General features: G+C 63.4%; 61 protein-coding genes and 1 tRNA gene (2 of these 62 only partly in view). 11 read left to right on the forward strand and 51 right to left on the reverse strand.

Annotated elements, in window-relative coordinates; all coding sequences use genetic code 11:
- The 3 genes in view from ACYG9Y_RS11995 to ACYG9Y_RS12005 are tightly spaced (at most 39 nt apart) and all read left to right on the forward strand, a layout consistent with a single transcriptional unit that may run on beyond the window.
- Positions 1 to 395 carry the 3' end of a carbohydrate ABC transporter permease gene (locus ACYG9Y_RS11995; protein ID WP_023693414.1) on the forward strand. Its footprint begins 544 nt before the window's first position, so the window shows 395 of its 939 coding nt (coding positions 545-939); its start codon lies off the left edge, out of view; it ends in the stop codon at positions 393 to 395.
- Positions 396 to 1,217 carry a carbohydrate ABC transporter permease gene (locus tag ACYG9Y_RS12000; protein ID WP_023700756.1) on the forward strand — a complete coding sequence of 274 codons (822 nt, stop codon included), beginning with the start codon at positions 396 to 398 and terminating at the stop codon, positions 1,215 to 1,217.
- Between the two features lie 39 nt (positions 1,218 to 1,256).
- Entirely contained in the window at positions 1,257 to 2,318 is a 1,062-nt protein-coding gene (locus ACYG9Y_RS12005; protein ID WP_023696522.1) for an ABC transporter ATP-binding protein, read from the forward strand.
- Positions 2,319 to 2,474: 156 nt separating this feature from the next.
- Here ACYG9Y_RS12005 and ACYG9Y_RS12010 read toward each other — a convergent pair whose 3' ends face one another.
- The 37 genes from ACYG9Y_RS12010 to ACYG9Y_RS12190 all read right to left on the reverse strand — a co-directional run bounded on the left by ACYG9Y_RS12010 (position 2,475) and on the right by ACYG9Y_RS12190 (position 37,056).
- Entirely contained in the window at positions 2,475 to 2,816 is a 342-nt protein-coding gene (locus ACYG9Y_RS12010) for a DUF1515 family protein (RefSeq protein WP_050588644.1), read from the reverse strand.
- Positions 2,817 to 2,945: 129 nt separating this feature from the next.
- Positions 2,946 to 3,254, reverse strand: coding sequence for a hypothetical protein (locus ACYG9Y_RS12015; protein WP_023738692.1), 309 nt, complete (start codon positions 3,252 to 3,254; stop codon positions 2,946 to 2,948).
- Positions 3,251 to 4,081 carry a phage tail tip lysozyme gene (locus ACYG9Y_RS12020; protein WP_050593127.1) on the reverse strand — a complete coding sequence of 277 codons (831 nt, stop codon included), beginning with the start codon at positions 4,079 to 4,081 and terminating at the stop codon, positions 3,251 to 3,253. Before ACYG9Y_RS12020 ends, ACYG9Y_RS12015 begins: the two co-directional genes overlap by 4 nt.
- 49 nt (positions 4,082 to 4,130) lie before the next feature.
- Complete coding sequence (locus tag ACYG9Y_RS12025) at positions 4,131 to 5,444, reverse strand: O-antigen ligase family protein (protein WP_023738690.1); 1,314 nt, start codon at positions 5,442 to 5,444, stop codon at positions 4,131 to 4,133.
- Positions 5,445 to 5,742: 298 nt separating this feature from the next.
- Positions 5,743 to 8,295 carry a hypothetical protein gene (locus ACYG9Y_RS12030; protein ID WP_023738689.1) on the reverse strand — a complete coding sequence of 851 codons (2,553 nt, stop codon included), beginning with the start codon at positions 8,293 to 8,295 and terminating at the stop codon, positions 5,743 to 5,745.
- 57 nt (positions 8,296 to 8,352) lie between these two features.
- Complete coding sequence (locus ACYG9Y_RS12035; protein ID WP_023738688.1) at positions 8,353 to 10,890, reverse strand: hypothetical protein; 2,538 nt, start codon at positions 10,888 to 10,890, stop codon at positions 8,353 to 8,355.
- Between the two features lie 2 nt (positions 10,891 to 10,892).
- Positions 10,893 to 11,174 (reverse strand): hypothetical protein, encoded by a 282-nt coding sequence (locus tag ACYG9Y_RS12040; RefSeq protein WP_023738687.1) that lies wholly within the window; start codon positions 11,172 to 11,174, stop codon positions 10,893 to 10,895.
- A gap of 10 nt (positions 11,175 to 11,184) precedes the next feature.
- Entirely contained in the window at positions 11,185 to 13,143 is a 1,959-nt protein-coding gene (locus ACYG9Y_RS12045; protein WP_460222752.1) for a hypothetical protein, read from the reverse strand.
- Between the two features lie 91 nt (positions 13,144 to 13,234).
- The gene (locus tag ACYG9Y_RS12050; RefSeq protein WP_023738684.1) at positions 13,235 to 16,387 is read right to left on the reverse strand and encodes a phage tail tip lysozyme; all 3,153 of its coding nucleotides are present in this window, start codon (positions 16,385 to 16,387) and stop codon (positions 13,235 to 13,237) included.
- Positions 16,387 to 16,938: a hypothetical protein gene (locus ACYG9Y_RS12055; RefSeq protein WP_023738683.1), complete on the reverse strand. Its 552-nt coding sequence runs from the start codon at positions 16,936 to 16,938 to the stop codon at positions 16,387 to 16,389. Before ACYG9Y_RS12055 ends, ACYG9Y_RS12050 begins: the two co-directional genes overlap by 1 nt.
- Positions 16,938 to 19,421, reverse strand: coding sequence for a phage tail protein (locus ACYG9Y_RS12060; protein WP_023738682.1), 2,484 nt, complete (start codon positions 19,419 to 19,421; stop codon positions 16,938 to 16,940). Before ACYG9Y_RS12060 ends, ACYG9Y_RS12055 begins: the two co-directional genes overlap by 1 nt.
- A complete protein-coding gene (locus ACYG9Y_RS12065; RefSeq protein WP_023738681.1) occupies positions 19,422 to 20,066 on the reverse strand; it encodes a phage connector family protein in 645 nt (214 codons plus the stop codon). It abuts the gene before it with no gap.
- Between the two features lie 27 nt (positions 20,067 to 20,093).
- Positions 20,094 to 20,393: a hypothetical protein gene (locus tag ACYG9Y_RS12070; RefSeq protein ID WP_023738680.1), complete on the reverse strand. Its 300-nt coding sequence runs from the start codon at positions 20,391 to 20,393 to the stop codon at positions 20,094 to 20,096.
- Between the two features lie 74 nt (positions 20,394 to 20,467).
- Positions 20,468 to 21,385, reverse strand: a complete 918-nt coding sequence (locus ACYG9Y_RS12075; protein ID WP_023738679.1) for a phage capsid protein — start codon at positions 21,383 to 21,385, stop codon at positions 20,468 to 20,470.
- A 157-nt stretch (positions 21,386 to 21,542) separates the two neighbouring features.
- Complete coding sequence (locus ACYG9Y_RS12080; protein ID WP_460222751.1) at positions 21,543 to 22,466, reverse strand: hypothetical protein; 924 nt, start codon at positions 22,464 to 22,466, stop codon at positions 21,543 to 21,545.
- Positions 22,463 to 22,834, reverse strand: coding sequence for a hypothetical protein (locus ACYG9Y_RS12085; RefSeq protein WP_023739939.1), 372 nt, complete (start codon positions 22,832 to 22,834; stop codon positions 22,463 to 22,465). Before ACYG9Y_RS12085 ends, ACYG9Y_RS12080 begins: the two co-directional genes overlap by 4 nt.
- Positions 22,831 to 24,435 (reverse strand): portal protein, encoded by a 1,605-nt coding sequence (locus ACYG9Y_RS12090; RefSeq protein ID WP_023739940.1) that lies wholly within the window; start codon positions 24,433 to 24,435, stop codon positions 22,831 to 22,833. Before ACYG9Y_RS12090 ends, ACYG9Y_RS12085 begins: the two co-directional genes overlap by 4 nt.
- Positions 24,435 to 24,560, reverse strand: coding sequence for a hypothetical protein (locus tag ACYG9Y_RS12095; RefSeq protein WP_023739941.1), 126 nt, complete (start codon positions 24,558 to 24,560; stop codon positions 24,435 to 24,437). Before ACYG9Y_RS12095 ends, ACYG9Y_RS12090 begins: the two co-directional genes overlap by 1 nt.
- Positions 24,550 to 24,951 carry a hypothetical protein gene (locus tag ACYG9Y_RS12100; RefSeq protein ID WP_156942343.1) on the reverse strand — a complete coding sequence of 134 codons (402 nt, stop codon included), beginning with the start codon at positions 24,949 to 24,951 and terminating at the stop codon, positions 24,550 to 24,552. Before ACYG9Y_RS12100 ends, ACYG9Y_RS12095 begins: the two co-directional genes overlap by 11 nt.
- A 76-nt stretch (positions 24,952 to 25,027) precedes the next feature.
- A complete protein-coding gene (locus tag ACYG9Y_RS12105; protein WP_023739943.1) occupies positions 25,028 to 26,635 on the reverse strand; it encodes a hypothetical protein in 1,608 nt (535 codons plus the stop codon).
- Positions 26,635 to 26,859: a DUF3310 domain-containing protein gene (locus ACYG9Y_RS12110; RefSeq protein ID WP_023739944.1), complete on the reverse strand. Its 225-nt coding sequence runs from the start codon at positions 26,857 to 26,859 to the stop codon at positions 26,635 to 26,637. Before ACYG9Y_RS12110 ends, ACYG9Y_RS12105 begins: the two co-directional genes overlap by 1 nt.
- A gap of 301 nt (positions 26,860 to 27,160) precedes the next feature.
- A complete protein-coding gene (locus ACYG9Y_RS12115) occupies positions 27,161 to 27,805 on the reverse strand; it encodes a hypothetical protein (protein ID WP_023739945.1) in 645 nt (214 codons plus the stop codon).
- A gap of 649 nt (positions 27,806 to 28,454) precedes the next feature.
- On the reverse strand, positions 28,455 to 28,655 hold the full coding sequence (locus tag ACYG9Y_RS12120) for a hypothetical protein (protein ID WP_023739946.1): 201 nt from the start codon (positions 28,653 to 28,655) through the stop codon (positions 28,455 to 28,457).
- Complete coding sequence (locus ACYG9Y_RS12125; protein ID WP_023739947.1) at positions 28,655 to 30,526, reverse strand: hypothetical protein; 1,872 nt, start codon at positions 30,524 to 30,526, stop codon at positions 28,655 to 28,657. The genes ACYG9Y_RS12120 and ACYG9Y_RS12125 overlap by 1 nt, the downstream gene beginning before the upstream one ends.
- Before the next feature lie 90 nt (positions 30,527 to 30,616).
- Entirely contained in the window at positions 30,617 to 30,877 is a 261-nt protein-coding gene (locus tag ACYG9Y_RS12130) for a hypothetical protein (protein ID WP_023739948.1), read from the reverse strand.
- Positions 30,878 to 30,914: 37 nt separating this feature from the next.
- A complete protein-coding gene (locus tag ACYG9Y_RS12135; protein WP_023739949.1) occupies positions 30,915 to 31,901 on the reverse strand; it encodes a hypothetical protein in 987 nt (328 codons plus the stop codon).
- Between the two features lie 4 nt (positions 31,902 to 31,905).
- On the reverse strand, positions 31,906 to 32,232 hold the full coding sequence (locus ACYG9Y_RS12140; RefSeq protein WP_032911456.1) for a Gp49 family protein: 327 nt from the start codon (positions 32,230 to 32,232) through the stop codon (positions 31,906 to 31,908).
- Positions 32,232 to 33,398, reverse strand: a complete 1,167-nt coding sequence (locus ACYG9Y_RS12145; protein WP_023739951.1) for a DUF7146 domain-containing protein — start codon at positions 33,396 to 33,398, stop codon at positions 32,232 to 32,234. The genes ACYG9Y_RS12140 and ACYG9Y_RS12145 overlap by 1 nt, the downstream gene beginning before the upstream one ends.
- Positions 33,395 to 34,231, reverse strand: coding sequence for a hypothetical protein (locus ACYG9Y_RS12150; RefSeq protein WP_023739952.1), 837 nt, complete (start codon positions 34,229 to 34,231; stop codon positions 33,395 to 33,397). Before ACYG9Y_RS12150 ends, ACYG9Y_RS12145 begins: the two co-directional genes overlap by 4 nt.
- The gene (locus ACYG9Y_RS12155; RefSeq protein ID WP_460222750.1) at positions 34,228 to 35,010 is read right to left on the reverse strand and encodes an HNH endonuclease signature motif containing protein; all 783 of its coding nucleotides are present in this window, start codon (positions 35,008 to 35,010) and stop codon (positions 34,228 to 34,230) included. Before ACYG9Y_RS12155 ends, ACYG9Y_RS12150 begins: the two co-directional genes overlap by 4 nt.
- Before the next feature lie 32 nt (positions 35,011 to 35,042).
- Entirely contained in the window at positions 35,043 to 35,282 is a 240-nt protein-coding gene (locus ACYG9Y_RS12160) for a hypothetical protein (protein WP_023739954.1), read from the reverse strand.
- Positions 35,279 to 35,542 carry a hypothetical protein gene (locus tag ACYG9Y_RS12165; protein WP_023739955.1) on the reverse strand — a complete coding sequence of 88 codons (264 nt, stop codon included), beginning with the start codon at positions 35,540 to 35,542 and terminating at the stop codon, positions 35,279 to 35,281. The genes ACYG9Y_RS12160 and ACYG9Y_RS12165 overlap by 4 nt, the downstream gene beginning before the upstream one ends.
- A complete protein-coding gene (locus tag ACYG9Y_RS12170; protein ID WP_023739956.1) occupies positions 35,542 to 35,814 on the reverse strand; it encodes a DUF2312 domain-containing protein in 273 nt (90 codons plus the stop codon). Before ACYG9Y_RS12170 ends, ACYG9Y_RS12165 begins: the two co-directional genes overlap by 1 nt.
- A complete protein-coding gene (locus ACYG9Y_RS12175) occupies positions 35,811 to 36,326 on the reverse strand; it encodes a hypothetical protein (RefSeq protein ID WP_196813773.1) in 516 nt (171 codons plus the stop codon). The genes ACYG9Y_RS12170 and ACYG9Y_RS12175 overlap by 4 nt, the downstream gene beginning before the upstream one ends.
- Complete coding sequence (locus ACYG9Y_RS12180) at positions 36,271 to 36,651, reverse strand: hypothetical protein (RefSeq protein ID WP_023739958.1); 381 nt, start codon at positions 36,649 to 36,651, stop codon at positions 36,271 to 36,273. Before ACYG9Y_RS12180 ends, ACYG9Y_RS12175 begins: the two co-directional genes overlap by 56 nt.
- Complete coding sequence (locus tag ACYG9Y_RS12185; RefSeq protein WP_023739959.1) at positions 36,651 to 36,857, reverse strand: hypothetical protein; 207 nt, start codon at positions 36,855 to 36,857, stop codon at positions 36,651 to 36,653. Before ACYG9Y_RS12185 ends, ACYG9Y_RS12180 begins: the two co-directional genes overlap by 1 nt.
- Positions 36,850 to 37,056, reverse strand: a complete 207-nt coding sequence (locus ACYG9Y_RS12190) for a hypothetical protein (protein ID WP_023739960.1) — start codon at positions 37,054 to 37,056, stop codon at positions 36,850 to 36,852. Before ACYG9Y_RS12190 ends, ACYG9Y_RS12185 begins: the two co-directional genes overlap by 8 nt.
- A gap of 158 nt (positions 37,057 to 37,214) precedes the next feature.
- Between ACYG9Y_RS12190 and ACYG9Y_RS12195 the strand changes: the two genes are divergently transcribed.
- Positions 37,215 to 37,781, forward strand: a complete 567-nt coding sequence (locus tag ACYG9Y_RS12195; RefSeq protein ID WP_156942344.1) for a helix-turn-helix domain-containing protein — start codon at positions 37,215 to 37,217, stop codon at positions 37,779 to 37,781.
- Between the two features lie 133 nt (positions 37,782 to 37,914).
- Here ACYG9Y_RS12195 and ACYG9Y_RS12200 read toward each other — a convergent pair whose 3' ends face one another.
- Entirely contained in the window at positions 37,915 to 38,238 is a 324-nt protein-coding gene (locus ACYG9Y_RS12200; RefSeq protein ID WP_023739962.1) for a hypothetical protein, read from the reverse strand.
- Positions 38,239 to 38,318: 80 nt separating this feature from the next.
- Between ACYG9Y_RS12200 and ACYG9Y_RS12205 the strand changes: the two genes are divergently transcribed.
- The 5 genes from ACYG9Y_RS12205 to ACYG9Y_RS12225 all read left to right on the forward strand — a co-directional run bounded on the left by ACYG9Y_RS12205 (position 38,319) and on the right by ACYG9Y_RS12225 (position 41,412).
- Positions 38,319 to 38,600 carry a hypothetical protein gene (locus ACYG9Y_RS12205; protein WP_023739963.1) on the forward strand — a complete coding sequence of 94 codons (282 nt, stop codon included), beginning with the start codon at positions 38,319 to 38,321 and terminating at the stop codon, positions 38,598 to 38,600.
- Positions 38,597 to 38,893: a hypothetical protein gene (locus tag ACYG9Y_RS12210; RefSeq protein WP_023739964.1), complete on the forward strand. Its 297-nt coding sequence runs from the start codon at positions 38,597 to 38,599 to the stop codon at positions 38,891 to 38,893. The genes ACYG9Y_RS12205 and ACYG9Y_RS12210 overlap by 4 nt, the downstream gene beginning before the upstream one ends.
- A complete protein-coding gene (locus ACYG9Y_RS12215; RefSeq protein WP_023739965.1) occupies positions 38,890 to 39,042 on the forward strand; it encodes a hypothetical protein in 153 nt (50 codons plus the stop codon). Before ACYG9Y_RS12210 ends, ACYG9Y_RS12215 begins: the two co-directional genes overlap by 4 nt.
- Before the next feature lie 680 nt (positions 39,043 to 39,722).
- On the forward strand, positions 39,723 to 41,060 hold the full coding sequence (locus tag ACYG9Y_RS12220; RefSeq protein ID WP_023739968.1) for a site-specific integrase: 1,338 nt from the start codon (positions 39,723 to 39,725) through the stop codon (positions 41,058 to 41,060).
- Between the two features lie 37 nt (positions 41,061 to 41,097).
- Positions 41,098 to 41,412, forward strand: a complete 315-nt coding sequence (locus ACYG9Y_RS12225; protein ID WP_023739969.1) for a hypothetical protein — start codon at positions 41,098 to 41,100, stop codon at positions 41,410 to 41,412.
- Here ACYG9Y_RS12225 and ACYG9Y_RS12230 read toward each other — a convergent pair.
- Positions 41,409 to 41,618 (reverse strand): Arc family DNA-binding protein, encoded by a 210-nt coding sequence (locus ACYG9Y_RS12230; RefSeq protein ID WP_023739970.1) that lies wholly within the window; start codon positions 41,616 to 41,618, stop codon positions 41,409 to 41,411. The two genes, ACYG9Y_RS12225 and ACYG9Y_RS12230, sit on opposite strands and share 4 nt — an antisense overlap.
- Positions 41,619 to 41,838: 220 nt before the next feature.
- On the opposite strand from ACYG9Y_RS12230, the gene ACYG9Y_RS12235 reads away from it, so the two are divergent.
- Positions 41,839 to 42,045: a hypothetical protein gene (locus ACYG9Y_RS12235; protein WP_023739971.1), complete on the forward strand. Its 207-nt coding sequence runs from the start codon at positions 41,839 to 41,841 to the stop codon at positions 42,043 to 42,045.
- A gap of 128 nt (positions 42,046 to 42,173) precedes the next feature.
- Here ACYG9Y_RS12235 and ACYG9Y_RS12240 read toward each other — a convergent pair.
- Positions 42,174 to 42,249: transfer RNA gene (locus ACYG9Y_RS12240), tRNA-Lys, on the reverse strand.
- Positions 42,250 to 42,571: 322 nt separating this feature from the next.
- Between ACYG9Y_RS12240 and ACYG9Y_RS12245 the strand changes: the two genes are divergently transcribed.
- Positions 42,572 to 43,063 (forward strand): BA14K family protein, encoded by a 492-nt coding sequence (locus ACYG9Y_RS12245; protein ID WP_023739972.1) that lies wholly within the window; start codon positions 42,572 to 42,574, stop codon positions 43,061 to 43,063.
- A gap of 89 nt (positions 43,064 to 43,152) precedes the next feature.
- Here ACYG9Y_RS12245 and ACYG9Y_RS12250 read toward each other — a convergent pair whose 3' ends face one another.
- The 11 genes from ACYG9Y_RS12250 to ACYG9Y_RS12300 form a co-directional block, all read right to left on the reverse strand.
- Positions 43,153 to 43,629, reverse strand: a complete 477-nt coding sequence (locus tag ACYG9Y_RS12250; protein ID WP_023739973.1) for a DUF6882 domain-containing protein — start codon at positions 43,627 to 43,629, stop codon at positions 43,153 to 43,155.
- A 22-nt stretch (positions 43,630 to 43,651) separates the two neighbouring features.
- Complete coding sequence (gene glpK, locus ACYG9Y_RS12255) at positions 43,652 to 45,145, reverse strand: glycerol kinase GlpK (protein WP_023739974.1); 1,494 nt, start codon at positions 45,143 to 45,145, stop codon at positions 43,652 to 43,654.
- Positions 45,146 to 45,234: 89 nt separating this feature from the next.
- Positions 45,235 to 46,962, reverse strand: a complete 1,728-nt coding sequence (locus ACYG9Y_RS12260; protein WP_023670978.1) for an ABC transporter substrate-binding protein — start codon at positions 46,960 to 46,962, stop codon at positions 45,235 to 45,237.
- Between the two features lie 77 nt (positions 46,963 to 47,039).
- On the reverse strand, positions 47,040 to 47,327 hold the full coding sequence (locus ACYG9Y_RS12265) for a DUF2160 domain-containing protein (protein ID WP_023684653.1): 288 nt from the start codon (positions 47,325 to 47,327) through the stop codon (positions 47,040 to 47,042).
- A 67-nt stretch (positions 47,328 to 47,394) separates the two neighbouring features.
- Positions 47,395 to 48,309: a carbohydrate ABC transporter permease gene (locus ACYG9Y_RS12270; protein ID WP_023670976.1), complete on the reverse strand. Its 915-nt coding sequence runs from the start codon at positions 48,307 to 48,309 to the stop codon at positions 47,395 to 47,397.
- A 1-nt stretch (position 48,310) separates the two neighbouring features.
- A complete protein-coding gene (locus ACYG9Y_RS12275) occupies positions 48,311 to 49,177 on the reverse strand; it encodes a carbohydrate ABC transporter permease (protein WP_023670975.1) in 867 nt (288 codons plus the stop codon).
- Positions 49,178 to 50,269 carry an ABC transporter ATP-binding protein gene (locus ACYG9Y_RS12280; RefSeq protein ID WP_023684651.1) on the reverse strand — a complete coding sequence of 364 codons (1,092 nt, stop codon included), beginning with the start codon at positions 50,267 to 50,269 and terminating at the stop codon, positions 49,178 to 49,180.
- Positions 50,270 to 50,280: 11 nt separating this feature from the next.
- Positions 50,281 to 51,360, reverse strand: a complete 1,080-nt coding sequence (locus tag ACYG9Y_RS12285) for an ABC transporter ATP-binding protein (RefSeq protein ID WP_023684650.1) — start codon at positions 51,358 to 51,360, stop codon at positions 50,281 to 50,283.
- A 38-nt stretch (positions 51,361 to 51,398) separates the two neighbouring features.
- Positions 51,399 to 52,919 carry a glycerol-3-phosphate dehydrogenase gene (glpD, locus tag ACYG9Y_RS12290; RefSeq protein WP_023684649.1) on the reverse strand — a complete coding sequence of 507 codons (1,521 nt, stop codon included), beginning with the start codon at positions 52,917 to 52,919 and terminating at the stop codon, positions 51,399 to 51,401.
- A 117-nt stretch (positions 52,920 to 53,036) separates the two neighbouring features.
- On the reverse strand, positions 53,037 to 53,804 hold the full coding sequence (locus ACYG9Y_RS12295; RefSeq protein ID WP_023706202.1) for a DeoR/GlpR family DNA-binding transcription regulator: 768 nt from the start codon (positions 53,802 to 53,804) through the stop codon (positions 53,037 to 53,039).
- A gap of 115 nt (positions 53,805 to 53,919) precedes the next feature.
- Positions 53,920 to 54,229: the 3' portion of a hypothetical protein gene (locus tag ACYG9Y_RS12300; protein WP_023754895.1), read on the reverse strand. It continues 137 nt past the right edge of the window; only the last 310 of its 447 coding nucleotides appear in the window; its start codon lies beyond the right edge, outside the window — the gene reads right to left on this strand; the stop codon is at positions 53,920 to 53,922.

Below are 54,229 nucleotides of genomic sequence, written 5' to 3' on the forward strand. Positions count from 1 at the left end.
AGTGGACGCCGCTGGTGATGCTGATCGTGCTGGGCGGCTTGGCCTCCGTGCCGCGCGAGCCCTTCGAGAGCGCCGAGATCGATGGCGCCAACGCCTGGCAGCAATTCCGCTATCTCACCTTGCCGATGATCGCGCCGTTCCTGATGATCGCGATGATCATCCGCACCATCGATGCGCTGAAAAGTTTTGACATCATCTATGCCATGACCCAAGGCGGACCGGGCACGGCCTCGGAAACCATCAACATCTATCTCTACAACACCGCCTTCTCCTACTACGACATCGGCTATGGCTCGGCCATGGCCGTGGTGTTCTTCATCGTCATCGTCGCGCTGTCCTTCATCCTGCTGATGCTGCGCCAGCGCTCCCAATGGATCGGGGTGGAGGGCAAATAGATGAGTTCACGGCTGCTCAACCGGATCGGGCTGTTTTTCGCGGCTCTGGTCTTCGTCTCGCCGGCGATCCTGTTCTTCCTCTGGATGATCTCGCTGTCGCTGAAGTTCGAGATCGACAACGGTGCATACCCGCCGATCCTGATCCCGGAACATCTCGCCTGGTCGAACTATGTGAAGGTATTCGAGGAGAACAATTTCCTGCTCTATTTCTGGAATTCGGTTCTGGTGACGGGCACGGCAACGTTGCTCGCGCTGCTCATCGGCGTGCCGGCCGGCTATGGCATCGCGCGGCTCAAGGCCGAACGCTCGGCGGTGGTCATCATGATCGCCCGCATGACGCCGGGGCTTTCCTATCTCATTCCGCTGTTCCTGCTGTTCCAGTGGGTCGGCATTCTCGGCACGCTGTGGCCGCAGATCATCATCCATCTGGTGGTGACGGTGCCGATCGTGGTCTGGGTGATGATCGGCTATTTCGAGACCACGCCGATGGAGCTGGAAGAAGCGGCCAACATCGATGGCGCCAGTTCCTGGCAGGTGTTCCGGCTGGTCGCCTTGCCCATCGCCAAGCCGGGCATTGTCGTCGCCTTCATCCTGTCGATCATCTTCTCATGGAACAATTTCGTCTTCGGCATTGTGCTCGCCAGCCGCGAGACCCGCACGCTGCCGGTCGCCGTCTACAACATGCTTTCCTACGAGCAGGTGAGCTGGGGCCCGCTCGCCGCCGCAGCACTTGTGGTCACGCTGCCGGTGCTGGTGCTGACCCTGTTCGCGCAAAGGCAGATCGTCGCCGGGCTGACCGCAGGCGCCGTCAAGGGCGGCTGAGGCACGGCCCCGACATCACTCATTTCCGGGAGAGATCCAATGGCATCGGTAACAATCAACAACGTTCAGAAGGCTTTCGGAGCCGCCAAGATCATCCACGATGTCAGCGTCGACATCGCCGATGGCGAATTCGTCATCCTGGTCGGGCCGTCGGGCTGCGGAAAGTCGACGCTGCTGCGCATGATTGCCGGACTGGAAACGATCTCGGGCGGCAGGATCGCCATTGGCGATCGCGTCGTCAACAATCTCAGGGCGCGCGACCGAAACATCGCCATGGTGTTCCAGAACTACGCGCTCTATCCGCATATGACGGTGGCCGACAATATGGGCTTTGCCCTGAAGATCAAGAAAGCCGATCCGGCCGACACCGCCGGCCGCGTCGGCAGGGCCGCCAGCATTCTCGGCCTGGACAAGCTGCTCGACCGCTATCCGCGTCAGCTTTCCGGCGGCCAGCGCCAGCGCGTCGCCATGGGCCGCGCCATCGTGCGCGACCCGCAGGTGTTCCTGTTCGACGAGCCGCTGTCCAATCTCGACGCCAAATTGCGCGTGCAGATGCGCGGCGAGATCAAGGCGCTGCACCAGCGGCTGGGAACCACCACCATCTACGTCACGCACGACCAGATCGAGGCCATGACCATGGCCGACAAGATCGTCGTGCTGCATGACGGCCTTGTCGAACAGATCGGCGCGCCGCTCGATCTCTACGATCGCCCGGCCAACCTCTTCGTTGCCGGCTTCATCGGCTCGCCGGCGATGAATTTCATTCGCGGCCATGTCGAGGAAGGTGTTTTCCGCAGCGCCGGTGGACTGATCTTGCCGCTGCCGGAAGGCATCGACCTGACCAACATTCCCGGCGGCGACCTCATCTACGGCATCCGCCCCGAACACATCCGAGCGACGACCGCCAAAGGAATCCCCGGCACGATCGTGCTTCTGGAAGCAACGGGTTCGGAAATCTTTGCCAGGGTCGACTGCGCCGGAGAAGAAATCTCCTGCCTTTTCCGCGAGCGGCTGGCACTGAAACAGGGCGAGCAGATGCGCATCGAGATCGACCGCGCCTGTGCTCATCTGTTCGACGTCAAGACCGGGCGGCGATTGTAGGCGGCGATGGGGGCTGCTGACAGGGAGCAACTTCCGCACGAAATATTTCTGGTGAGCGCGTCGGGGTTCGAACCCGAGACCTACTGATTAAAAGTTCGTCAGTAATTCAGCAAAATCAACCACTTACAAAATCGGCCGCGCGAAAGTCGCACGCTTCTAGCCGCGCAGCGCCTGCAGTATCTGGCCCCAAAACCAGACGGTCGCGCCGCCCAGGACAGCGCCGCCTATTCCGATCACGCCCAGCGCGCCCATGCCGCGCTGCTTCCATTCCACCACTTCGTCGGTGACCACTTTCATGTCGGTCGTTGTCGTCTTCACGGCGCCCATATCACTTTCGAGGTAGCCGACACGCAGCGCGATATCATCGAGCCGCTTGTGCATCGTGCCCCGGCTCGCCTCGCTCTTTCTGTCCTGCCTCTCAAGATGCTCGGACACGCCTTCGAGGGTCGCGGTCAGGCGACCCAGGCGATCATAGATCTCGTTGAGGCTGGCGGTCATCAGCTGCACCGATACTTCTGGAAGCGGCCGCGATGCTGCGCCACGGCGACGGCGAAGCTGCGGTCATTGGCGACGATATAAGAATTCGTCGCCGGCTTTGGTTGCATGGCCACAAGCACGTCGCAGGGGCTAGTCAGCGTCGGGCTGCAGGCAACCACCGAGCAGAGCGCACAAAGCAGGATCATCAGCGGCAAGCACTTCATTGTCGATCGCCTTTCCGTCCCGAAGAATTGTGATGCGGTCGCCGGCCAGCTCGGCGGCAAGTGCAGCGCGGCCGTCATGGCGGCCGTAAAGGTAGGCGGCCGCCACAAGGACGGCCACCAGCAGGGCAAGCAGCACGACGCGGCCCAACGGCGTCATCGCGAAGCGCCAAAGCGCTCCTAGCGCCTTGGCTACCGCCGGCAGGCCCAGGCTGAAGGCTGTGCCGAGCCAGATCATTCGAGTTCTGCCTTGAGGCTGCGCACCGCCTGGGCGAGCTGGGCGCGGCGCGTGATGCCGTAGACGGCAAACGCGACGATCAAGGCGACGATCGCCAGCTGCACGCGCCAATCGAAATTGCCGAAGGCAGCGAGAGGCGCGCCAAGCGCCGTCAGCAACCACGTCCAGAAGGTCTTGGTTTTGGTCACCGGCTTGTGCAGTTCGCCGGGGTCGACCACGACAGGCTTTTCCACGACGACAGGCGGGGGCACAGGAGCGGGTTTCGCCGCCGGGCCGGCGTCCGAAGACGGCGCAGCCGGCTCTTGCGCGCTGGCGGGCTTGCCTGCGCCGCGCACGGCCCAATCAGGCAGCTTCAAAGGCCTGTCATTGTGCCAGGCATCGAGCGCGATTGCCGCCCACTGGTTGCGGCTGGCATAGTGCTTGGCGCCGGCCTGTTCATAGGCCAGCTCGAAGGCCTTGACCTTGGCGTTAAGCCCCTTGGCCGCGACCAGCTTGGCGATCGCGCCTCGATACGCCCCTTTCAACTCGGAAAACAGGAAACCGTAATTCGCCTGGTCGACCACGGGATTGAGGCCGGCGCGCTTGCAATAGGCTTCATAGCTGCGCCGGCGCGGGCCGGTCCACTGCGCCCAGCCGAAGCCGCCGCGCGAACTGGGCACGGTCGGCTTGGTTTCCTGCAGCGAGGCAAAGCCACCGCTCTCATGGCCGAGATTGCCGACGATCGCCGCGACGTCGTCCAGCTGCAGCTGAAAATCGCGCATCAGCAGCGCCATGATCCACGGCGCCTTCGAACGAAACAGATCATCCTGTGCCTTGCCCTTTGCCATGCCGCAAACCTCCTATGGTTGCCGGCAGGATAGTCGTGGGCAAGAATCGTCAATTGGGAGGGGCGGCCACGTTCCTGTTTCGGGCCAGCGCATACATTGCGGCGAACAATACTTCGAAAGCCGGTGTTAAGACGACGATTTCTTCAAGGCCCCATGCAAGCATCATCATCAGCCCGACAAAGACGCCGGTCCACAGCGAAGACGTTCGCGACGCTATCCATACCTCGCGCATGGCAATGAAGGCATATCCGCAGTAGGCGACGAGGCCGACAAGGCCAAAATTCACAGCAGTCCACAGCAACCAATTGTGCGGGTTCCAAGTGATGCTATTGCCCATCTCAACCAGCAGCACCGAGCGCGGCGAGCCGATCACGGGGTGCAGTGCAAGCGCTTCGATGCCGGACTGCCAATACTCGAACCGCGAGACCACCGACGCCGACCCTGGCAACAGCGACAAGTCCTGTCGGAACAGAAAAAGCCCTACGAGTCCAACACCCATGAGGATCGCCGACCCAATCGCTGCCTTTGTCGGCCCGATCCTCTTGCGCAATAGGTAGATGACAATCACGACGCCAAGAACGATGATCCCAAACCGCGACAGCGTGACCAGCGTCAACGCTCCGAACGCCGCCGCTGCAAGAGGATGTCTGGAAAACAGCGAAACGGCGGCAAGAAAGACCAGAAAGACTGCGATATAGTTTGATACGCCAAGTGCATTTTTTGCCCTGTTTTTTAGATCGTAAAAGGCTTGGTCGCCGCCTTTTATTCCGGGCGCAAAAGCCTCTCTCCCTGCTACAGCAACCGGCGCGGTCGCCCGTGTTGGCAACGGCGCTGCCGTGTTCACCGAAGGCGCTGGCTTTGTCGCCGCCGCAACGTCCTGCTGTCGTTGTGAGGCATAGGTGTTTTCGACAACGGTAGCGTTCTGCCCAGGCAACAGAAACATGTCCTTTGGCGCGAACAGGATCATAAGCACCATGATCGCAGATGTCAGCCAACCGCCGATATTCATCGCGAGCAAGGTTTGCCGATCAGGCAGTCCTTGATTTCTCAATGCTACGATAGTCATTCCAGCGAAAACAACCGGAAGCCACACCGCCAAATCAGCCTTCCACTTGAAGGCCGGGTTCCCGTAGTTCATCAAGAACTGGCAAACGATGATAGCCCCGATCACCAGCAAAGGGAGCGCAGCAGGCGGCACACGGATGCTCAGCTGGGAACGGTCCACGAAAAACAACGGCAAGACGAGAATGCTGATCGGGAGCGTGATCTTTCCGAGCCAAACGCTGCCCACAAAAATGGCAGCGACGAACAAGAACGTCAGCCAAGAACGGCCGGAATTCTGACCACCAATTTGAAGACTCATCCGTCGCCCTCTGCAAGCAGCTTCCACATACACAAGCAAAAGGCAGGCGGTAAACCCTTTCGCTTTCGCTCAAGGGTCCTTATGCTGCTAGCCACAATTAAACGGAGGCGACGTTTGTCACACCTGTACGCATTCTTGGATCGTGAACTGCGGCCGATCGCCTGTATCATTGTTGTCGGTCTGGCATTCGCAGCTGCCCTGATCTCCGTAGCAGCCAGGGATGCAGCTTTCTTGAGCGACTGCGTGGCGCATGGGAACGCGCCCAACCTTTGCGAGAAGATGATAACAGGTTAAACCGTTACGGGCCGATCAGGCCGTGGGTTACTAGAGCCGCATCGAGCGAGCGCAAGCGGGCCTCAAGCGCCGCGACCCGGTTCAACGCCCCTTGCAATTCGGCCTGGACGTAAGCGCCCGACGCCGTGCCGGCCGCAGCAGCCGCAAGCGCCGTCTTCGCACCCGTGCCGGTCATAGCCGTCCAACCGGTGTCGCGAGCGCCAACGACCTTGTTAGCGCCAACGTTGTACTGCGTGGCGATTACGATCCCGCTGAAGGTCAACTGCCCCGCCGCGTGCGTGACGGTGTAATTGCCGTTGCCGATATTCCAGACGAAGCCGGTTGCCCCGAACAAATCGGACCATCCCAACGCGCCAGTTCCGAGCGCGCCGCCGTCGTTTGTTGCCGGCGTGATCGTGCCGGTGAAGGTGCCGCCAGTGGTGAAGTTGAACGTCGCGCCGTAAGTCATGCCGACAACGAGAGCGCCGGCCAGCATACGCGCGATGTTGAACTGTCCGTCTTCCGTTCCCGACACCGGATCAAGGACGGTCATCGTGATGTAGCCGAGATTGGTTTTAACTCCGACCGAGTTATTCATGTACCAGAGGAAGCCGCCGATCCCGTCGTTGACCGCCGCCCCGCCCGCTTTGTTGCGGTAGATCTCCCGATAGGGGCCGTTGCCCGTGCCGGCGTTTGTGCTTTCGGCGATGTCGACCGACGTGAATTGCGCCGTCGTCGTGAACCTAACAACTTGGTTGAACACGCCGGGAGTGTTGCCTGCGCCGAACGTCCCGGTGCCGGCATCGGTGATGATCGGCGTGGCGTCGAACTTGTTTTCTTCCTTGATGTACGTGTTGGTGACGCCGCCACCGATTTGGATATGGCCGGTGTTGCCAATTGCGATCAGGCGATTGCCTTCGATGATGCTTGCATCGCCCGATGTGTTGAGCCGGATCGAATATGCCGCCGCCGTCTGGCCCAAACCGATCATGACAGCGTTAAGCGGCTGGATGGTGTTGCGCTCGATGCGCGTGTTCGGGCATGCCTGAGTGTATAGGAGCGCCCCGGTGGTTCCCGTGTAGCTGCCGAGGTAAGACGGCGTTTCCATCCAGTTGCGGTCGATGTGTGCAGCCGACACATTCAGGAGGTAGACGCATTCCGAACGTGTCGTGATGTTGTTGTCGGCAATCACCAGCTGTTGTGCGCCGCCCTTTACGCCGTTGACAAGGATGCCGATATTGTTCCCGTTGACAGTGTTTTCGAGGATGTGAACGCTGTCGCCAATGTCTTTAAACAGAGAGCCATTGTCGAACCAATTGCGCCGGAACGTGCACGAGAAAATTCCCACCGTTGAGCCCGAACTATCGAACGACACACCGCCAGCCGGCCCTGAGGCCTTGACGCCTTCAACGATGAAATTCGACATATACTCGTTGCCGGCCGACGCATATTCGATGCCGTAGCGCCCTACTTCCGTCGTCTGCAAAGTGAGGTTTTTCCAGCCCCACCAAGTGTTGTCGGTCGCGATCCCCGCAGTCGGCACGATCGAAAGCGCCGCGCCCGCGTTGGTCACGATCTTCGACTTGTCGGCGTGATACCCCCAGAACTGCATTGCCGCCGTTTGGACAACAGCGCCATCCGTCAAATAAGCGTCGCGGACCATTAAGCCACCGACGTACGCCTGTGCGACATTGATCGCGCACTGGATCGCCGCGCGGTTTGCCGCCCTAGTCGCCGTTGTCGACGCCCCAAAATGCTCGACCGTCAGTATCTCGAAATCGCGGACCCACGCGCCCACGTTCGACGCCACGCTATCCGCTTTCAGATAGACGCCTTCCGACGTGTCCATTGCGATCTGTGCCGAGTAGTCGCCCAGGCGCCATATGAAATTGCCAACGCGACCAGGCTCGGTGAGCAGCACCGACATGCCGACCTGTGGCGTAAGCGCCTTGATCAGTGCCCGGGTTGACAGCGAGCCGTTGAGCTTAAGGACAAGCCATGCTTCGGCATAGGTCGCCAGCGCCAGGACAGTCGTCATCAGCGCCGAAACGGTGGCTAAGCCGAACGACAGAAGCGACTTGTTTTCCAGCTTGGTGCCGCTGGCGTCCCACCCGAGTACCTTACCGGCCTCGGCCGCCGGCAAATCGGTTGCACCGGCATAGTCGAGCTGGAAGCTGACGGCGCGGCTGACATCCCTGCGCAGTTCGCTCTGCGCGCTCGCCTGTTTCGACAGTTCCTTTTCCAGCTCGTCGGCCGTGAGCGTGCCGGCCTTGGTCACCGCCACCGATCGCTCGGCCGTCCGGCGCGCCTGGTGCTTCCAGCTGGTCGTGGCCAGAACCGCGGCGTTGAAGGTCACCGTGAAAAAGTCATAGGCCGATGCCGGGTTGACCTTGGCAATGGTGCAATTCGCAGTCACGTCGCTGTAGACCGTGGCGCCCAGCAGCTTGGCGAACACCTTCACATCGGCGGTGTCGAAGATCTTGTAGAGCGACGGGCCGTAGGGGCCAACCGTGCCGTTGCCGACAAGGATGGCGGATTCGCGGGTTTCTCGCGGGAGCGGATAAGGGGTCGCGGCCATCTGCAATCCTCAGTGGTTGAGGCTGCAGGATGACTCGCGGCGGCAAGCGTCAAATGGTCAACGGCCCAGCGGCGTCAGCTGACCGGGTTTGACGATGTAGGGCGTACCGTTCTTTTTCGCCAGGCCGATCTGCGCCTTGAAGCTCTTGTCGGCGTCGGGGTCGAGCAGCCATTGCAGATTGTCCAGCACCAGGCGGTTGTAGACGCCGCGCGTCAGCCAGTTGGAGGCGATTATCGGCGTGTAGCGCTGCAGATATTTGCGCACCTGCCGGCCGGGATTGATCTTGTCGCCGGCGATCGCCGCCTGCACATTGCCGAGCGTCAGCCCGGCCGTGTCGCCGACGAAGGCGATGCCCGGCCCAAGCAGCGATTCCTGTATCGACTGGCCGAAGCGGTTTTCGGTCGATTTGACGAAGTCGCCGAACAGGCCGAAGCCGCCTCCCTGCAGGCCGGCTTTCAGCCAGAAACCGGGATTGGTCGCCGGGTTCATATCCTCCGGCTTCTTGGCGTCGAGCAGGCTCTTGATCTGGATATAGGCGGCGCCGCCCATGGTCAGCATGATGGCCATGGGCGCGAAATAGGCCGCACCCGACCGGAACCCTTTGCCGCCGCCGCGCCGTGCCGCCATTTCGAACGTCGCTTCCAGCTGCATGGCGGTGAACGACAGGCCGAAACTCTTGTACTGCAGAAAGAAATCCAGCAGCTCGCCGCCGACAGAGCCGCGCTCGGCCAGCCCGGTAACGATCGATCGGCTGTTCGGCGTGCCGGCCGGCACCGAGCGTTCCGACCAGCTGTTGATGACTTCCGACAGCTTTTCTCCGGCCTCGCGATGCGCCAGCGCCTTGGCCTCGCCGGCGATCTGGTACGGCGCGGCCGTGCGCATGTCGAGATATTGCACGGCGCCGCCATTCAGCTCGATCTGGCGCGGCGTGACGAAGCCGGCGGGGTCTTTCGCCTGGCGCCAGATATCCCAATGCCCCGGGGTCACGCCAAAGCCTTCCAGCGCGGTGCGAAACCGGCTGTCGAGCTGGCCGAAGGTCTTGCCGGCATTGTCGGCCACCGTCTTCTGCCACGCGCGCGCCTCGAGGAGCTTGCGGCCCGTGGTCAAGGGCGAAAGGCCGGTCAGCGACACGGTGCGGTCGGCAAGCCAGCGCGACCAGTTGGAGCCGACCGCCGGCCCGGCAAAGCGCAGTTCGTCGTTCATGACGTGCAGATATTCTTCCCACATCACGCCTGACGAGAATATTTCCTCGCGATTGCCCTTGCCGATCAGCTTGACCATGTCGAGCATGGTCGAGGTAATCGGCAGGCCGGCCAGCTTGCGCGCGGCGCGCGACACAAACGGGTCGGTCGCAGCGGCGAGGATAACCGTGCTGCCGAGCTGGGCACTGGTCATCACGTTCTTGATGTTCGACGTGGTGAGTGCTGCACCGCTGGCGACTTCCGGCCGGCCGCGCATGTTCTGCCACAGGCTGTCGATGCGGTGCGCCGCCACCGCCGCCTGGCTGTCCTTGAAGATGGTGGCACCCTTGGCCAGCGTCGGCTTGCCGGTTTCCAGCTTGCCGATTTCGTGCGCCACCGCCTGTTTCATATACTCGACCATGGCGGTCGGGTTCGGTCCCAGCACTTCCATGGCCGCGATGTCGCGGGCCATGCCGTTGATGTGGCCGAAGATCGCCTGGACGATATCGCCCTTGCCGTATTTCGCGTTGTAGGCTTCCCAGCTGGCGGCGTCGCGGAAGGTGAGGAAACGTTCCTCCTGCCGTTGCGAGGCAATGGCGCCCTGCCCGCGACGCACCATGGACGGCTGCAGATGCGCCCGGCCATTCGAAACGATGGACTCCCAGACATGGTCAAGCGCCTGGTCGAGCCCGCCGGCGGAAAGCGGCTGGCCGGTCAGCGGGTTGGTCATCCGGCTGGGGTCGAGCAATTCGGTGATTTCAGCCTTCCAGGCATCGCGGCCGGCGGCCTTGACCTTCAGCCGGTTGTGATCGTGCGGCAGGCCGAAATTGTCGAGCTTGCCGATCGCGCCGCCGGCGGCGTTGAAGCGCTGCCGGAGATCTTCGAACACGATGGAAATCGCCCGTGCCAGCTGCTTGGCCGTGGCGTCGCCGGCGGCCTCGCCGTGCAGCTCCTTGACCACATCGCTTTGCAGCGCCTTGTTGGCGCGCTTGCCCAGCAGGCCCTTGCGCTCGAAGGAGAACATCACCTTGTCGAGGTTCTTTTGCGCACCGACGATGATGGCTTCGGTCTTGCCGCGTACGCTCGATTCGCCGCGAAAACCGTAATGCGACAGCAGCGCCATCGCCCCCTCAAACACGTTGGCCTTGCCGTCGCGGCCGCGATAGCCCTGCAGGAAACCCTTGACGCCCAGGCGGCGCGCTTCGGTCAGGTCGGCCCGCCGGCGCGCTTCGGCCGCTTCCGCCTTCAGCTGAATTTCCAGATCCTTGCGCGCCTTCGCCTTGGCCAGATCGTCGCCCATCGACAGCCGGTGCTGCCCAAAGCGTTCTTCGAATTCGTCGGCGAGGAAAGACGCTTCCTCGCGCGTGATCGCCTTCTGCTCGACGGCGGAAATCAGGCAGTCTTTCAGGCCCATGGCTAGGCGCCTTTCAGTCGCGCAAAAATGGTGCGCAGAGCGTCAAGTCGACCCTGATCACTATTGCCAACGGAGGACGGCATTCCCTCGATCATATGCCGCACCATTGCATCTGTTTGGACGGCGTCGAAAAGATTGGTGCCAACCGGCCGGTGTTTCATCGGGTGGGCGGTGTGTTCATTGTAGTCCGGCTTGAAACTAATCCCGCCGTCCGGATTGAAGTGTTCAGGCAGTTGCCAGCGCAGGAACCGGTCGACCATGTATTTGATTTGCTCGTCGGTCATCAACACAACCTCAATCCTTGCAAGCCGCGATCAGGTCGCCGAAAAATTCGGTCCTGTCGGCATCGGCAATCATGGTTTCGTGGGTGGCGTGTAAAATGTCGCCGTCAGCAGCCTTGGCCGCCGGCATCGCATCCCAGACGGACAGCTTCTTGGTGCTTTCGAGGTCGACCGGCTTTGCCTCACCAGCAGTCGGCCGGCGCGCTTCGGTCAGTGCGAGCGCGGCGACCTCGCCCGCCTCGGCCGTCGCCGGCTCGGGCGCAGGCGCTCCGTCGCGCACAAAGATCGGCTCGGGAGCAAGGTTCATCGCTTCGAGGATGTCACCCAGTTTTTCCGAGAGTTGACTTGCCCGGTCGCTGCCGGAAGCTGTCAGTTCGTCGATTTTCCTCCCCAGACGGAGGGCGACATCCTTGTTAACATCGGACGAGGCTTGAAAAGCCGCCCGATTTCCTGGGCTTAATTTTGCCAGAAAGGAAGGAGGGTTTTGCACTTCCGCCGGCTGCGCGGTTACCCCCTTCTTTTTGCCTTCCGGCACCTGCTCTCGATAGTCGAGAGCGTCAAGTTCGCCAGCCATGTTCGAGGAAGGCTTGATGGTTTTTTCGTTGGCGTTGACCCAGGCTAGCGCCTCGACGCGATCGAGGAATTGACCGTCCGGCGTCACAAATCCGGTGGTGACCGGGTCGCCACGCTGCGAATGCGGATATCGATCATCGACTGCGAAATGCGGCTCGCCGGGTTTGCCGATATAAAGGTTTCCGTCCTCATAGCGATTGGCAACGACCAAGCCGCGCTCGGGCAGGTCTCCGGCAGAAATCGGAATTGCCTCGCCCGCTGGCGTGACGGCCGTCCGGATTGGCTCGCGGGCCTTTCGGCCTTCAACAATGCGGTCGATCGCCGACGAGCGCATGTCATCCGGCAATTCGGCCGCGCGCAGGCCCTGGGCGGCCATCCTAGCGGCTTCGTCGTCGGTCAGGCCTGCAGGCGGCGGGCCGAATGCGGCGGCGTCCAGCGCCGGCTGCTCGGCCGCCAGATCGGCGGCCCGAACCGCTGCCGGGTCCGGCGTCACGCCCAATGCTTCGGCGATCGTCCTGAAGTCGCCGGGCTCGGCCTCGCCGGCGGCCGCGCGCGTCAAAACCTCTTCGGGCACCTCGCGGCCCAGCAAGCGCGCCACCGTGCGGCCGCCTTCCAGCAGGCCGCCGAAGCCGCCACCGAACAGCGCCGCCAGTCCAACCTGTTTCAAGCCGGTCGACAGGCTGGCATCGACGCCGGCCTTTTGCTTGTAGTCGTGGCTGGCCAGCTGCACACCGGCCTCGACGCCGCCATTGACGGCCGCTTCGGTCACAGCCGCTTCCAAGAGCCGCCAGCCCAGCGCGCGCGCCGGGGCGGCCGCGCCGCCGCCGAGCGCCAGCGTTGCCACCTGCATTGGATCGCGCAGAGCGCCGACAACACCGCCACCGAGCGTATTGGCAAGCTTGCGACCACGGCCGAGACCGACTGCGTCGGCCTGCGCTTCTGCCGCGCCGGCGGCTTCCTCGGCGCCGCGCGTGATCGCATAGGCGTCCTGCACGATTGGCCGCTCGATGCCGATCACGCCGGCGAATTCCGGCTTCATACGCGCCAGCTCGCCCGCCTGGCGCTGCCAGTCGGCTTCGCGGCCTTCCATCACCGACCACGGATTGCCGCCGGCGTCGGCAATGCGCGCGCCTTCCTGCAGGTCCTTTTCGGTAAAATCCTTGCGCGGGTTCGGCAGTTGAACGCCGGTCGCTTCGAAGATCGCCTTGTTGCGGCGCGCATAGGCCTCGCCGATCGCGATATCCTCGGCGTTGGAATTATCGCGATAGTCGGCCAGATCGCGCGTCGTGTCCCAAAGTGCTGCCGCCGCGTCGCGCTGGCTTTGTTCCTTCGCCATCGTATCGGCGAAGTTCGGGGCGAATGTCGGGTTGTCGCCAAAGCTGGTCTTGTAGAGGAACATCAGAACCACCACAGGCCGGCGACAACGACAAGTGCGACGCCGGCGGCGATCCACAGCGCCTTTTTCACATAGGGGATGGCCAGGTCCATCATCAGCGATATGCCCCCGGCACGCGGGTTTCGAGTTTTGGTCGCATCGCCACCAGGTCGAGGATGAACGGCCGGCCGTCTTCGGCCATGATCCATTGCGGATCGGCGGTGTTGATGTCGCCGGCGGCGAAGGCGAAGCCGCCCTGCACTGCCACCGGCGTGGCGTTGCGGATCGTGTCGGCGCCGCCCTGGGACACGCGCTTGCCGGCACCGCGGATCGACCCGAAAAAGCCTATTCCCGCCTTTGGCTGATGCGGCAGCGTCGCAAGGTCGCTGTCGGTGACGGCGTGCAAAAGGTCTTCCAAGCGGTCCGCGCGGATGTCGGACGGCACAAGCACCTTCTGGCCGGACGAGAAATAGCTGCCGCCGACCGTGGTAAAGCCGCCGAACTGCACGCCGCGATCGTAGACTGCGCCGGCGGCTTCCTGCACGGCCTGCGAGTGGACGGCTTTCGCCTCGTCCGATTTCGGGTCTAGACCATCCTCTGAAATTCGCTTGCGCGCGATCGAGGCGGCCGCGCTCTTGATGCGGGCCGAATCTTCCGGGGCGAGTTCAAGCGCGTTGCCGGCCACCGTGTTGAAGTTTTCGCGCGCGGCGTCGGTCGCAAAGTCTTTCATCGCCTTGCCGTCCGGTGTCTTGCCATAGCCAAGGATCACGTCTTCGGCCGCGCGCGGCGATCCGCCAAAGGCGATGATGGCGCCGCTTTCGGCGATCATCGGCGCATCCTTGCCGAACTCGGCCAGCACATCGGCGGCCGCGTTGCCGGCGCCGGCCACGATCGCGCCGGCCATGGCCGCGCCGCTTTCCGGGTTTTCGCGAATTGTCTTGCCGAGTGCTGCGGCCTCGCCGGCCTTGAGATAGCGCGCCGGCACGCCCAGCTCTTTCGAGGCTTGCTCGGCCGATTTGGCGCGCTGCGACATGATCGCGCTCATGTCCTCGGCCGTCGCGGCATCGGTCAGCGGCGGTGTCTCCGGCACGATGCCCTGCTTTTCGGCATAGCTCACCATGTCGGTCGAGATTTCCTTGCGCTTCTCGTCCACCATCTTTTCGGCAAACATCAGCGTGCGCAGCTCGGTGTCGGTCGGCTTGTCGCCATATTGCTTGCGCAGCCCGGCCACGTGCTTCTCGGCCTCCGGCAGGCTGAAGTCGCGAATGGCGCGTCCAACGGAGATCTTCGCCAGCGTTTCCTGCAGCACCTGCTTGCCGCCTGGTGTGCCGGCGGCATCCATCATGAAGGTGGACAATTCGCCGGGATTGACATCGACCCCGGCCTGCAGGCGCAACGCCATCTTGTCGCCGCGCTCGCGAAAATCGTCCTCTGCGCGCACGGCCTCGCTGCGCTTGGTCTTTTCCAGCCGCTGCAGCCCGGCGTCGAGCGTCGACCAGCCTTGGCCGTCCAGCCCTTCAATGCCGCCATCGGCCATGTCTTTCTGCATTTCCTCGCGCATGGTCTTGACGCCATCGGCGCCGAGCGCATCGGCCTGCTTGCCGTAATAGGCCAGCGCCGTGTTGCGGCGGCTTTCGATCTTGGCCCGCGCCGCATCGTCGGGGTCCATGATGCCGTTGCGCACGGCGGCGTCATAGTGCTGGTCGATCGATGCTTGCGCGCTGGCGATCGCGTCGCCGGCGTCGGGGCTGGTCGGGTCGAAACCGGCAAGCAGCTTCTGCTGGTCGGTTTCGAGCTGGCCGGTCTGGTCGATGAATTCGGCGCGTTGCTGCAGCTCGACCTTCTTGGCGAGGTTTTCGCGCGCCTGTCCAAGGTAGCTGTCGGCCAGCCGGTCAAAGCCAACGTCATAGTCGGCCTCGATTTCCGGGAAAATATGGTCCTTTTTCAGCGCGCCCTTGAGGTCGCCCATCGCCTTTTGGAGGCCGGCCGGATCGTCGCGATACTGTTCGAACAGCTGTTGCGTGGTCGACCGCATTTCCGAATCGACCTGCTGCAGATAGACCTTCGTGCCGGCCTCGTCGAAGGCGCGGCCGCGAATGGTGTCCCTGCCGGTCGGCCGGAAGCCGCCGCCACTGGTTTCCAGCTTTGGCTTGCCGCCCCCACTGCTGGCGCCACCGTCGCCATAGAATTGCGCCTGGCTCTCATGCAGGGACTTGGCATAGGTGGTTGCGTCGTCGGCATTGTCGAACACGCCAAGATGCTTGCCGGTTTTCTTGTAGGACTTGATGGCGTCTTCATCGCTCAAGATTTTGCCATCGTCCGAAACGGTCGGGATAAGTATCTCCTTGCCGTCCTGTTCGAACGACATCGAGCGCACGGTGCTGATTGTACCGTCGCTGTTCTTGACCACTGGCCGCTTTGCCAGATCGATGTTGCCCGGTTCGACCAGGCCCTTGACCGGCCCGGCCGGCGCCGGCGCGATCGCCGCCGTGGTGTCGCCGCCGGCGCCGGCCGCAACTTCCGTGCCGTAGATCGATTGCGCAGCCGCCAGCCGGTGTTTCCAGCCAAGTGCCGCCTTGGGGTTCTGGGGCGTCCAGCCCTGCGGCCGTTCGAAGCCGACGCCGGCGGCGGTCGCTTCCTCGACGGTGCGGGCAGCGGCCAGCCGGCGGCCGGTGCCGACTTCGCTGGTCTGCAGCTCGTGCATGGCGAAATCGAGCTGGGTTTCAAAGTCATTGACCGGCTTGCCCTTGGAAGCGGCGAAGGCTTTGAGATTGCGCGCTCGTTTGCCGTTCCACTGGCCGATGCCGATGGAGTGCGAGCCGTCCGCGCCGTCGCCGCGATTGATGGCGTTGACGTTGAAATTGCTCTCGCCGGCAAACTGACCCAGCAGACCGGCCGCGTAGACGCTGGACACGCCATATTTGCCCATGAGGTAGGCCTTGGCGCGCTTCGCCAGCTCGCTGCGCGAACCGCCCGGTGCGCTGGCGCCGGTCTCGCCCACGGAAACTTCGCCGCCGGCGGGATCTCCGCCGGTGTATTCGGCATCGGGACGGCCGGCGAGTGCTGCTTGCTCGCCCGCCTGCGCGCCCTGCCTGGCCGCCTGCCGATCGGCGATCTGGCCCGCCTGCGCCGCCATGCGAAACAGGCCTTCCGACGCGCGCTGCAGCAGCTCGCCGCCTGGGCGCGCTACGGGAAGCAACCCATCGGCCAGCACCGGTTCGACGCGAAACGGCCGGTAGCTGACCGGCTGCAGCGGTTTCGTCGTCATCAGCCACGCTCCCCAAACGAAAGTAGATTGTCGACGCCGCCGGTGAACGCATTGAGGAAGCCTAGCCGGCGCGCCGATTTGGCTGCTGCGCGGTAGCTTGTCGCGCGCTCGGCCAGCCGCGAAACCCGCGTCATTTCGGTGCCGGTCGCGGTGGACAGGCCAAGATCGGCTTCGCGGTAGGCGTCGGTGCGCGCTGCTTTTGCGGTGCCGAATGACAGGTCGACGCCGGACCCTGCATAAGCCACGTCCTGCGCGCCCAGCGCGTCGGCCATCTGGCGCTTGATCGACGTGCGCCGGTTGATGCCCTGCAGCGTCTCGATGCTCTGCTCGCTCTCGGCGTCGGAAGCGGCCATTTCGTTCTGCGCTGCTTCGGCATTGCCCGCGCCGATCGCCGAGACGATGCCCAGCACGGTCGCCGTCCCCTGCAGGATGCCGGCCAGCGAAATGCCGCTGCCTGCGGCGGCGGCCGTACCGGCAGCGCCGGCCGCCGTTGCGCCGGCGGTGGCGCCGCCAAATCCGAGTGCCGCGGGGATTGCCAGTAGGATTTGCATCAGAGTTTGGTCCCCATTGCGATATCGCGCACCCGAAGCTCCCCCGGCCGCTTTTGCGTGATGACGGCGGTTGTGCCCTCCATCATGCCCAGCAGGCCCGTGACGGTCAGAAGCTTGGTCTTGACCGGCATCGGCGCATCCACCTGGTCGTTGGTGTCGTGCAGCTCGAAATCTTCCGGCGCCTCGCCATTGGCGCCCACCGCAATGCTGTCGGTGTCGGCGATGTTGACGTGCAGCGTGTGGATGCGGCCGGGGCGCAAGACCACCTCGTCACTGCCGGTCACCAGCACCTGCGGCATGGTCTCGAAGCGCGGCGCGATCCAGCGGCCGACAAGGGCCGCCGCATAAGCGTCGCCCAGCGCGATCGAGCCGCCGGCGCAGGCGAACGGGCCCAGCACATAGCCATCGGCCTTGGCCCACAGTTCGGCGCCGTCCTCGAAGGCAAGGCCGGTGATGACGCCGGCAAGGTCGGGGACGGCGTTGACCGCGTCCTGCAGGTAGATCGTGGTATCGTAGAGCTCGATCGACGTGCGGCCGGCGCGCTCGATCGCCAGCCAAAGCCGGTTCTTGCCGTCGATGCCGATTTCGCGCACCAGGCCGCCGCCGGCCGCCAGCCACTCGCAATAGCCGTTGATGTCCTGATTGCGGATCATCTGGCAGGCGATCAGGCGGCCATCGGTGCGCATCAGCCAGCCCTTGGAGGCGTCAAGATCGGTCGCCGGCTTCTGGTTGGCGCTGCGAATGAGATTGTCGGCCAGATGCGAGGCCAGCAGCGACACCGGGTCGGCATTAAAGTTCGTGGTGGCCGATGTCACCGCTTCGGTGACGCGCAGCACCTGCTTGCCGCCCTGGGCGGCGAACGGCAGGCCCTGCGGGTTGATGGCGACGTAGTACACCTCGCCTTCCAGCGTGAACGGCTTGCAGTTCGGCTGCGCGCCGATCTCGCTGGCCGGCACGAAATTCAGCGGCGTGTTGCGCTCGATGGTGCGGTTCGGCACGAAGTAGAGGGCAAGGTCGGTGAAGATGAAGAGATTGTTCGAATCCTTCACGTGCAGGATGGTTTCGTTGGTCAGCGAGCGCAGCTTATCGAGCCGTGCGGCGTTATCTGTGGCGCCATCGACGTTGAGATCGAAATACTCGGCAATCCGGCTCATCGCCATGGCGCCGGTCACCGCCGGAATGCGGTAGTAGTCCAGCCGGTCCTGCACAAGCGCCGCTTCCCCGGGCCAGCCCTTGATGGTCGAAAAGACCTCTTCGGTATCGGTCTTGCCTATCTGTGTATGGAAGGGCAAAGCCGAAACCTCGGCCGTGCTGACGATGATCGCCGACAGTTCATATTCCTCCCCCGACAGGGCGCCGCCAAAGGTGACGATCAGCTCCATGTTGTAGTTGCCGGACGGGTTTTGCACGGCAACGGTGACGCCGGCGCCGAGCGATGGCAGCGCCACCAGAGCCGCCTGAATATCGGCCGCCCATTGCGTCCAGTCGCCGGGATAGGTGGCCGAGTTGATTCCGACCGGCACGCCGAGGTGTTTGATCGGTACCGCGGGCGTCGTCTCACCATTCACGGTGATGGTGATGAAGGCTTGCGGATCGTTATTCCAGCGCATGAAGATGTCCCACACGTCATCGGTCTTGGCATAGACGCCGCCAAGGTCGGCCGATGGCACGGGGTCGTAGGGCCACAGATCCTGCCGCCAGTCGTGCAGCTGGCCCGATGTCGCCAGAAACAGCCGCACGGTTTCGAGCTGGCCGTGGAAAATGCCGATCGTGTTGCCTTCGGAGTAGAAGCCCAGGTCGGGCAGCATGCCGGCCGTGACGGTCGCGATGCGGGCCGAGCCGACGAAACCGGCGTCGGTGAAGAAATCGGCGATGCCGGCGGTCACGAAACACGCCAGAGTGTTGCCCTGGTCGGTGGTCAGGTCGACAAAGCGCGGCCGCTCGGCGGTTCCGCTCTCGAAAAAAGCCGAGACGGCAAGGCCGGACACATTGGTTCCGGCATTCGAAAATGTCGCGCGGATGCGCAGCGAGGTAGCGGCTTTCTGCTGGCCTGGCGCATAGGCCGCCAGCCGTGTGACCGGCGTTCCGGTCTTGACCGCGAAAGGTCCGCCGACCGCGACCCAGACGCCCCCGACAAAGGCTTCAATGGTGAATGTCGCGGTTCCGGCATCGATCGCCAGGCCGGCCGCCAGCACCGCCGCGACCGTGCCGGCAACCGTGCCGCTCCAGATGGTTTGCGTTCCGGTGAACGGTCCGGCCGCCGGCGTCGGCGCCGTGATGGCGCGGGCCGAAAGCGGCCTGCGCCACTCACCCTTGCGCCAGGTGCCGCCCATGCGGCGAAAGCCGGACTGCGGCACCGGCTCGATGCCTTTGAAGGCAAGGCCGCCGGCATAATACTGCTTGATGTCGACGCGGCCTTTCGCCTCCGGCGAAAATTCGCCGGCGTTGCAGGAGCGTTGCGGTGCGGCGGGGCGCGCGACCATCTACCAGCGCCCGTGCCAGGGTTCGCTGCTGACGCGCCCGCCGTGCAGCACGTCCGTGACCGCCGGCGAACCGATCGGCGAACCGGCGCGATCCTGGGCGATCAGGCGGCCGAAGATGCCGCCGGCGCCGCCGGTCGCCGGCGTGCCGATCGCCGCCGCTTCCTTGTCGGCCTTCAAGTCGCTGTCTTGCGTCAACGGGACGGCAAGATAGGAGGCCAGCAGCGTGGCGAAGGCGTCGGCGAATTGCGGCGGCCAGGCGGCCGGGTCGAGCGCCTGCTTGCAGCGCGCGTACACGACCGGCTCATTGGTGAAAACGGTTGTGCCCTCGATGGCGAAGTCGCGCAAAGGCACGTTACACAGGGCATCGGACGTGAGCTTGAGCGGCGGCCCTAGAATGCCGCCGGGCAGATCGAAACCATAGGTGTAGCCGATGACAGGCGTGGCTCCCTGCCGCGTGAGCAGAAAGGTCTGCCGGCAGAAGGTCCAGTCGTGCAGGCCGAAGGTGCGGGCGATCGCGCGCGGCCAGAAAATATCGACCAGGCCGCCAAGCGTGGTCTGTTCGTCAATCGAGAATTTGGGCGCCAGCCCGAGTTCGACCAGCGCCCAATTCACGATCATTGCCTTGTCGATTTCCGCTTCGGCCATGATGTCCCTCTGCCGGCTTGCCGGCGATTACGCGCCAGCAGCGTCGGTGTTGACGGCGACGGTGATGTTGCCGCCGGCCGGCACGGCAGTGACGATCAGCGCCACGCGATCGGCGACGCCATCGGCGACGCAGAGGCAGTCGATGACATCGTTGACGTTGAGCTTGTTGCTGCCGACGACGCCGGAAACTCCAGTGCCGAAATAGCCGGCCGCAATGACGGTCGCGACGGCATCGGCCGTGGTGTAATTGTACCAGTTGGTGCTTTTGCCGGCGGAGCCGTAGGGCGTGGAATTGTAGAGCGCCAGCGAGCGAGGATTGAAGGCCATGGGAAATGTTCTCCTGTTGAAGCGTTGAAGCGACGGGCCGCCCGCCGGATGGCAGGCGGCCCGCTGGCGATCGGTTAGCCGGCCGGGATTTCGTCGGTCAGCACGGCCGGGCGAACCGGCTTGGCAATCTTCAGGAAGTCGAGACGCTTGACGCCGGCCGCCTGGATGCCGACAGCGGCGCCGCCCAGGCCGGCCTTCACCAGGTAGGGAGAGCCCTGCATGATGGTTTCCTGGGTGATGGTCGGCGCTTCCTTGTTCCACGGCGTTTCCGCGCCAATGGAATCGTGGTGCCACATGTAGGCGTAAAGCGAGGTGCCATCCTTGCCGGCGAAATACTCATCCGGCCCCTCGATGTAGTGGACGCCGCTCCACGTGCGGGTGCGCATTCGCTGGATCTTCGAGAACGGCGAATTGTCCAGCCCGACCCACTGCGCGTCGGAAAATTCCTTGTAGAATTTGAGCTGGCTCATCCACATCGCAGGCAGCATGCAGAACACCTGCACTTCGCCGGTATCGTCGGCTCCGGTGCCGGCGATCTGCGCGCGGGCCTGTTCGAGGTCGATGATGTCGATCACCGCGGTGCCGTTGCCGATCGTGGTGACGCCCGCGCCGCCGGACGCGAAGGTTGCCAGCGCGTCGAGCTTGATCTTGTCGCGCTTGCGGCGGATGGCGGCGGTGATGATGGTCACCAGGGCGGCCTGTTCGTTCGGGCCGGCCTTGTAGGCATCCTGCACGCGCCACCAGTCGGACGCCTCGAAATCATCCATGGTCAGCTGGACGGTCGTAAGGCCGGTGCCGGTGACAGGAACGCGCTCGATGGCGCCGGTGAGCTTGTAGACTTCGGTGCGGCCGATAATCGGGAACTTGACGGTGTTGGCTTGGGTGTCACCCGACATCATGGTGCCGTCGAGCAGGCCGCCATGGGCCTGAAACTGGACGGTGACTTTGTCTTTGATCTTTTCGGTAAACCAGGCAGCGATCTGGATCGACATGGGAAATCCCCTTTGGGTTGCTGTTCAAAAGCAGCCGTGGGGCCGATAGAGCCGGTTCCTGCAGGGTCCGGTGAAGGATAGCCCGCCGCCGCCGGGTCGCTCCCTTGGTTGCGCCGGCCGAGAATGACCCGGCCGGCGCGGCGTCAATTGCGCGGGATCAGACGCCGATGAGCTTCTTGTATTGCTCATCGAGCGCGTCGTGCTTGGCGCGGTCGAATTTTGGATGCTGCGGGTTCATTTCCGGCGCGGCCAACTGCGCCTTGAGCGCGTCGCGGGCGCCCGACCCTGCCGGTGCGGCGCCGACGCCGGAGAACGGTTGCGCCTTGTCGCCGCCTGTCATCTTGGAGGCGAAGAACTCGATCAGCTGGTTGCCCTTGGCGGTGTCCATGAGCATCAGCAGGCCGTGTTCGCCGACTTCCTTCGGCAGGCCGTGCTGCTGCATGAGGTTGACGAAATCTTCGTTGGCCTGCATGCGGGCATCGATAGCCTTGTCCTGGTCGGCCTTCGGCAGGCTCTTGGCGGTTTCCGGCAACAGTGCCGCACGTTCGGCCACCGGGTCGATCGCCGCTTCAAGCATGCCGGCTTCCTGCGCCTGGGAGTAGAGCGCCGTTGTCAGCTTGTGCAGCGACGCCACAGGGATTTTCTCTTCCATTGCCACTTTGGCGACAGCGCCGAACAGCGGATCGGCGGCAAGTGCCTGCAGCTGCGGCCGGATGGCTTCCGGCGCCTTGTCGATTTCGAAGGCGTTATAAGCCTCGATCTTGTCGGGCACCGCCGAATCGCGCTGGCGATAGCCCTCAAGCGCCTTGTGCTGCTTGTCGATCGTCTCGCGATCATCCTTGCCGAACATCGTTTCGGGCAGGCCCTGCGGGCGGTAAGGCCCGGTCGCGCCAGCGGCTGCAGCTGCTGCCGCTGCGGCGGCGGCGGCGTCGCCGGAGCCACCTGCACCCGCTGCCGCCGCCGCTCCACCGGCACCGCCGGCGGGATCTCCACCGGCCGCTGCAGCGGCCGCGCCGCCGCCACCGCCGCCAGTGCCCTCGCCTTCGCGAACAGGCAAATACTTCTCAAGCAGGTGTTTCATGGGTCTTGGCTCCTTGTCGCTGCTTTCCAGAGTTCTTCACCCTCGGCGATCGCTCGCAGCATCGCGTAGCCGACGGCTGTTCGTGCCTCGTGCTTTGCGGCCGCAAGGGCCGCGCTTTCCTTCATCGAGCCGACATGCGGGAACGGCGCCCGCACCGTGAGGTCGGCAAACCATTCGATGATCCGGCGGCCTTCAGCAGTGTTGTTGAAGTGGAACATCACCAGCTTCATGTCGTCGCCGGGGTCGAAATTGTCGGCGGTCTTGGCCGGGAAGAACGCCTGGCTGAGACCTTCCCATGTCGGCGTTTTGCCAAGCAGATCGTCCACCGCCATCATCTGGCGGGAAAAGTTGAAAGGCCCGTCGCTCATGCTGCCTGCACTTCCGGTTGTGTCGCTGCGGCGACCAGATTGGGCGCGGCCTTGACGGCCGCTTCGGCCGCGATGGCGGCCGCCTGTTGCTTGGCGTTCGCCTCGATGGCGGCCGCCTCTTCGTCCGCCGTGGTGACGATATCGACAGGCACAAGCAGGCCCTGCCGGCTACGGTCCAGATAACGATCGATGTTGATCTTCTCGTTGACGCGCGCCTGCCCGACCGTCTGGGCCACAAGGTTGTAGTAGTTTACCGACGCCGCCAGCTGGTCGGCCTTCAGCGCCGCCGCCATCGGCGAGTTGATGTACATCGACACCAGCAGCTGGTTGAAGCTCATCAGCTGGGGCAGCAGCTGCCAGTCATTTAGGATTTCCATCGAGCGCGGCACGATCGTGCCCAGCGCCTCGACGTTCAAACGGCCATAGGCGCCGATATGCACCCGCGAATTCTGCTGCGCCGTCAGCGCCATTTCCGAAGCCGACGCCGGCGTGCCGCCATCATCGAAAATCCGCGTGTCCAGCAGCGCGTCGCGGATCTGGCGCTGGCCGTCGCCGATGATCATTTTCCCGACATCGATGCGCCCGCTCGCAGTGTCGAGCCGCTGCACATCAGGGCCAAGCAGGCCGCCGGTCGACTGCATCGGCCAGAATTCGCCAGGGCCGAGCCGCACCGTGTCGGGGTTGAACGTGCCGCCGGCCCGGAAACCCCAAATGCCGAGCAGCTGGATTGCGGCGGCCTTGAGAACCAGCTCCTGCGCTTTGTTCACGGTCTTGATGGTCGGCAGCGCGAACAGCACCGGGCCGCGCCCATAGGCCTCGCCCGGCCAGCGGTAAAAGCGGGCAACGGCGATCGGCTGGGTGCGCGTCGTCTCCTGGGCGATGAAGCCGCCATCCGTCTCGAGGTAAACGCAAAAGCGCCAGCGGCCATCGGGCAACCGGTAGAAATCCTGAAACAGCACGATTTCGTCGTACGGCTTTTCCTTGGCCAGCCGCTTGAACTCGGCGGTGAATTCGCCTTTCGGCCATGCCTCAACCACTGCCTCGCGGCCAAGATTGGTGCGTTTCCAAGAGGCATAGTTCACGCGCCCCCATGCATCCTGCCCGATCGCCACTTCGTCCTGCGGGATGCAGACGAAGCGCAGCGGTTCGTTGATCGACGGGCCGCGCAACGGCAACACAACGCCGGTGCCGACCGTCAGATCGGTGCAGAATTCATGCATCGACGTGTCGAAATCGCCGGTTTTCATGAACGGATAGACGAAGCTGGCGACGCCCTGCAGCTTCTTGTCGAAGTCGGTCTTTTCCTTCGCCGACAGATGCGAGGCGACCAGCGGGCCGGTTTCGAGGTTGAACGGCGTCGACGCCGGGAAAATCTGGCGCTGGATTTCGCCGGCGCAATGCATGGCCGAATTCGGCCCGGTCATGTCGAAAATCATCTGCGTGGGGGCTTTGGTCTTGCCCGTGCCGCCCGGCCGCCGGTTCGGCAGCACATAGTCATAGGCTTCGCTGTACAGCGAATCCCAGCCGCTTCGGTTCGTCCAAACCTGCTTGGAGCGGGCGCGCTGCTGGGCGACCGGCGTGCCGTCCACGATGTCGGCCATTAGCTCAAATCGGCCTTGGAGGCCGGGTCGGTCACGAAAAGCCGGCGGCCGCGCGGGTTGCGCCTGGTCGCGCCGCTGGTGGCGTCGGCATTGCGCAGCTCGGCCAGCTGGCGGTCATTCGCCACCGCCTGCTGCGCCTTTTGTTCGGCCGCCGCTTTCTTGGCTTCGGCGCCGGGATTCAGGATCGCGTTCATGTCTGCCCTTCCTCAAAATCCACACGCCGGGCTCGGAATTGCCGTGCGCATGGAAGCCAACCAGCATCGCCATGCGTTGGCCGGCGTGGTTGTTTGACCGGATGCGGGCGACGATGAGGTGAGTTTCGGCCATGGCAAAAAGCGTCAATTGCGCCATGCGGACCAGCCGCCTCATGTGCTGGCGCGCAGCGGGCGCGATCGACAGGGCCATTTCGGTGCGGCGCCAGCCATGCCGGCCGAAATAGACCACGGCCATGCAGTCGTCGCCGCAATAGATGGCGACCGTCTGCACCGCTTCCGTGTTGCGTGCCTGCGCCAGCACAAGCCGCCTCACACGTGCACCTGCGCCCGCGAGGTCCAGCACCGCAATGCGCGGCGCCGGCGAGACCAGGCGCCATTCAGCGGGAGAAGACATCGAAATCCGATTTGACGGTGACAGACTTGATCGGCACCACGTTGCCCGGCCGGCCGAGCTGGGCCGCCTCGCCGATCACCTTGGCGCGGCCGCGATAGCCATAGGCGAGATATTCCCACGCGTTGATCGAGTGGGAATACTCGTTCTTGTCGATTTCCAGCCGGTCGGTCTTGCCCTCGCTGGCGTGCTTGGTCAGGTGATACTGCGACACGAAACCCCGGATCGAGGTCTTGCAGCGCGGATCCCAGATCGACCGCGGCGTGTTCGCGTCGGCCATGCCGAAATACCAGCGCAAGGCCTCGGTTCGCGAATGGATGTCGTTCGTCTCTGTCGGCATGATCTGGACGCCCAGCGCCCGGCTGATCGTGTCCATGAAAGACAATTCGCCGTCGATGCGGTCATGGCCTTCGAAGTCGGACGGATCGCCCCAGGCCTTGGCGATGGCGAAGCCCCGGAAGTCGCTCAACAACAGGTCGACGGCATAGCCGGCAAAGCGCGTCGCGCCGGTGACAACATCGGGTTGCGAGACGATTTCCCGCAGCGCTCGCAGCCGCCCATCGGGAAACTGCCCGACCGCCAGTGCCGGCCGGCCGCCACCGTCGAAGCCAAGATAGATCGGCAGGCCTGGTATCGGGTCAAGCAATTCGGTCGAGCGATGCACGGCAAGGTCGAACGTGTCATAGATGATCGTGCCGACCTTCTTGGGCGCATACTTGCCGTGCACGTTGCGGATGCTGTCAGCCGCCTTCGGGCCGCCGAAGCCGCGTTCCTCGGCCTCGTAATCCGCCCTGGTCTTGCGGTCGCGGTTCTCGGCATTGGCGGCAAGGCCGGACGGCTGGGCGAAAAAGTTGTAGCCCGGCCACTTCTCCGGTTCCTCGATCTCGCGCTTGTACGTCCAGTTGACCTCATCCGGCGGGTTGAAGTCGCCGAACACCATGCGCGGGATTTTGATCACCTTGTTGCCGGTGTCGGGGTCGACCTCATAGCCGAGCCGTTCACCCTCCCATTCCATGATCGTGTCGCGCGGCGGGAAACGGCCGGTTCGGCCGAACAGCAGGCCCGGCACGTCCTCATGCATCGTGTCGCATTCGTTCAGCCAGCCGAAGGAGATTTCGTAGCCCTTGAAGAAGCTTTCGAGGTTTTCCGAGCCGATCGCGCCGAACTGCATTTCCAGCCGGACGGTCGTTTCTTTCCAGCCGTCCGGCCATTTGCGCAGCACATCCCATTCGAGGATGTGGTTTACCGGCCGGTCTTGGCCGCCGGAGTAGGCATCCTTTTCCTTCGCGGTGTACGGCCCGTATTTGGGGAAGAAGCGCAGCCAGGTCGGCAGCGCGGTCTTGGCCAGCTCGCGATAGGTTTCGCGCACGGCCGCGCACCGGACGTTGATCTTGCCATCCTTGCAGACCGGAAACAGCGTGCCCGCCTTGTTGGCGATCTTGAACACGGCGCTGACCGTTTTGCCGCTGCCCCATGGCCCTCTGATGAAGTCGAAAGGACCGTTGCTGTTGATGAAGGCTTCGCAGACTGGACCGGCCGGCTTGAACCGCTTGATGTCGAAATCGGGCGTGTAATCCGACCCTGTACCGGCCATCACTCGGCGCCCCGACGCTTCAATTCGCGGTCGAGATACCACCGGGCTTTCTTCAAATCCTCGATCGCATCAGCCTTCAGATCGGCCCGCCAAATGTACTTTACGGCGTTCCCAAGGTTGAAGCCCATGTGCTCGGTGATGGTGATGCACTCAACCCCACTGGGATGGCTGGTGTAGTGCTGTGGATGGTTCACCGCGTCGGATTCAACCTTCTGACTTCCCATGACCCTCGGCCCTCGATTTGCGCCCGGCCCGCGTGCCCGCGTCCCGATTCAGCGCGGTAAATTTATTTCCGCCGCCAGCGAGTCCATTGCGAGCCTGCGGAGTAGGTCGCGTGTGTGCGACGCAACGCCCGTGGGCGGTGGGGGGCCCCGGCGATTTTTGAAATTCGCGCGCGCGCATTCAGGCCGGGCGAGGCATGGGGGGCGGGGTCGAGGCGGCACACCAGGCGGCGCCGGCCTCGCGCGCACGTGCACGAGAACTGCCCTCGCGATTCCTGTTTTCAATCGCGCAACTGATTTGCAATCAGTCGTTCAACCCGGCTTTGTCGTTGGTATTCAACGGGTTAGCATTCTCGTGCGACTGGTCGGCAGGATGTCGCACGGCATCGCCATTGATTTCATTGGCTTTTTCCGCCCGATCGGGCATCAGCCCAGCGCTCATGTAGCCGTCGCCATCGGCCACGACTTGCAGCTGCTCGACGTTGCCGAACACCATCAACGGCCGCTGGCCGGGCACGACCAGGTCGAGCTGTTGCGGGATCTTCGCATGGCGGTACGGCATCAGGTCGGCCGCCGCGCCGCGAATGATGCCCAGCACGGCAATCTTCTGCTTTGCGCCGGCGGCGCCGACCAGCTTGCACAGCGCGCCGAAGTCGGCCGACTGCAGCATGGACAGCGTCACCATCGGGTCGCGATGGCCGCGCGCATCGAGGTAGCGGATCATGTCGCCGCTCTTGCGGTTGGGCGATCCGAGCGGCCTCCCCCGCGCCCTAGCTGGCGCAGCGACGATTTCCGCGACCAGCGCCAGGGCGTCAACGCCCTCGCCATCTGGCAAGCCGGCCAGGAGGTCGAGCGGATCGGCGCCGGGGAGCTCGGCCGGCGGCGGTGTGTGGGCGTCTGGATGCCCCTGGTCGAGCTTATCGGCCATCGAATTCGCACCATGTGCCATTTTTTATTCCGGTTCCCGATCGAGGCGACGGGTTACCGTTCGGGAACCGGCTTTTCGATAGATAATTCAAATGGATATACCCCTGCGGTTACCGGTTACGTGGTTACCTCATACAGCGCATGCGCGCGCGCGTGCGATGCGAGGTTGCATTAGCCGGGGAACCGGTAACCGAAACAGTCATGTTGTTGATTTCCTTGGGCTTTTCTGGTTACCCATGCGGTAACCCGCTGGTAACCCGGTAACCGCTCCCGATCCCGTCAGCGGCTCAATCAACCTCGCCGAAATCGCCTATCGTCAATTGCAAGCCATGGTTTGGCGCGGCGGAACTCGCTTGATCACTGGTCGGGCGGGGGCAAGGCGCGTCAAATGGGGCGCGGGAAATGGTGACAAAATGGCACGATTTGACCCGGCGAAACGGGCGCGGGATGGGCTCAAAAACCGCCTGAAAACGCGATTCAATTCATCCTGTGGCGACGGGTATAGGGAATGCGGCGCAGCCCTGCCGGGCTGCAAGTGGTCTCGATGTGACGCATGGCAGCAGCGCCGCGCACCAGGGCACAGCAAGGCCAAGGCAGGCGCTGGGTGCGCTCATCATCCATCAGGGCAAGGGAATCGCGCTGCAAGGCGCGCTAGTCGCGCGCCGGCCTGGTCAGAGGCTGTTGATCATTTCATACTGTCTATTGAGGCCATCAAGCGCCTCATAGTCGCTGGCCGCCTCTGCCTGCCGCCAGTCGTGCCGCCAGCGCCACATCGCCATGGCGCACCATATCCGACGGTCGTGATTGCGCTCATCGTCGTTGCCGATGCGGTCGAAAAACGTTGCAGCGGTGACCAGCTGCCCCGCATCCATCACAGCCCCGCTCCAACATGCTTCTCAAACGCATCGAGGTCGATCAGCAGGCAATGCGTGGTGCTGCCGTTGATTTTGACCTTGCGCGCCGGCAGCACGATGCCCTTGGGCGCCTGTTTCAGCGCCGTGTACCAGCCGCCCTTGTGGAAATCGGTGTCGGCGAAGATCCTGTGCAGCTGCGGCGCGTTGGCCGGCACCGCCAGCAGCGCGCCGGCGTTCGGCACCTTGCCGCGTTCGAAACAGCCAAGGCTCACCAGCTCCAACCGTTCGCGCGTGCCGCGTTCGTCCCAGCCGCCTTGCGCCGGGCCGATGCGCAGCTTTTCGCACACACCGCCGATCGTCGGCTTGACGCCGTCGCGCCAGGCGTCGATCTGGCTCTGAAACAGCGTGTCGATGCATTTGTGCCAGTGGTCGAGGTTTTCGGTGCGGTCGGCCGCCGTCGCCTCGGCGATCAGCTCGCCCAGGTGCGAAGCATCCGTCATCGGCAGGCCGATTTCCTCGAGCACGGTATCGCCGACCAGCAGCCGCGCGGCCGCCAGCAGCGTGCCGAACGTGTCGATCGCCCGCGCCGACAGCCCGCGCTCGCCCAGTATGGTCGCAAGGTCCGGCATCAGCACATCGTTGAACTCTTTCCAGCCGTCCATGATCTGCCGCAGGATCATGCGGCCGTCCGTCTCCGGCTTCAGCACCAGGTCGCGGCCGCTCTTGCCCGGCCGGTCGAGCTGCGAAAGGTTCAGCATCGCCATGCGCGTCTTGTCCTGCGCGCCCATGGGCGGCGGGATGATGGCCGAGAAAAAGAACGAATTGCGCGCCGTGAAGGTGGTCGCCTGGTGATCCTGTCCGCCGCGGCTGATGTCGCCGCCGGTATAGGCGACGCGCGCCAGCTCGATGATGCTTTCCGACCTGGTCGAGCCGGGCTTGCTTTCAAGCTCATCGATCATGAATGGCAGGCTGTCGGTTTTCGATTTCTGGTAGACGCCGGCGGCCGTGGTGTTGACCGATTGCGTCACGGCGCCGGCCAGTGCCGAGCTGACAACCTCCTGCAGCCGGCTTTTCCCGACGCCGGCGCCGCCCGTGGCAAAGATGATCGGCCGCGCCCGCAAGGCGCCGCCCATCAGCGCCGTGGCGATCCAGCCCAGCACAAGCACCGGGTCGAGGTATGGCCGCTGCCAGTTCCATGTGCGGAGATCTTCGAGGATGCGCCGCGCCGGGCTTTCCTCCTGGGTGACGGGCTCGGCCCATGGCTCGATCGTCGTTGCCTGCTTGGTGTACAAAAACCCGTCATGCTGGGCCGGGCGCGCCTGTTCCAGCTTCTTGCCGTCGACCAGCCACAGCCAGCCGCCGGAATGCCAGACGAAGCGGCCGTGGTTGTCGACCCAGCCGCCACGGCCCCGGTGTTGCGTGTTCGGGTCGAAATCCGGCTTGCGCGAAGCCTCATTGATGATCGCCATCATGCACTTGTCGCGCTCGACGCGGTTGACGATCTTTTTCGAGACCATTTTCTCCTGCTCGGCGTCCCAGACATCCTTCTTGCCCCAGCCGGGCCATGCCCACATCAGGCTGTTGAGCTTTGGCGCGAACAGGTCGGACAGCGCCGGCATGTCCCAGCGCTCGACGCGGCGCATGTGGCCGGTGGCGGAAATGCAATAAACCAGGCCGTCCGAATCGCGGCCGACGACTTTGACGGGGCAGTCCGGCGGCATGCTGTCGAAAGGTGCGCCTTCCCACATGCCGGGGTTGATCCCGTCGCGCGGCAAATTCGGGTCCGGGTCGATCGCCGACAGCGCGTCGGCTTCATCCTTTGCCCGCTTGGCATCGGCAAAGGCGGCACGGATTGCCTTCGAACCGGTCTGTGTCTGCGCCTTCGCCATTGCTGCCTGTCATTCCATGCTGTGTGAGAAAAAGCCCGCCGGCGTCGTTGGCCGGCGGGCGTCGCGCTAGACCGACCTAGCGCGGCGTTTTCACCCGTTGGCCGCGTCTTGGTCGGCGACGGATATCCACACCGGCACTTGCCAGCCGACCACTTTCAGTAGGATGAAGCCCCCGTCCGAGAGGGTCTTGATCTCTTCCGGGCTGGGCTTCCAAGCGCTCACGCATTCCGGATTGCCGTAACTATCCTTTTGAAGCCGGATCGGCAGCGTGCCGCATGGCCCATTGGACGGCCTCCAGTTAGCCGGAGCGCCGGGATTGTGGGTTGCCCCTTTGATGGTAGCCACTTCCATTAGATTTCTCTCCTTGGGTTTAGAGCCGGATAGACAGTCAGCGAGGGGAAAAGCCGGTCGGCGCGAAAACCGGATCGGATGGTTGCATGGCGCGCTCGCCGGGCCAGCGGCCGGACGGTTCCGGCTTGACCTTGGCGGCCTCTGCCTCGGCCGCCTGGTCGGCTTCGAACTTGAACGCCGCCTTGCACGCCGCATGGAACAGCGACAGCACGAACAGGTCGGCGCGGTTCGGTTCGGTGCGCGGGGTGCGCTTCTTCAAGCCAAGGTGGATGAACATGGCTTCCAGCGGCGCGTCGGGATTGTCGCGCACGAACTCGGCCATGATGGCGGCTTCTTCGAGGTCGAACACATCCTGATATTCGGTGACCATGCCGCCATCGGCAAACAGCCGCGCGCCGCCGGCGATCGCCCGCGCTAGCCCCGCGACATCGAACTTCCACGTCCGTTCGTAGTCTTCTTCATTCAAGCTGTCGGCGCCGGCAGGAGCCGGCATCAGGCTGTAGCCGTCCTCGAAAGGCTCGGTCGGCGACCACGACGAAAAGCCGTCCTCGTATTGGACGAAATAGCCTGTGTCGTTATCGCTTCCGTGGAAACGCTCATACCAGCCCGGAGGCGCATCGAATGGCTGATAGCTCTTGTCTTCCGGCGTCAGCGTCACCTGCCCGGTGTCGAGGTTTCGCGTGATGTCGGTCAGCTTGAGAGCCTGCACGACCTTGTGGCACCGATAGCGAGGCAGTGCCGCGTTCACCGCCTCCGCCGGCACTTCTGCCGCCACATTTTCACCCGTCCCGCTATCGGCGCCGATCGCCGGCCCGCGCAGCCCATGAATTGGGTCAGTGGTTTCGGCCGAGCCCGCAACGGCCTTGTCCCGTTGTGTTGTGCCAGCAGTGTCGAGCGGGGCCACCGGCGGCTGTTGCTGACTGGCATCCACGCCAACAACGTCATTGGCAATCTCGGCCGGCGCTGCTTTGGCTTTTGGGGCGATCGGCGCTTTGACATTCTTGCTTCCTTTCCTGCGTGCCATGGTCCTAAACCCCCACTTCGACGCGCTGCGACAGCTCTTCGCGGAGCAGGTAGCCTTCGAGCGGCCACATCTGGCGAATGCAATCCTCGCGGGCGAACTTCTCGCCCAGCGCCTGGTTGAAGTTGGCCGGGTCGGCCGGCGCCGACTTGCCGACCAGCGTAAAGCCGTTGGTCAGCGTCATGACGCAGATGGTCAGCTGCGGCGCGCATGTCGGGTTGAAGAATTGCGCGGTTTCGACCTTGGCTTCCATGCCGGCGAGCGTCACCCGCTTGTCGGTCTTGGCAACGGCGGCAGCGGCCGCGTCGCCGGCTTCTAGGCTTCCGGTGGACATCATTCTTCTCCTTGCGCCAGATCGTTGAAATCATCGCCGACATGGCTGGCTTCCACGACGACTGTCTTGCCGTGGCGTTCGAGCCCGGCGAGTGCTTGATCGAACTGCTTTTGCGCCTGGGCGTTGCCGGCGTTGTTGTCGCGCGCAAACAGCGCCCACTCGATGCAGGCGAGGTCGATCGGCGCCGAGCCGACGCCGGCGAGCGAGCCGCCGGCCCACACGCGCGCTTCCGGCACCGGCTGCGAAAAGCTGGCCGCCGTCTCGATGCCCTCGCCGACCACGACCGGATCGGGCACCAGGCCGTCGCGATCGGCCATCCAGAACGGCACGGCGTTCGGCCCCATGGAAATTTCGATGACGGCGCCCAGCGCCTCGCCCCACATCAGCTTCGCCGGCGTCACCGGCGCTTTCTTCGGCTTGACCGGATCGAAAAACGTGATGTGGCAGGCGGTGACGATGCCCATCCGGTTGCGCATGGCCGAATGCATCGCCGGAAACAGCGGCCCGCGCTCGGCCTTCCAGCGGCGGCCGTCGGCGTTCTCATAGCGCGCGCCCTTCCACCATTCCGTCGCCGGCGAGAACCGGAAGGAATAGCGGTTGAGGTTGGGAATAGCGTCGAGGTCGACGCCACGGCCGCGAAAATACGCCTTGGCGTGCAGCTCGGCGGCCGTGCCGTCACCATAGGCAAACGTGCCTTGCGGGCACCAGGCCGGGCCGGTTTCCTTGTCGCTCGGCTTGGCGAAAAACAGCTGGTCGGCGCTCTGCAGCTTGAACAGCCTGGCGCGCTCGGCCTTGTGGTCGCGTTCCTTCTGGCGCACCACTTCGGCCTTGCGCAAATTCTGCCGCTCGGCCGGCGACATCGAGCGGATGCCGAGAAAATCGCGGCCCCAGGCCAGCGCGCCCTTGATGTCGGTGCGCTCGACATAGGCGACCAGTTTCAGCACGTCGCCCTTGGCGCCCGATCGCCAGCAGCTCCAGGCGCCGATATCGCCGTTTCGAATGCGCACTTTCAGCGCCGGCAGGCGGCCGGGTTTTTGATCGTGCTCGATCGGGTTCCACGCCACCCACAGGCCGCCTTCGGGCTTGCCGTCCGGCAGCAGGCGTTCGCAGACATGCTCGATGCGGTCGATCAGGCCGGACTTGATGATGTCGAGGTCGCCGGTCACAGCAGCCTCCCCAGCTCGCGCGTGATGTCGGCGATTGTCGCCGGTACCGGCCGCGCCAGGCGCTCGGCTTCCGCTCGCACCTGGGCGATGGTCAGCACCGGTTCGCGATAGACCTTGGGCTTTTTCAGCGCCTCGATCGCGCGCATGACGGCGTGGTTTTTCGGCACGTCCATGCAGCCGTTGAAGCGCAGCCAGTCGTCGGGCTTGCTCAACAGCTTGCGGCTTTTCGGGATCCACGAAAACGCCGGGTCGGCCGGGCGCCGGCTATGCTTATGCCAAACCAACCAGCAATAGCTGGTCGCTGTCGTGCCGTTGATCACCCACCGGCCGCGATGCATCGGCAAGCGCTCGATGAACTGGCCGATGATATGCGGCGGATTGCGCCGGTACAGCTTGGCAAAACGCCCCTCGCCTTCGAGGAATGCCGAACGCACCAGCATGGCGACACCGCGCCGGGCGAGGTCGAGCGCAGCTAGCACGAAATCCGGGCCAAGGTTGAAAGGCGGATTTGTGATGATCCAGTCGCGCGGCGCCAGATTTGCATCGGGGTGCAGGAAGTCGGCGACGCCGCCAAATCCATAGTCGAACACGTCGCTGGCCGTCACCAGCGGGAAATACTCGCGCAAGGCCAGCGCCATGTGACCTTCGCCGCATGCCGGGTCGATCGCCATCAACGGAAACAGGCCGGTGTTCTCGTCCGGCGTCTCGAAGCGCGGCAGCACATGCGTGCAGAAGGCGCGCGTGCCCCAGGGCGGCGTCGGGAAGAAATCCAGACTGTCCGCCGGCTCGACCCGCCGCGCCATGACGGCGGTGTTTTCAAGGCGGGCGTTCATAGCTTGGCATACGCCCGTCGCGTGCGGGCCCGGTGTTCAAGCTTGGCAACGGCCATAATGGTCGGCTTGAGTTCCGCCGGCGCGACATCGTAGTGGCGACCGGATCGGCCATTGAGGCGCGGCAGCAGGCCGCGCGGCACCAGCTCCCAATTCGAAGGATCGGTGTTCAGCTTGTCGGTCAGGCATTTCAGCACCATGCCGTCCGGCACCGGGCCGTGGGTTTGCTCCCACAGCCATCGATGCTTGTGGACGCGCCACGTTGACGCCCCTGTCCACGGATTTCGTTGATCGGTGACGATCCAGACATAGCCGTCATCCCCGATCGATTCGTGCCCCGGGCCGACATAGTTTTGCGGCAGCTGTCCCTTCTTGAATTGGGTTGCCGCGCTGTTCGGATTGAATGGCAGCTTCTTGCCCTTGCTCCACGGCACCGAACCTTTGTCGAAATGCCCGGTGCGCCCGGTTTTCCAGCCTTCGCGCTTGCGTATGCCGTGCAGCTTGGCGGGCGTGACGTCCGGCCGCCCGAACATCGCCTGGAAGGCGCTGCACCAGGCGTTAATCTCCATCGTGCTGTTGTCGCGCAGCCATGCGATTTCGGCATCGCTGTACTTCAGCCGGCGGCCCTTATATCGCCCAGGATCGCGGCCGACCTTCCAGCCCTTGCGCTTGCGCAGCCCGTGAAGATGGATCGCGGCTACATCGTCCCGGCCGAACGCGGCACGGAAAGCCTTGTGATAGTCGCTGATGACCATCGTGCGGTTGGCTTCGAGCCACGCCATTTCGGCGGCGGAATAGATGATGCGCGCGGCCCTCATGACGTCTTGCCCTCGATCTGCGGCAGGTAGCGCGTCGGGTCGTTGCCATATTCGGCGACCAGCTTTGCGGCGCTGATCTGCAGGGCGGCGTTGCGGATGATCTGGTCGGCAACCGCGACGATGGCTTCGCCCCGGGTCGCTTCCTGTTCGATCTGCTCTTTCGTCATGTCCTCTTCGGACAGTCGTTCGAGCTGGGCGAACAGATGATTGTTGAGGTCAGAGAGGCGGTTTTTCATGCGTTGCCGCCCCTCGCCTTCAACAGATCATCGATCACGACCCTGTTGCCGGCCTCGATGTTGGACGCGACCAGCTCCATGACGCTTTCGCGCGAGAAGCGGCGTTGATCCTGCAGCGCGACGAGCTGGCCGACGAACACACAGACCACGGCCAGAATTTCGTCGGCCGGCATGTCGGGCGCAATTTCGCGGATCGCCGCGATGAAGCCATTGCGGAGATCTTCGTGCTGCCTGCTGGCGTCCATGAACTTGGTGCGCATCACATCATCCCCAGCGCGGCTTTGTAGAGTTCGAGGATGCTTTCTTCCTCCTGCCGGGCGGCAGGGTCCATGCGGCGCAGCCGGATCAGCGACTTGATCGCCTTTGTGTCGAAACCGGTGCCCTTCGCCTCGGCGAAAATTTCCTTCTTGTCGTCGCCGATCGCCTTGGCTTCCTCATTCAGCCGCTCGATCCGCTCGACAATGGCGCGCAGCTGGCCGGCCGCGACCGTCTGGCTGGTTTCGATGATGTCTTCCTTGCTGCGCTTGCTCACGAAAACACCTCCTCAATTTCCCGCAAAATCCGGTCGAGCTGCTTGTCGTCGTCGCGCTCGATTTCGAGTGTCTTGATGGCGTCGCTCACCGCTGCCCGCGTCACGCCGGCGGCGCGGCCGACATCGGCGCTGCGAAAGCCGAGCAGCTGGTTGGCGATCCAGAAGGCGATGCGCCGCACTTCGGCTGCTTTCAGCCATGCCGGGTCGCTGGTCGCCTTGCGCGCCGGGTCGCTCGCCAGCACCTTCTTGGCGTCGGCCTTGGTGAGGAAGGCGGCATAGATCAGGCACATCTTGAAGGCGGCGTGCGGGCCGAGCGAGCCGGCCTCCGAGCCGAAGGACAGCCGGAAACGGTTCAAGGCCGTGTTGAGCTTGGCCAGCGTCGCGGGATGCGGTTCCCGGCCGGTCGAGCGCGCATAGTCATAGGTGCGCTTGGACACGCCGGCATGGGCGCAGAGGCTAGTCAGCGGGATCTTCATTGTCCGCCGCTTCGTCTCGATCGTCTGAAAAGTCATCGCGTCGCTCATCTATGTCCCCGGTGAGTTGCTGCAGAGCCCCGGCCGCGTGAGAGACGCGAAACAACATGGCGACGGAGGCGGAAAGGATGCGGGCGAGCCCCGGCGTGGTTTTGGCCCGCTGGTCGCCGGAAAGGATCAGCTCGGCCAGGTGCGCGGCCTCGCCGAGATTGAATTCAAGTTCGGCGGTGGCGATCTTGTCGCCGTCGCGGATCGAGCAGACGCCGATCGTGGCGTTGTCTTCCATCAAGCCGACCACGCGACGGGCCGAAACGCCGGCGGCGCCGAGGTCGCGAACATCGACCATGACCGCCATGGCGCGCATCAGGGACGCTGCGCCCACATGATGGCGACAGGCGAGACGCTGGACGACAGCTCGTAATGCGCGGCCGCCAGCTTCTGACCCACCGATGGCGCCGGCAGATCGCGGAAGGTTTCCAGCGCTACCTGGTCGCGCACCAGTTGTTCGGCAGCGCGCCGGCGGTGGGCCTGCAGCGCGGCCGTCGCGGTGCCGTCTGTCACATCATGCATTGGCTTGTTCCCTCTGCTTTTGCGCCACCAGCTCGGCCAGTGCCGTTTCCAACCTGGTCAGCGTCTTGACGTTCAACTGCGTTTCGCCGCGCGCCGTGCGGCGCCACGTCTCGCCGTCCACCTTCGCCCGCTCATAGACGGCCCGGCGGGTCAGTCCTGCCGCCGCGCGGCGCTTGTCGATTTCTTCGAAGCTCAACATTGATCGCGAATCACCCGTGTGCTTTAAGTGCGGAACTGTCCCGCAATTATGCGGCACGTCAAGGTGTAGCTGTGTATAGGAGTGCCGCATCTTCTGCCCTTAGCCTGCGGCCCATGGTTTCTCCCAAGGATCAGCAGCTGGCATGGGTCCGCGCCGTCATGGCGCATCTGGGCGTGTCCGCCAACGAATTGGCGACGCGCGCGAAAATGGCGCCGTCGACAATCCAGAAGCCTTTGAACGATCCGGAATGGCCGCACATCCTTTCCGGCCGGACGATGGCGAAGATCGCAGAGATTGCCGGCCTGCAGCCGCTGGAATTCCCGCCGCGCAGTGGCGGCGGCTTCGGCGAGCCGGAAGCCGTGCCCTTCGTCTTCGATAAGGCCACCGACGCGATCGGCTCAAACCTCGATCGAGCCGTGCGCGAGCTATGCCGTGGCCGCAACGGCCGTGACCCCTGGGTGATGCGCTCGCGCCTTCTGGAAATGAGCGGGATCTTGCCCGGCGATATCCTGATCGTGGATTTGAACCTGCAACCGCGCCCCAAAGACATCGTCTGCGCGCAGCTCTACCAATGGCAGCTGGGCAAGGCCGAAACGGTGTTCCGCGTCTATGAGCCGCCCTATCTGCTGACCAATTCCGGAACGACAAGCAGGCCGGTTCCGGTGGACGACCAGGACGTGGTCATTCGCGGCGTGGTCGACGGCCTGGTGCGCCCCCGCCAGTAGCACTTGACAAAGTGCGCGCACCTTTTGCCGCGCTGGCACTTGACAGGGTGCGCGCACCTTTTCCGATTCAGCACTTGACAGGGTGCGCGCACCGTAGCGCGCCTAGCACTTGACAGGGTGCGCGCTCTTTCGACTACTCTTCGTCTTGGCCGTGATAATGGCCGAGCATGGATAGGGCGGTCCACTTCTCTGCCTGGAAGGTGACCAGCCCGACATAGACGAAAACCAATGCGCCAACCGCCATTGCGACACGAGGCCGGCGCTCCGCCCCAGCAAGCTGATAGACAACGTAGGCGAGCCAGCCGCTGATGACGATCGCGCCGACCGCCCAGAACTGACCAATCAGCGCACCCAGCAAGCGCGCCGGCCCATCAATCGCAAAGAAGAGCACTTCCCTCATTGCCGCATTGTCTATGCGCCGCGCAGCACTTGCCAGCGCAAGCACTGCGGCGCGCAACGTACAATTCTACGGCACATGATTGACGATACCGCATTAATGCGGGATACATACCGCGACTCAACACGCGGGCTTTGCACATGCTCTCCGATGAAACAGCTGGTTTAGACGAGGTCGCCCAGGCGATCGGGCGGCCCGCCCCTTGGCTGAAGCGAAACTGGCTGAAGCTTCACCAGCGCGAAGGCTTCCCGCGAAAAATCCCCACCGGCGATGTGTGGCCGCGTCGGGCTGTCGAAGTGTGGCTGCGTTCGGCCGGGCAGCTGCCCGCGCTTCTGCCCGCCAACCAGAACGAAGGGCAGGTCGACGCCATTAGCGCCGCCGCCAAGGCCCTTCTGGAACGCTACGGAGCAACACCCTCATGACCACCATTGGGACCCTCGCTGAAATCGCGTCGGCTTCGCAGGTCGACCCGCGCGACATCACCGATCGCCAGCTCGCCGCCTTGTTCGTCGTGCGCGACTATCGCCTGATCCGCTGCAAGAACGGCTGGCGCGCCGGCGGCTCGCCGCGCGTCACACTCGACATGATGTCGACGCTGGCCGCCATGGGCCTGGTCAACCACCGCGTCTATGGCGGCAAGACCCGCCCCGAAATCACCGGCGTCGGCCGCAACACGCTGACCGTCGCCGAACAGCGTCGGAGGAAGGCAGCATGACGTTCGTGCTCATGCTCGGCGCCGGCGGCTCGATCGCCTTCCTGCTTGGCTGCGCCGTCTCACTGGCCTACTGGCGGCCGCAGCCGGTGCGCAGCGGCTTCGAGGTTCGCTACGAGCATCATCCCCAAAGGAGGCACCATGACCGCTGAGATCGGCGCAACCGTCATCGGCTTTCTCGCCGGCTTCACCTGCGGCGGGCTGTTCGCCGCCGCCATCATGGTCGCCGCCCGCAGGGCGCTGCAACCACAAGCAGATTGACCAGCCGTTTGCCGCCCCCGCGTTGGCGGCTGGTCAGCCCGGCAGAATGAGACAGTCCCCCTCTCATTCTGCCGGGCATCTTTTAAGAGATCGCCGCGTTCCGTTTCTGGCGTAGGCGCAGCTGGCCGGGGTGACCGAGAATGGCGCCCCGGCTTTTTTCTGAGGATAGAGCATGACGTCGACTGACATGGCGCGCTGGTCGCTGGCATGGCGCAACCATTCCAAGCCGCCTCCAGGGCCGCGTGTGTTGAGGGCAGCGCTGGTGCCGCGCGGCACCCCTTGTCCACCCGAAGTCTTGGAACTTTGGGTGGCTGGCGGCGGCTACAGCATCGGTTGGGAATTGGTCACTCAGCAACCTATTCGCCGCTGGAGCCCCGAGGCAAAGGCAAAGGCGCGCCGGCGCAATTTGCGCCGACGCCTTGAAAAAAGGTGCCGCTATTCGCCGACCTCTTCGAGGAAGCCGAGCTGACGCGGCGCCCCAGCTACTTCGCTGGCGGCGAGGAACAACCGCGCAGCCTTTGACATTTCACCCCGCGCGATTCACCCTCGCGCGTGAACGGGAGCCACACCGATGCGCAAACCAGCCTCAATCAAGCACGTCTCTTGGCGCGACGGCCGGCCGCGCTTCCAGCCCGGGCGCCAGCTGCGCGACGCCGGCCACGCCGGCAAGGATTTGCGCCACGAGGATGGCGCCTGGTTCAGCCGCGGCGAGGCCATCGACTGGTCGGACGCGTTCTGCAAGCAGCTGGTGAAGGAAGCCAGGGCGGCGGCTCCTGCCAAGACAGCGCCGACACCGGCGCGCGGAAAACTCTACAGCGTCGGCCAGCTGTTCGAGGACTGGTTTGCCTCGCTGAAATTCCAGATGCCGGCCGACCAGGCCGAGCGCCAGCGCCAGATCGCGGCGCGCAACATATATGCGCCGAAAACCATCAAGGACTATCGGCAGAAGGCGCGCGTGATCGAGGACTATGACCCCTCGCTCTACGCCTCGCCGGTCGACGCCCTGTCGCAGCCGGTGCTGTTCGGCCTGTATGAGGCGCTTGTGGCGGCGCGCGGGATCTCCACTGCACGCGGAGCCATCGCCGTGCTGTCGATCGCGCTGGGCTGGGGCAAGCGGCGCGGCAAGTTCACCTTCCGCGAAAACCTTGGCGTCAACCCGGCGCAGGATCTGCAGATGGCGACGCCGCCGCCGCGCATCCGCTTCGGCACGCGCACCGAGATTGAAACGCTGGTCACTGTGGCCGATCACATCGGCGTGCCGGAGAGCGGCGACATGACCATGCTGGGCGTCTGGACCGGCCAGCGCCAGCGCGATCGGCTCGACCTGGTCGACGTCGGCCTGCAGAAGGGGCGCCGGCATTTCCGCCAGTCCAAGACCGGCGCCATCGTGTGGGTCATGGAATCGCCGGAGCTTGAGCGCCGGCTTGCCGCCTCGGTCGAGCGCCGCCGCGCCGCCAAGGCCGAAGCGCTGCTGGGCGCCGAGGCCGACGAGCGGCCGGCGATCGAGCGCCGTTTCAAGCGCGTCATCCTTAACGAGCATGTCGACAGGCGCTATGGCGTCTGCCGCTGGCAACCGTTCGAAGGCCAGCACTACAGCCATGTCTTCGCCAAGGTCCGCGACATCGCGGTGAAGGGCGTCCGCGCCGACAACGGCGTTGACTGGATCATCAAGCCGTGCCCGACGCTGGCCGATTTTCAGGAGCCCGATCTGCGCGACACGGCGGTGACCTGGCTGGCGCTGGCCGGTTGCACCATTCCCGAAATCTGCGCCATCACCGGCCACAGCCTGTCGAGCGCCACGCGCGTCTTGAAACACTATCTGGCCGTGCATCCGGAAATGGCCGACGCGGCAATCAAGAAGATGGTCAGCTGGTACGAGGCCGGCGGCGAAACGGAGTTCGGGCTATAGGCCTTGACGCCCGCCGCGCCCGCGCCATTCTCAAGGCATGGCGTGGGATATTGCAGACATTGCGGTAGGCGACGAAGTGACGGTCACCGTCACCGTTCTCAAGCTGCTCGATGACGGCCGCGCCAGCGTCAGCATCCCCTACTATGGCTTTCCGCACTCGGTGCGGCCGCCCAAGAAGGTCAAGCCCGGCGGCAAGCTGGACCTGACAGGGACCGTCCTGCGCATCGACGAGGACGATCGCAAGATCACCGTCGACCTGCCGGCCCGCGTGACGATCGGCATCGAGGCCGTCACCGGCTGGGAGCCGGCGCCACACCGCGACCAGACGCCGCCGCGCGACATTCCCGACTAGCTGAGGTCCAGAACCGACTGGGCCCTGGCCAGCAGCGCCTGCAGCGTGGCGCGCTCGCTGTCGCTCAGTTCGAACGACTGTTCCAGCCTGGTGACCAGCTCCTGATTGAGGCTGCGGCCATTCTCGGCGGCGGCAACCTTCAGCCGTTTGCGCAGCGTGGCGGACAAGCGGACATGGAAACTCGGCGGTTCGGTCTGATCGGGCATTGCCCGCTCTTATGGCCGAAAGCTTAAGGCTCTGAAATCGTCCCACAGGGTGGTATAAATATACCGTTAACTGGGTGATTTCTCTCCCCGCAATCCACACCGTCGCGCGACGATATTTCCTAAAGCTGGCTGGCTGATTGACCCCGCCATCGTGCGGACGTGTTTTAGGTCAGGCCGCCCCTAAGACGGCTGGGATGATCGCACAGGAGAAAACGCCATAATGGAGGAAGACCCGCTGAACCGCATAGACCAGGAGCTAGCCGAGATCGACAGTTTGCTAACCGCGTTGATCTTCATTTCCGAGAACGTTGATGACCACCAGCACGAGCTGATGCGGCATTCCGCGACCAGCCTTTGCTATATTGCGCATGACAAGATCGCGGCCGCCCACCGCGACGTGTCACGACTGCTACGAATGGCCGCCTAGAAATCGGCGGAACAGGCACAGAACGCCCGTGCGACTTTTCGAAGTCGCACGGGTCGCAAAAAGTCGCACGGTTCCGCATCTGTTCCAGACGCCAAACCGGTAAGATATTGATGTTACACGTGAAACTTTGGTGAGCGCGATGGGGCTCGAACCCATGACCTACTGATTAAAAGTCAGTTGCTCTACCGGCTGAGCTACGCGCTCCCGCGGGCTCTAAAGGCCGCCCTCGAAATTGCGCGGAACATAGGGAGAGTGCCGCGACCGGTCAACCGGAAAAAGATGGCCGTTCGACCGGGGTTTCAGCCATTGCCAGACGCGCCGCAAATTGCGTCGTCACCAGCCCGGTGAGCCGTTCCCGCAACGTGGTCGCCGGTTCGATCTGTTGGCGCGCGAGACGCGCCTTTTCTCACGCGCCACATTCGAGAAACATTACAAATCAGCAACTTACTGTTTTGGTGGGAACCATCGCACGAGCGGGCCGTTTTCGTCTCACAAGGGACGTCAACCACCCTTCAAGGAGAAGATCATGAACAAGATCGCAACGGGTCTACTGGCGACCACCCTGTCAATTTCGTTTGCCGCGGCCGCCGCTATGCCGGCCAATGCCACCCAGATGTTCGTGCCCCAGTCATCAGCAACTTCGTCCGACATCGTGAATGTGGGCGATTCTCGTCATGACAACTGGCGGTGGATGCGCCATGGCAACCGCAATTCCGGCAATCGCGATTTCCGCGTAGGCCGCCAGTTCTCGCGCAACAATGATGGCGGCAGCTATTGGAATGGCCATCGCGGCTATCGCGAATATCACCGCGGCTATCGCCGTCACGGCGACTACTGGTTCCCGCTGGCTGCCTTCGCCACCGGCGCCTTGATCACCGGTGCGATCGTCAACAGCGAGAACAACCGCGGCGATGCGCATGTGCAGTGGTGCTACGACCGCTATCGGTCGTACCGCGCCTCGGACAACACATTCCAGCCCAACTACGGCCCGCGTCAACAGTGCAATTCGCCCTATTGAGCTGAGTTGGGACCAGTGCTGAGTAGAAAAGCCCGCGCCGGCGACGGCGCGGGCTTTTCCGTAGGTTGCTTGGGTACGGGCGCGGCGGATTAGCTGGCCCAATTGACGCTCTTGAAGATCAGATACAGGGCTCCGCCTTCACCACGCGGAGAACGGTATGCGCCGAGGCCGTTGCAGATTCGAACCGCAACTGCGGTCGTCTTCCAGCCGAGCACTTCCAGGTCGTTGTTCAAATCTATCGCATAGGATTGAGCCAGCTCATCAATGGAATGCTCCTGTCCGAATGACCGAACCAGCTTTGCGTCGGCAAGCAGTTCGCCAGGCAGGTTTGAATTTGCCCAAGCCCAGAGCCAGTTGCTGGCCTTGGCACTCGTCGATCCGGCGATTTGGATTTCGGCGACGACCTTGGTGATGCCGTTGTCCGAGAACAGAAGCTTTCCTTCTGTCAGATCATAGTCATAGCGAGGCCAACTGCCGAGTCGGAATTTCTGGTGCAAGCGTGCATTCTTTGCATCCAATTGTTCGACAGCCTCGTCGCGCCAGGCGACATACCAGTGTGGATTCATCCCCTTCCCCCGCCACGATTTACTACCGTACGCTCAGCGTCCGGCGCACCGCATCGCGCCAGCCGGCCAGTTTTGCCGAACGCACCGTGGCATCCATGTCCGGCTTGAAGCGGCGCTCGAGCGCCCAACTCCCGGCAAAATCCTTCGCCTTCGGCAACACACCCGCCCTCGAGCCGGCAAGCCACGCTGCGCCCAGCGCCGTCGTCTCCAGAATGGTCGGGCGATCGACCGGCGCATCGAGGATATCGGCCAGCCGCTGCATGGTCCAGTCGGAGGCCACCATGCCGCCGTCGACGCGAAGCACGGTTTTGGCCGACGCCCCCTTCCAGTCCTTGCGCATTGCGTCGAGGAGATCGCGCGTCTGGTAGGCGACGGATTCCAGCGCCGCGCGGGCAAACTCCGCCGGGCCTGAGTTGCGCGTCAGCCCGAAGATCGCGCCACGCGCCTCGGCGTCCCAATGCGGCGCGCCGAGACCGACGAAAGCCGGCACCAGATAGACGTTCTGCGTGGGGTCGGCGGTTGCCGCCAAAACGCCGCTATGCTCGGCCTTGCCGATCACCTTGATGCCGTCGCGCAGCCATTGCACGGCGGCACCGGCGATGAAGATCGAGCCTTCCAAGGCATAGGTAGTCTTGCCGTTCAGCCGATAGGCGATGGTGGTCAACAGCCGGTTCTTCGAGCGCACCAGATCGGCGCCGGTGTTGAGCAGCGCAAAGCAGCCGGTGCCATAGGTCGATTTCATCATGCCTGGCTCGAAACAGGCCTGGCCGATGGTCGCTGCGTGCTGATCGCCGGCCACGCCAAGGATTTTGATTTCAGCGCCAAACAGGCTTTTTTCCGTCACGCCGTAGTCGTCGGCGCAATCCTTGACCTCAGGCAGCATCGCCACCGGGATGCGCAGGATGGAGAGCAGCTCGTCGTCCCAGACATTTTTCTCGATGTTATAGACCAGCGTGCGCGAGGCGTTGGTGGCATCTGTCGCATGCACCTTGCCGCCGGTCAGCCGCCAGATCAAAAAACTGTCGATGGTGCCGGCGAGCAGTTCGCCCTTTTCGGCTCGCTTTCTCGCACCGTTCACCTTGTCCAGCATCCAACCGATCTTGGTGCCGGAGAAATAGGGATCGAGCAGCAGGCCGGTCTTCTTGGTGAACTTTTTCTCCAGGCCCTGTTTTTTCAGCTTCTGGCAGAGCGGCGCGGTGCGGCGGTCCTGCCAGACGATGGCATTGTGGATCGGCTTGCCGGTCGCCTTGTCCCAGATGACGACGGTTTCGCGCTGGTTGGTGATGCCGATCGCCGCCACATCCGAGGCCTCGCGGCCGGCGGCCTTCAGCGCGCCTTTGACCGTCGCGACGACGCTTGCCCAGATCTCTTCCGGATCATGCTCGACCCAGCCGGAGGCAGGATAATGCTGCGTGAATTCCTGCTGCTTGCTGCCGGCGACCTTCATCGCGCCGTCGAACAGGATCGCCCTGGTCGATGTCGTACCCTGGTCGATTGCAAGGATGTATCCGGTCATTAGTCCTCCCGGTAGCTCGCCTATACAAACAAGGGAGACGGCAAGATGCCGCCTCCCCGTTCACTATGATCCTGGCGCGTACGCCAAGATTACTTCTGCCAGCTCTTCACCAGTTCGTCGTAGTTGATGGTGATCGGCTTTTCCTTCTCGTTCTCGATCTTCAGCTGAGGCGCGAGATTGCCGTTCTTGACCGCGTCGGCGTTCCAGTAGGCGAGGTCATGCTCTTCGGCCATCTTCGGGCCGATATCGCCCTGGACGCCCGACTTCTCGATACGGGTCATGACTTTTTCCTGCTCGGCGCAGAGCGAGTCCATGGCTTCCTGCGCCGTCTTGGCGCCGGACGAGGCATCGCCGATCGCCTGCCACCAGAGCTGTGCCAGCTTCGGATAATCGGGCACGTTGGTGCCGGTCGGCGACCACTGAACGCGGGCCGGCGAGCGGTAGAACTCGATCAGACCACCGAGCTTCGGCGCACGTTCGGTGAAGCTCTTGTCGTGGATCGTGCTTTCGCGGATGAAGGTCAAGCCGACATGGCTCTTCTTCACGTCGACCGTCTTCGAGGTCACGAACTGCGCGTAGAGCCAGGCGGCCTTGGCCCGGTCGGTCGGCGTCGACTTCATCAGCGTCCAGGAACCCACGTCCTGATAGCCGAGCTTCATGCCGTCCTTCCAGTAGACGCCATGCGGCGACGGGGCCATGCGCCACTTCGGCGTACCGTCGTCGTTCAGCACCGCCTTGGCGCCGGCGTCGACCATCGAAGCGGTGAAGGCGGTGTACCAGAATATCTGCTGCGCGACCGCACCCTGTGCCGGCACCGGGCCGGATTCGGAGAAGGTCATGCCTTGGGCTTCGGCCGGAGCGTAGGCCTTCAGCCAGTCGAGGTATTTCTGGATCGAGTAGACGGCAGCCGGGCCGTTGGTGTCGCCGCCGCGCGCCGTGCAGGAGCCGACCGGCTGTGATTTCTCGTTGACCTTGATGCCCCATTCGTCGACCGGCAGGCCGTTCGGCAGGCCCTTGTCGCCGTTGCCGGCCATCGACAGCCAGGCATCGGTGAACCGCCAGCCGAGCGACGGGTCCTTCTTGCCGTAGTCCATGTGGCCATAGACCTTCTTGCCGTCGATCTCGCGGCCGGTGAAGAACTCGGCGATGTCCTCATAGGCCGACCAGTTGACGGGAACGCCGAGGTCGTAGCCGTATTTCGCCTTGAAGTCGGCCTTGTTCTTCTCGTCGTTGAACCAGTCGTAACGGAACCAGTAGAGGTTGGCGAACTGCTGGTCGGGCAGCTGATAGAGCTTCTTATCCGGCGCGGTGGTGAAGGAGGTGCCGATAAAATCCTTCAGGTCGAGGTTCGGATTGGTAACGTCCTTGCCCTCGCCCGCCATCCAGTCGGTCAGGTTGCGGACCTGCTGGTAGCGCCAGTGGGTGCCGATCAGGTCGGAATCGTTGACCCAGCCGTCATAGAGGTTCTGGCCGGTCTGCATCTGGGTCTGGATCTTCTCGACGACGTCGCCTTCCTGGATGACGTCATGCGTGATCTTGATGCCGGTGATGGCGGTAAAGGCCGGCGCCAGTACCTGCGATTCATACTGGTGGGTGGCGATGGTTTCGGACACGACCTTGATGTCCATGCCGGCGAAAGGCTTCGCGGCATCGATGAACCACTGCATTTCTGCTTCCTGGCCGGCGCGGTCGAGCGTCGACAGCGGGCCGATTTCCTTGTCCAGAAACGCCTTGGCCTCATCCATTCCGGCGTAGGCGTTGCCTACCCCGAGCAACAGGACAAGGGCAGTTGTTGATGTTAAAAATTGCCGTCGCATAGGTTTCCTCCACATTTAGGTTTCAAGTGCGATCTGGAACGGCCGCCGGCACGCGGTCGATCCAACAGTTTCCCCCTCTATACGTAGCGGAACACGCCGACGGCGTAGACCACGGAGAGAGCGAGAGCCCACCACAGGTTGGATCCGACAAGACCCAGCCAAGCGAGATGGATAAAGGCGCTGCCAAGCAGCGACAGAAAAAGACGGTCGCCGCGCGTCGTCTCGAAGCGCAGGATGCCGGCGCGCGGATTGCCGCCCGGCGAGGCAAATTCCCAAAACGCCATGCCACACAGCAGCAGAAGAATGGTGCCGAAGAACGCCGCCGTCGGCCACGTCCACGCCATCCAGGTGAGGTCGAGATTCATGGTGACACCCTCCCCAGGGCAAAGCCCTTGGCGGTGGTGGTGAGGGTGAACCCGTGCTTTTGTTTCATCACACCCTCCCCAGGGCGAAGCCCTTGGCGATGTAGTTGCGGACAAACCAGATGACGAGCGCGCCGGGGATCAGCGTCAGCACGCCGGCGGCAGCGAGCAGGCCCCAATCCATGCCGGCGGCCGAAACGGTGCGGGTCATGGTGGCGGCGATGGGCTTGGCATCGGTGGTCGTCAGCGTGCGAGCGATCAAAAGCTCGACCCATGAGAACATGAAGCAGAAGAAGCAGGCGACACCGATGCCACTGGCGATCAGCGGCATGAATATCCTGACGAAGAAGCGCGGGAAGGAGTAGCCGTCGATATAGGCTGTTTCGTCGATCTCTTTGGGCACGCCCGACATGAAGCCTTCGAGGATCCACACCGCCAGCGGCACGTTGAACAGGCAGTGCGCCAGCGCCACAGCGATGTGGGTGTCGATCAGGCCGAAAGCCGAATAGAGCTGGAAGAACGGCAGCGCGAACACTGCCGGCGGCGCCATGCGGTTGGTCAGCAGCCAGAAGAACAGATGCTTGTCGCCGAGGAAGCGGTAGCGCGAAAAGGCGTAGGCCGCCGGCAGCGCCGCAGCCACGGAAATCACCATGTTCATGACAACATAGGTGATCGAGTTGATGTAGCCCGAATACCAGGACGCATCGGTGAAGATAGTGACGTAGTTGGCGATCGTAGGCTGATGCGGATAGAGCGTCAGCGAGGAGACGATCTCGGCATTGGTCTTGAAGCTCATGTTGATGAGCCAGTAGATCGGCAGCAGAAGCACGATGATGTAGATCGTCGGCACGATCCACCACCAGCGCGATTCCTCGCCGCGCTTGCGCATCAGCCGGGCGACCTGATCCTGCGAAAGCGTGCTCGCCAATTTTCCCGAAGCGGTGGTTTCGCTCACTCTGTCGGCTCTTTCGTTGGCGCCGCTCATCTCAGCGCTCCGCGTCGTAGTTGGTCATCACGGTGTAGAACACCCACGACAACAACAGGATGATCAGGAAGTAGACCAGCGACATGGCGGCCGCCGGACCGAGGTCGAACTGGCCGAGCGCGGTCTTGACGAGGTCGATCGACAGGAAGGTGGTCGAGTTGCCGGGGCCGCCGCCGGTGACGACGAAGGGCTCGGTGTAGATCATGAAGCTATCCATGAAGCGCAACAGCACGGCGATCAAAAGCACACGCTGCATCTTCGGCAGCTGGATATAACGGAACACCGCCCAGCGCGAGGCGCCGTCGATCTTGGCCGCCTGGTAGAAGGCATCCGGGATCGAAACCAGGCCGGCATAGCAGAGCAGCACGACAAGGCTGGTCCAGTGCCAGACGTCCATGATGATGATGGTGACCCAGGCGTCGAACGGATCCTGAACGTAATTGTAGTCGATGCCGAGCGCGTTGACGTAGTAGCCGAGCAGGCCGATGTCGTTGCGGCCGAAGACCTGCCAGATGGTGCCGACGACGTTCCACGGAATGAGCAGCGGCAACGACATAAGCACTAGGCAGACCGGCACGCCCCAGCCCTTCTTCGGCATGTTGAGCGCGATGAATATGCCGAGCGGCACTTCGATGGCCAGAATGATGAAGGAGAAGATCAGGTTGCGCACCATCGCTTCCCAGAAGCGGCTGGACGACAGCAGTTCCTCGAACCACTGGGTGCCTGCCCAGAAGAAGACGTTGTTGCCGAAGGTGTCCTGCACCGAATAGTTGACGACCGTCATCAGCGGAATGACGGCCGAGAACGCCACCAGCACCAGCACCGGAAGCACCAGGAACCAGGCCTTGTTGTTCCAGGTCTTTTCCATCTATGCCCCCATCTCGACACGCCCCATCTCAACCAGCCAGGAATCGGCATAGATGTTGATGCCGGCCGGATCGAAACGAACCTTTGGGTCGGCCGGCACGCTCTCGTCCTCGCCGATGACGGCAGCGATCTCGCGGCCTTCGAGGCTGGCGCGCACCACCTTGTGGCGGCCGAGATCCTCGACCTTGCTGATTTTAACCGCCATGCCGTCACGGCCGAGCCTGACATATTCGGGGCGGATGCCGAGTTCGATGGCGCCGGAGCTCCCAGCGGCGGTCTTTGGCGCGCCGGGCAGCTCGATCCGCTGGCTGCCAATGGTCGCGGTCTTGCCGTCGATCGCCACCGGCATGACGTTCATGCCGGGCGAGCCGATGAAGTAACCGACGAATGTGTGGCGCGGGCGCTCGAACAATTCGGCCGGCGTGCCGATCTGGACGATGCCGCCATCATACATGACGACGACCTGGTCGGCGAAGGTCAGCGCCTCGGTCTGGTCATGGGTGACATAGACCATGGTGTAGCCGAAGCGGCGGTGCAGTTGCTTCAACTGCGAGCGCAGCACCCACTTCATGTGCGGATCGATAACCGTCAGCGGTTCGTCGAACAGGATGGCATTGACATCCGAGCGCACCAGGCCGCGGCCGAGCGAGATCTTCTGCTTCTGGTCGGCGGTCAGGCCCCTCGCCTTCTTCTTCGCCCACGACTCCAGGTCGATCATCTCCAGCGTCTCCCGCACCTTGCGGTCGACATCGGCCTCCGGCACGCCGCGGTTGCGCAGCGGGAAGGCCAGATTGTCGTAGACGGTCATGGTGTCGTAGATGACCGGGAACTGGAACACCTGCGCGATGTTGCGCTCCTGCGTCGACAGATTGGTGACGTCCTTGCCGTTGAACAGCAACTCACCGTGCGAGGGGTGCAGAAGTCCCGAAATGATGTTGAGCAGCGTGGTCTTGCCGCAACCCGAAGGCCCAAGCAGCGCATAGGCGCCGCCATCCTCGAAAGTGTGGTGCACTTCCCGCAGCGCAAAATCGGCATCCTTCTGCGGGTTGGGCAGGTAGGAGTGCCTGACATGGTTGACGTCGATGCGCGCCATCTCTTCCCCCCTCAGGCCGCAAGCTTCGGCGCGGCGACGGCGCTGCCGTTGCTGTCGAAGACCATGATGTGGCGCGGATCGATAAACACCTCGATCTCGGCGTCGGGCTCGAAATCGCGGATGCCGTGGGTCAGCATGACCCAGCGCGCATCGGCAAAATCGAGATGGATGAAGCTTTCCGAGCCGGTGATCTCGGTGATCGTCACCTTGGCGCGCACCGGCACCGCGGCAGCGTTGGGCCGCTCGAGCGACAGATGATGCGGCTGGAAGCCGATCGTGTAGTTGGCGTCGGCAATGCCGGCGAGTTCTGCCGGTACCGGCAGCTTGACGCCGCCCTCGAGCAGGAAATCCGGGCCCTTCTTGGCCAGCACGATGGTGTTGAGCGGCGGATCGGCAAAGGTTTTCGCCGTCACCAGGTCGATCGGCTTGCGGAAGACGTCGATGGTCGGCCCGAATTGGGTGATCCGCCCCTCGGACAGCGTCGCCGTATTGCCGCCGAGCAGCAAGGCTTCATGCGGCTCAGTCGTGGCGTAGACGAAAATGGTGCCGGCGGCGGCAAATATCTTGGGCAGTTCGGCGCGCAGCTCCTCGCGCAATTTGTAGTCGAGATTGGCGAGCGGCTCGTCGAGCAGCACCAGGCTGGCATTCTTGACGATGGCGCGGGCCAGCGCCGTACGCTGCTGCTGTCCGCCGGACAGGCTGAGCGGCGTGCGGTCGAGATAGGGTGTGAGCTTCAGAAGCCCTGCCGCGTTGCGGACTTCCTTGTCGATCTTGGCCTGGTCGGTGCCGGCGACGCGCAACGGCGAGGCGATGTTCTCGTAGACGGTCATCGCGGGGTAGTTGATGAACTGCTGATAGACCATGGCGATCTTGCGCTGCTGCACCGGCATGCCGGTGACATTCTGGCCGTCGAACCAGACTGAACCGGTGGTCGGCACGTCGAGCCCGGCCATCAGCCGCATCAGACTTGTCTTGCCCGACAGTGTCGGCCCGAGCAAAACGTTGAGCGAGCCGTGCTGAAGCGTCAGCGACACGTCGCGGATATGCTCCACCGCGCCGACCATCTTCGTCACGTTTCTCAGTTCCAGCATGATGCCTCCTCCCAGGCTTTGTGCATCAATCGCCTTCCCTATTCCGCTGCCGCGACATGGCGCCGGCTGATGCCGCGCATGAATTCGTCAAGCGCCGACGCCTGTTCCCGGCTGAGATGCAGACCGCGCTTGGTGCGACGCCACAATACATCTTCGGCGGTCAGCGCCCATTCGTTTTCGCTGAGGTAGCGTACCTCGGCCTCATAGAGATCGGCGCCGAAATTGCGGCCGAGATCGGCGTTCGACTTGGCGAGGCCGAGCAGCACTTGCGCGCGCGTGCCGTAAAGCCGGGTCAACCGACGCGCCAGGCGCTGGTCGATGAAAGGAAAGGCGCTCTTCAGCTTCGCCACCTGGACGTCGAAACCGGTGGCCGGGAAATCGCCGCCCGGCAAGGGCGCGTTCGCCGTCCACGGCTTACCGCGCTTGCCGAGAAAACCTTCGACCTTTTCCAGCATCGATTCCGACAACCGGCGGTAGGTGGTGATCTTGCCGCCGAAAGCGTTGACGATCGGCGCCTTGCCCCCGCCGCCATCGGCTTTCAGCACATAGTCGCGGGTCGCTTCCTGCGCCTTCGAAGCGCCGTCGTCGTAGAGCGGGCGCACGGCCGAATAGGTCCAGACGATGTCGGGGCGCGTCACGGCTTCAGCAAAATATTCGCTCGCCGCCGCGCAGAGATAGTCGATCTCGGTGTCGCTGATCTTCACGTCATGCGGATCGCCGGGATAGTCGCGATCGGTGGTGCCGATCAGCGTAAATTCTTCCTCGTAGGGAATGGCGAAGATGATGCGCCCGTCCTTGTTCTGGAAGAAGTAGGCGCGCGGATCATCGAACTTCTTTTTGATGACGATATGACTGCCCTGCACCAGGCGCACATTGTGCACGTCGTTCTGGCCCACAGTGGTCGACAGGACGTGGTCGACCCACGGACCGGCGGCATTGACCAGCAGCCGGGCCTTGACCTCCTCTGCCTCTCCCGTCTGCACGTCTTCCACGCGGATCGCCCACAGATCGCCTTCGCGCCGCGCCCCGACGACTTTCGTGCGGGTGCGGATGGTGGCGCCGCGGTCGGCGGCGTCACGCGCGTTCAACGCCACCAGCCGGGCATCGTTGACCCAGCCGTCCGAGTACTCGAAAGCCTTGTGAAACAGCGGCTTCAGCGGCTTGCCGGCCGGATCCTTGGACATGTCCAGTGTCCGGGTAGCCGGCAGCAATTTGCGGCCACCAATATGATCGTAGAGGAACAGGCCGAGCCGGATCAGCCAGGCCGGGCGCAGGCCCTTGGCATAGGGCAGCACGAAGCGCATCGGCCAGATGATGTGCGGCGCGTTCTTCCACAGAACCTCGCGCTCCATCAGCGCCTCGCGCACAAGCCGGAACTCGTAGAATTCGAGGTAGCGCAGGCCACCATGGATCAGCTTGGTCGAACCGGAGGAGGTTCCGCTGGCGAGGTCGTTCATCTCGGCGAGAAATACCGAAAAGCCCCGCCCAACGGCGTCGCGGGCGATGCCGCAGCCATTGATGCCGCCACCGATGACGAAGATGTCACGGACTGCGTCCACAAATCCCTCCCGCGATTTCGCATTGCAGCATTTTTGAGTTGTTACGAAACCGTATCGGGATTATTTCGAAATAAGAACGAATGTCAAACGAAATGTAACGGGACCGTGATCGATAGCCTAGCCGAGCGACGTTTCGATCAATTGAACCTCCGCTTCCTCGCAGATCTTACGCACCGACGGGATGTCGCAACGGTCGGTGATGAAGGTGTTTACCTGCGAGAGATGGCCGATGCGAACCGGCGCGGTGCGTTCGAACTTGGTCTGGTCGGACACCAGGATGACATGCCTGGCATTGGCGATGATGGCTTGCGCCACTTTCACTTCGCGAAAGTCGAAATCGAGCAACGCGCCGTCATGGTCGATGGCCGAGGCGCCGATCACCGCATAGTCGACCTTGAACTGCCTGATGAAATCGACCGCGGCCTCGCCGACAACGCCGCCGTCGGAGCCGCGCACGACGCCGCCGGCGATTACCACCTCGATCGAAGGATAGATGCGCATCCTGTTGGCAACATTGATATTATTGGTGATGACCATCAGCCCGGCATGGTCGAGCAGCGCCTTGCTGACCGACTCGGTCGTGGTGCCGATGTTGATGAACAGGGAGGCGTTGTCGGGTATCAGCCTGGCCGCCGCGCGGCCGATGGCCTCCTTCTCGTCGGCGGCAATCTTGCGGCGCGCCTCATACTCCATGTTTTCGATGCCGGACGGGAACAGGGCCCCGCCATGGATGCGCGTCAGCAGCCGCTGATCGCAGAGATCGTTGAGGTCCTTGCGGATGGTCTGTGGCGTCACGTTGAAATGCGTGGCGAGGTCATCGACCAGCACACGGCCATGGTCCTTCGCCATCTGGATGATCTCGGCATGGCGCGGCGACAAATACACTGAGAACCTCCCGTTTTCGTTTTTCTTGTTTGTAGCTGAAAACGAAAGCAATGAAAAGGGAGACGCCGGCTAATGAAATATCGGTGATTGCAAAGGCGAACCGGGCAGATACGGCTCAGACCCGCTCCGCCACCTTGCGGGTGACAGCCGCGACTTTACCTGGCGAGCGGATCATCAGGAAATTGCCGGACCAGTATCCCGGGATTCGCCAAGTGCCTTTGATCTCGGTTGCATCACCGTTGATGATGCCGCTGTAGTGAATCGGGTGCGCCTTCAATTGGGCCTTGTCGTATGTCTTGGTAAAGGAGACGGCGTTGCCCTCTCGCTGCCCCTGCAGGCTTGCGTATCTTGCCGTGCTGGTCGCCGCCGGTTCGTGGGTCATCCCCGTCAAGCTGGTTGCCGTCTCGATCAGCGTTGCAACGAAG

Source organism: Mesorhizobium sp. W050, assembly GCF_054719535.1.

Excerpts from the sequence above, each read along its gene's own strand:
- ACYG9Y_RS12000 (WP_023700756.1), top strand. The coding sequence starts at position 396 with ATGAGTTCACGGCTGCTCAACCGGATCGGGCTGTTTTTCGCGGCTCTG.
- ACYG9Y_RS12005 (WP_023696522.1), top strand. The coding sequence starts at position 1,257 with ATGGCATCGGTAACAATCAACAACGTTCAGAAGGCTTTCGGAGCCGCC.
- ACYG9Y_RS12010 (WP_050588644.1), bottom strand. The coding sequence starts at position 2,816 with ATGACCGCCAGCCTCAACGAGATCTATGATCGCCTGGGTCGCCTGACC.
- ACYG9Y_RS12015 (WP_023738692.1), bottom strand. The coding sequence starts at position 3,254 with ATGATCTGGCTCGGCACAGCCTTCAGCCTGGGCCTGCCGGCGGTAGCC.
- ACYG9Y_RS12020 (WP_050593127.1), bottom strand. The coding sequence starts at position 4,081 with ATGGCAAAGGGCAAGGCACAGGATGATCTGTTTCGTTCGAAGGCGCCG.
- ACYG9Y_RS12025 (WP_023738690.1), bottom strand. The coding sequence starts at position 5,444 with ATGAGTCTTCAAATTGGTGGTCAGAATTCCGGCCGTTCTTGGCTGACG.
- ACYG9Y_RS12030 (WP_023738689.1), bottom strand. The coding sequence starts at position 8,295 with ATGGCCGCGACCCCTTATCCGCTCCCGCGAGAAACCCGCGAATCCGCC.
- ACYG9Y_RS12035 (WP_023738688.1), bottom strand. The coding sequence starts at position 10,890 with ATGGGCCTGAAAGACTGCCTGATTTCCGCCGTCGAGCAGAAGGCGATC.
- ACYG9Y_RS12040 (WP_023738687.1), bottom strand. The coding sequence starts at position 11,174 with ATGACCGACGAGCAAATCAAATACATGGTCGACCGGTTCCTGCGCTGG.
- ACYG9Y_RS12045 (WP_460222752.1), bottom strand. The coding sequence starts at position 13,143 with ATGTTCCTCTACAAGACCAGCTTTGGCGACAACCCGACATTCGCCCCG.
- ACYG9Y_RS12050 (WP_023738684.1), bottom strand. The coding sequence starts at position 16,387 with ATGACGACGAAACCGCTGCAGCCGGTCAGCTACCGGCCGTTTCGCGTC.
- ACYG9Y_RS12055 (WP_023738683.1), bottom strand. The coding sequence starts at position 16,938 with ATGCAAATCCTACTGGCAATCCCCGCGGCACTCGGATTTGGCGGCGCC.
- ACYG9Y_RS12060 (WP_023738682.1), bottom strand. The coding sequence starts at position 19,421 with ATGGTCGCGCGCCCCGCCGCACCGCAACGCTCCTGCAACGCCGGCGAA.
- ACYG9Y_RS12065 (WP_023738681.1), bottom strand. The coding sequence starts at position 20,066 with ATGGCCGAAGCGGAAATCGACAAGGCAATGATCGTGAATTGGGCGCTG.
- ACYG9Y_RS12070 (WP_023738680.1), bottom strand. The coding sequence starts at position 20,393 with ATGGCCTTCAATCCTCGCTCGCTGGCGCTCTACAATTCCACGCCCTAC.
- ACYG9Y_RS12075 (WP_023738679.1), bottom strand. The coding sequence starts at position 21,385 with ATGTCGATCCAGATCGCTGCCTGGTTTACCGAAAAGATCAAAGACAAA.
- ACYG9Y_RS12080 (WP_460222751.1), bottom strand. The coding sequence starts at position 22,466 with ATGAAACACCTGCTTGAGAAGTATTTGCCTGTTCGCGAAGGCGAGGGC.
- ACYG9Y_RS12085 (WP_023739939.1), bottom strand. The coding sequence starts at position 22,834 with ATGAGCGACGGGCCTTTCAACTTTTCCCGCCAGATGATGGCGGTGGAC.
- ACYG9Y_RS12090 (WP_023739940.1), bottom strand. The coding sequence starts at position 24,435 with ATGGCCGACATCGTGGACGGCACGCCGGTCGCCCAGCAGCGCGCCCGC.
- ACYG9Y_RS12105 (WP_023739943.1), bottom strand. The coding sequence starts at position 26,635 with ATGGCCGGTACAGGGTCGGATTACACGCCCGATTTCGACATCAAGCGG.
- ACYG9Y_RS12110 (WP_023739944.1), bottom strand. The coding sequence starts at position 26,859 with ATGGGAAGTCAGAAGGTTGAATCCGACGCGGTGAACCATCCACAGCAC.
- ACYG9Y_RS12115 (WP_023739945.1), bottom strand. The coding sequence starts at position 27,805 with ATGGCACATGGTGCGAATTCGATGGCCGATAAGCTCGACCAGGGGCAT.
- ACYG9Y_RS12120 (WP_023739946.1), bottom strand. The coding sequence starts at position 28,655 with ATGGATGCGGGGCAGCTGGTCACCGCTGCAACGTTTTTCGACCGCATC.
- ACYG9Y_RS12125 (WP_023739947.1), bottom strand. The coding sequence starts at position 30,526 with ATGGCGAAGGCGCAGACACAGACCGGTTCGAAGGCAATCCGTGCCGCC.
- ACYG9Y_RS12130 (WP_023739948.1), bottom strand. The coding sequence starts at position 30,877 with ATGGAAGTGGCTACCATCAAAGGGGCAACCCACAATCCCGGCGCTCCG.
- ACYG9Y_RS12135 (WP_023739949.1), bottom strand. The coding sequence starts at position 31,901 with ATGGCACGCAGGAAAGGAAGCAAGAATGTCAAAGCGCCGATCGCCCCA.
- ACYG9Y_RS12140 (WP_032911456.1), bottom strand. The coding sequence starts at position 32,232 with ATGTCCACCGGAAGCCTAGAAGCCGGCGACGCGGCCGCTGCCGCCGTT.
- ACYG9Y_RS12150 (WP_023739952.1), bottom strand. The coding sequence starts at position 34,231 with ATGAACGCCCGCCTTGAAAACACCGCCGTCATGGCGCGGCGGGTCGAG.
- ACYG9Y_RS12155 (WP_460222750.1), bottom strand. The coding sequence starts at position 35,010 with ATGGCGTGGCTCGAAGCCAACCGCACGATGGTCATCAGCGACTATCAC.
- ACYG9Y_RS12160 (WP_023739954.1), bottom strand. The coding sequence starts at position 35,282 with ATGAAAAACCGCCTCTCTGACCTCAACAATCATCTGTTCGCCCAGCTC.
- ACYG9Y_RS12165 (WP_023739955.1), bottom strand. The coding sequence starts at position 35,542 with ATGCGCACCAAGTTCATGGACGCCAGCAGGCAGCACGAAGATCTCCGC.
- ACYG9Y_RS12175 (WP_196813773.1), bottom strand. The coding sequence starts at position 36,326 with ATGACTTTTCAGACGATCGAGACGAAGCGGCGGACAATGAAGATCCCG.
- ACYG9Y_RS12180 (WP_023739958.1), bottom strand. The coding sequence starts at position 36,651 with ATGCGCGCCATGGCGGTCATGGTCGATGTTCGCGACCTCGGCGCCGCC.
- ACYG9Y_RS12185 (WP_023739959.1), bottom strand. The coding sequence starts at position 36,857 with ATGCATGATGTGACAGACGGCACCGCGACGGCCGCGCTGCAGGCCCAC.
- ACYG9Y_RS12190 (WP_023739960.1), bottom strand. The coding sequence starts at position 37,056 with ATGTTGAGCTTCGAAGAAATCGACAAGCGCCGCGCGGCGGCAGGACTG.
- ACYG9Y_RS12195 (WP_156942344.1), top strand. The coding sequence starts at position 37,215 with ATGGCGCATCTGGGCGTGTCCGCCAACGAATTGGCGACGCGCGCGAAA.
- ACYG9Y_RS12205 (WP_023739963.1), top strand. The coding sequence starts at position 38,319 with ATGCTCTCCGATGAAACAGCTGGTTTAGACGAGGTCGCCCAGGCGATC.
- ACYG9Y_RS12210 (WP_023739964.1), top strand. The coding sequence starts at position 38,597 with ATGACCACCATTGGGACCCTCGCTGAAATCGCGTCGGCTTCGCAGGTC.
- ACYG9Y_RS12215 (WP_023739965.1), top strand. The coding sequence starts at position 38,890 with ATGACGTTCGTGCTCATGCTCGGCGCCGGCGGCTCGATCGCCTTCCTG.
- ACYG9Y_RS12220 (WP_023739968.1), top strand. The coding sequence starts at position 39,723 with ATGCGCAAACCAGCCTCAATCAAGCACGTCTCTTGGCGCGACGGCCGG.
- ACYG9Y_RS12225 (WP_023739969.1), top strand. The coding sequence starts at position 41,098 with ATGGCGTGGGATATTGCAGACATTGCGGTAGGCGACGAAGTGACGGTC.
- ACYG9Y_RS12230 (WP_023739970.1), bottom strand. The coding sequence starts at position 41,618 with ATGCCCGATCAGACCGAACCGCCGAGTTTCCATGTCCGCTTGTCCGCC.
- ACYG9Y_RS12235 (WP_023739971.1), top strand. The coding sequence starts at position 41,839 with ATGGAGGAAGACCCGCTGAACCGCATAGACCAGGAGCTAGCCGAGATC.
- ACYG9Y_RS12245 (WP_023739972.1), top strand. The coding sequence starts at position 42,572 with ATGAACAAGATCGCAACGGGTCTACTGGCGACCACCCTGTCAATTTCG.
- ACYG9Y_RS12250 (WP_023739973.1), bottom strand. The coding sequence starts at position 43,629 with ATGAATCCACACTGGTATGTCGCCTGGCGCGACGAGGCTGTCGAACAA.
- glpK (WP_023739974.1), bottom strand. The coding sequence starts at position 45,145 with ATGACCGGATACATCCTTGCAATCGACCAGGGTACGACATCGACCAGG.
- ACYG9Y_RS12260 (WP_023670978.1), bottom strand. The coding sequence starts at position 46,962 with ATGCGACGGCAATTTTTAACATCAACAACTGCCCTTGTCCTGTTGCTC.
- ACYG9Y_RS12265 (WP_023684653.1), bottom strand. The coding sequence starts at position 47,327 with ATGAATCTCGACCTCACCTGGATGGCGTGGACGTGGCCGACGGCGGCG.
- ACYG9Y_RS12270 (WP_023670976.1), bottom strand. The coding sequence starts at position 48,309 with ATGAGCGGCGCCAACGAAAGAGCCGACAGAGTGAGCGAAACCACCGCT.
- ACYG9Y_RS12275 (WP_023670975.1), bottom strand. The coding sequence starts at position 49,177 with ATGGAAAAGACCTGGAACAACAAGGCCTGGTTCCTGGTGCTTCCGGTG.
- ACYG9Y_RS12280 (WP_023684651.1), bottom strand. The coding sequence starts at position 50,269 with ATGGCGCGCATCGACGTCAACCATGTCAGGCACTCCTACCTGCCCAAC.
- ACYG9Y_RS12285 (WP_023684650.1), bottom strand. The coding sequence starts at position 51,360 with ATGCTGGAACTGAGAAACGTGACGAAGATGGTCGGCGCGGTGGAGCAT.